Origin of the sequence: Vibrio sp. 1874 (assembly GCF_033344395.1) — a bacterium.
Classification (GTDB): domain Bacteria; phylum Pseudomonadota; class Gammaproteobacteria; order Enterobacterales; family Vibrionaceae; genus Vibrio; species Vibrio alginolyticus.
In genome coordinates, this window is the sequence record NZ_JAWPOR010000003.1 from 1 (window position 1) to 57,671 (window position 57,671).

Consider the following 57,671-nt stretch of genomic DNA (forward strand, 5'->3'; position numbering starts at 1 on the left):
GGACGGATTCGAACCATCGAAGGCAGTGCCGGCAGATTTACAGTCTGCTCCCTTTGGCCACTCGGGAACCCCTCCAGAGGATTTTTATACTTAGTAAGATGTTTTCCCAACTCATCTCCCAAGTGCGGAGCGAATCATAGCAAACTCGCTCAGGCTGTAAAGCGTTTTTCTTACGTTTTTACGTTGAATGCTGTCTTTTTGGGCAAAGATGGTAGAAAGTCAGCGTTTTGTTTGTCCTTTGAACAGAAGAGAAGCGCGCTTTTTACTTGAATTTACACTACTTGACGTTAAACACCGTATCTACTGATAAACTGTAAGCAGTTTAATGACATAAGTTTATTCGTTTAGAAGTCAATATCATGAGCATGAAAGCCACGTTATCGTTATCTGTTTTAACGCTTTCTATATTACTGAGTTCTCCATCGGTTTGCGCTGCGATGCGAGGAGGCTCAGCGGTTACCGTTGTGACTGAACAAGTAGAAACGCACGAGATCAATCAATCCTTAACTCTTATCGGCAAATTAAAGGCAGCGGAGTCTGTGGTTGTCGCATCGGAAGTCGCCGGCAAAGTGAATCAAATCGCTGTTAAAGCGAATCAAAATGTCCAGCAAGACCAGCTATTAATTAAGTTAGATGACGATAAGGCTCAAGCCGCTTTGATTGAGGCAAAGGCGTACCTTAAAGATGAACAGCGTAAGTTAAAAGAGTTCCAACGTTTGGTTAAGCGGAATGCGATTACTCAAACTGAAATCGATGCACAAAAAGCCAGTGTTGAAATAGCACAAGCGAGGCTTGATGCTGCTCAAGCCAATTTAGCTGACCTCCATATTACTGCCCCATTTTCTGGCACTGTTGGTTTTATCGATTTTAGCCGCGGCAAAATGGTCAGTGCGGGTACTGAACTTTTGACGTTGGATGATCTTTCCGTCATGGAACTGGATTTACAAGTACCGGAGCGCTATTTATCGATGCTTTCTATTGGTATGGAAGTCATCGCTAAAACCAGTGCATGGGGTAGCCAGACCTTTACTGGTCAAGTCACAGGTATTGATACGCGGATCAGCGCCGAAACACTGAATCTTCGCGTGCGTATTGAGTTTGATAACCCAGAAAATCAATTGAAGCCGGGCATGTTGATGAACGCTTCACTAGCATTTCCTGCTATTAAGGCGCCAATCATTCCTGTTCAAGCACTTGAATACTCCGGAACTAAACGTTTTGTATATGTAATTGATGAAAATAACAAAGCTACTCGTCAAGAAGTGTCGCTAGGTGCTCGTGTTGGTAACGAGGTGGTGATCGAATCTGGTGTTGAGATTGGTGACAAGATTGTGGTTCAAGGCATTGTTAACATGCGTGATGGTGTCGAAGTGAAAGAAATTGTCGCGCCACTAAAAGCGAACACCACGGATGTGACACGCAATGACAGTGAATCGGATGAGGAAGAAAACTAATGTTACTGTCCGACGTTTCAGTTAAACGCCCTGTCGCGGCGTTGGTTCTGAGCATGCTGTTGTGTGTGTTTGGCTTTGTGTCATTCACCAAATTAGCCGTTCGTGAAATGCCTGATATAGAAAGCCCAGTCGTTTCTATCAGTACGCGTTATGAGGGTGCATCGGCGACTATTATTGAAAGCCAAATTACCTCTGTTTTGGAAGACCAGCTTTCTGGGATCAGTGGAGTTGATGAAATTAGCTCCACTACTCGTAACAGCATGTCGCGTATCACGATCACGTTTGAGTTAGGTTACGATCTCAACACAGGTGTGAGCGACGTGCGTGATGCCGTAGCTCGTGCTCAGCGCTCGCTACCTGATGAAGCGGATGACCCTATTGTTTATAAGAACAATGGCTCGGGAGAGGCGTCGCTCTACATCAATCTCAGTTCTGCAGAGATGGACCGTACTCAATTAACCGATTATGCCGAACGTGTATTGATGGACCGCTTTAGCCTGATCTCTGGGGTTAGCTCCATTGATCTCTCCGGTGGTTTGTACAAGGTCATGTACGTGAAGCTTAAGCCAGAACTAATGGCTGGACGTTCAGTTACAGCTTCGGACATTACATCAGCTTTACGAAGTGAGAACCTAGAAAGCCCAGGTGGTGAAGTTCGCAACGACTCAACAGTAATGTCCGTGCGTACGGCTCGTACTTATAACACGCCTGAAGATTTTCAATATCTTGTCATTAAACGCGCAAGCGACAATACACCTATCTATTTAAAAGATGTAGCAGATGTCTTCATTGGTGCAGAAAACGAAAACTCAACCTTCAAAAGTGATGGTGTAGTAAACATCAGTCTTGGTGTGGTACCGCAGTCAGACGCAAACCCGTTAGAAGTAGCGAAGCTGGTTAGGTCTGAAGTCGATAACATCCAGAAGTTCTTACCAGAAGGTACACGTCTTGCGATAGATTACGACGCGACAGTGTTTATCGAGCGTTCAATCGAAGAGGTGTACAGCACGCTATTTATCACGGGCGGCTTGGTGATTTTGGTATTGTACATTTTTATCGGCCAAGCTCGTGCAACCTTAATTCCTGCGGTTACGGTACCTGTTTCTCTGATTTCTTCGTTCATTGCCGCGTACTACTTTGGGTTTTCTATCAACTTGATCACCTTGATGGCGTTGATATTATCGATTGGTTTGGTGGTGGATGACGCAATTGTGGTTGTAGAGAATATCTTCCACCATATTGAACGCGGTGAATCGCCATTACTCGCCGCATATAAAGGCACAAGAGAGGTTGGTTTTGCTGTTATAGCAACAACATTAGTGCTGGTGATGGTGTTCTTACCGATCTCTTTTATGGATGGCATGGTAGGTCTACTATTTACAGAGTTTTCTGTATTGCTGGCTATGTCGGTCATATTCTCCTCTTTGATTGCCCTGACGCTGACTCCTGTATTAGGTAGTCAGATTTTGAAAGCGAATGTAAAACCAAATCGATTCAATGAAGCGGTTGATCGCTTGTTTAGCAAGCTTGAGAGTGGCTATCGCGCATTATTGAAAGGTGCATTGAAAGTACGTTGGGCTGCTCCTCTGGTGATTCTAGCTTGTTTGGGCGGTAGCTATTTCTTGATGAATCAGGTACCGGCCCAGCTGACCCCACAAGAAGATCGCGGTGTGATATTCGCGTTTGTGCGCGGTGCAGACGCTACGTCATACAATCGTATGTCAGCCAATATGGATATTGTCGAAGACCGATTGATGCCATTACTAGGGCAAGGTTATCTGAAGTCATTCAGCATCCAAACGCCAGCGTTTGGTGGCCAGGCAGGAGACCAGACAGGCTTTGTGATCATGATTCTAGAAGATTGGAACGAACGTGATATCACGGCTCAGCAAGCCCTTAACAAAGTACGGAAAGAATTGGCAGGTATCCCAGATGTTCGAGTGTTCCCATTTATGCCAGGTTTCCAAGGTGGTTCGAGTGAGCCAGTTCAGTTCGTATTAGGCGGCTCTGATTACGATGAGCTCGTTGTTTGGGCTGAAATGCTAAAGAACAAAGCAGAAGAATCACCAATGATGGAAGGAGCAGAGATAGATTACTCGGAAAAAACGCCTGAGTTATTGGTTACAGTTGACCGACAGCGTGCCGCAGAGCTAGGAGTCAGTGTTAAAGACATTTCTGACACCCTAGAAATCATGCTCGGTGGTAAAAGCGAAACGACTTATGTTGAACGTGGCGAAGAGTACGATGTGTATCTTCGCGGTGATGAAAATAGCTTTAATAATGCTGCAGATTTAAGTCAGATTTATCTGCGCACGAATAGCGGTCAGCTAGTGACGTTAGATGCGGTCACAAAAATTGAAGAAGTGGCGGCCTCTATTCGTCTTTCTCACTACAACAAACAGAAGTCCATCACTATTACTGCCAACCTGTCGGAAGGTTATACATTAGGAGATGCGCTGAATTACCTAGACCAGGAAGCCATCGACAACTTACCGGGTGACATTTCGGTGAGTTATTCGGGGGAGTCGAAAGACTTTAAAGAGAACCAAGCGAGTGTTGCTGTTGTGTTTGCATTGGCACTACTAGTGGCGTATCTCGTGTTGGCGGCTCAGTTTGAAAGCTTCGTAAACCCGTTAGTGGTCATGTTTACGGTGCCGATGGGTGTATTTGGTGGCTTCCTTGGTTTGGTTATTATGGGCCAAGGTATGAATATTTATAGCCAGATCGGCATGATCATGTTGATTGGTATGGTGACGAAAAACGGTATTTTGATCGTAGAATTTGCCAATCAGCTACGTGATCGTGGCGTTGGGTTTGAAAAAGCGATCATTGATGCAGCTGCGCGACGTCTACGTCCAATCTTGATGACTGCGTTTACCACACTTGCTGGCGCAATTCCGTTGATAGTATCGACAGGGGCGGGTTATGAGAGCCGTATTGCCGTGGGTACGGTAATCTTTTTCGGGATGGGGTTTGCGACATTGGTGACCTTGTTTGTTATCCCGGCAATGTACCGATTGATTTCGGCGAAAACACAAGCACCAGGTCATGTAGAAGCAGAGTTAAAAAAAGCAATTAGCCATGATACGAAGGGCCGTATAGCGCACCCTTAAATCAAACGTTAAAACATAAAAGCCGAGGTAATAACCTCGGCTTCTCTTTATCGGTTTAAAGTTAGCTCGGAAGCGTTCGATTAGAAGCGTTTCCCTAGGCTGATTTGTACACCTTCGTAGCTGTCGTAAAAATCTTCAAAACCCATATCCGCGACATTATAAATGTACTCTGCGCGTAACCAGATATCTGTACTCATATCCCAATGGACACCAGCACCGATGTTGAATAGTGCGCCTGAATCATCTGTGACTTTTTGTTCGTTTGGTACGTACATTTCGGCTTGAGTGCCAAGCGCTGTTACGCGACCGAATAGTGATAGTGGCGTATCGCCTAAGTCATCACTCGTTACAACAGCAGACATACCTGCTTGGTAATAGTGAAGATCTAAGTCAGTTTTTAGAGCATCGTTCTTAAGTTCATTTTGTGAATAGCGCAGAACCCCTTCAAACGCGAGGTATTGGTTTACATGGTAACCCCAGCCAACTGTGATATGTGGTGTTGACCACTCATTGTCTCTATCCGAGCCGAAATACGGTGTATCAAAACCAACGTTACCAGTACCCAGATAAAAATAAGATTGATGAGCTTGTTCTTGAGCAGCTAAAGTTGGCACGCTAATGGTCAAGGCAGACAATAATAGAATGGCGTTTTTCATAACTAGACGATAACCTTGGTAAAAGACCGTTGTAATGATTTGTTTAAATGTTAATTTAATCAATAGGATGGATGGTAATTATCATATCAGCTTTTATCAAAGGTAGTGATTTTAGAATGGGAATTGTTGCGCTAAAGCATACTTATTACTCATGACTACCGACTAACTAGATATGGTGACGAAAGCTAGCTAAAGAAGAGAGAAGGAAAGGAAAGTGGCTGAATTCAAATACAAAAACTTGACTCAAGAAGAACAAGATAAGTTAGACGCGGCGACATTTCGCCGTTTATTGGCGCATTTAGATGCCAACAAAGACGTACAAAACATCGACCTGATGATCCTTGCGGGCTTCTGTCGCAACTGCTTTAGCAAATGGTATAAATCTGAGGCTGAAAATCTCGGTTTGGATTTAGATATTGATGACGCTCGCGAACGTGTTTACGGCATGACTTACGATGAATGGAAACAAAATCATCAACCAGCGGCAACGCCAGAACAATTGGCTGCGTTTGAAGCGCGCCAGAAAAAGTAAAACCCAACGATAAAAACAGCCCGCATGAAGTTGGGCTGTTTTTTAAAGTCCAGTTTGCACGTTAAGCGTTAGTTGAGCCGCAACAAGCTGGCTCAACGCAACCTTTTGCTTGAATGACTTCGAGTTGAGCTAAGTAAGGTTGAATATCGCCGATGTTCTCTTTTACCCATGTTAAGTCATAATACGTATCTAGGTAACGCTCTCCAGAATCACATAGAAGCGTCACGATAGAACCCTTCTCACCGCGTTGTTTCATCTCACAAGCCAATTGCAGCACACCGTAAAGATTGGTGCCTGTTGATGCGCCGACTTTACGCCCAATCAGCTGAGATACCCAATGGGCGGTTGCCACACTGGCTGCGTCTGGAATTTTGCGCATTTCATCAATGACACCAGCAATAAAACTTGGTTCGACACGTGGTCGCCCGATACCTTCAATTTTGCTGCCAGTATCGCCTTTCAATGAGTGATTTCCTGACTGGAAAGCATCGTAAAACACTGAGTTTTCAGGGTCTACCACGCAAAGCTTAGTGTCGTATTTTTGGTAACGAATAAAACGGCCAATGGTTGCTGATGTGCCGCCTGTTCCAGGACTCATCACTACCCAGCTAGGAATCGGGTGATCTTCTAACTCCATTTGGCTAAAGATAGAGTTCGCGATGTTGTTGTTACCGCGCCAGTCAGTAGCACGTTCAGCATAAGTAAACTGGTCCATGTAGTGACCATTTAGCTCTTGAGCCAAGCGTCGAGACTCGTCATAAATCTGATCTGATCGTTCAACAAGGTGCGCTTTACCACCGTAAAATTCAATTTGTTCGATCTTTTTACGTGCAGTGGTTTTCGGCATAACAGCAATGAACGGTAAGCCAAGTAAACGCGCAAAATACGCTTCCGAAACGGCAGTGCTGCCTGAGGACGCCTCGATTACAGTGGTTTCAGGACCAATCCATCCATTACAAATAGCATAAAGAAACAATGAGCGCGCCAATCGATGCTTAAGAGAGCCTGTAGGGTGCGTACTCTCATCTTTTAGATAGATATCGATACCATCAAGAGAAGGTAGTTCGAGTTTAAATAAGTGAGTATCAGCAGAACGTTGGAAGTCTGCTTCAATTTTACGCACTGCATTGTTGATCCAATTGTGGTCAGTACACATGGCGTCTCTCCTTGGGAAATCGATAGATAAGTATTAGATAGGGATAATTTATCTATAATTTCCGAGAAAAACTTTGCTATTGTTACTCTTAATAAAGATACCTGTAGAAAAATTTTCTACATTTTATGGGTTTTATAGAAATGAGCTTAGATCGAATAGATAAGCAGCTGCTTGCTTTACTACAAACCGACAGCACCTTGTCATTAAATGACGTGGCTGAGCGAGTCAATCTTACTACAACACCATGCTGGAAGCGCTTGAAAAGGTTGGAAGAAGAGGGCTACATCGAAAAACGCGTGGCGTTGTTAAGTGCAGAAAAGCTCGAGCTATCTTTCATTGCATTTGTTCAGTTAAAAACGATTGATCATTCCGAAGGTTGGTATCACCATTTTGTTACAACTGTGAGTGACTTTCCTGAGGTAATGGAGTTTTATCGTATGGCTGGCGAGTATGACTACATGATGAAAGTACTAGTCAAAGATATGAAGTGTTTTGACGAATTCTATAAGCGGTTAGTTAATAGTGTAAAAGGGCTATCTAATGTGACTTCAACATTTGCTATGGAGTCCATTAAATACACAACAGAGTTACCAATCCTAAAATAACTCGCCCTATAAGAATTCTATCTAATGTTAATTCTACCTTTTAGTATTTTAAATGTTAAAAGGTAGTTTGATTATGCTTTTAAAACTATTTCCTGCCAGATTTTTACAAATATAAACGATATTTATTCTCTCTTCTATTTTTCATTAACTATTTGTTTTTACAGTCCATTAATCCTATACATCATAATGAAAGAAAAAATAACGCAATTTTTTCTCTTTCTTTTTCATGTTTTATTTTATTGAATATTAATTTTTACTAAATTAATGGAAGAGTTTGATTTAAACGTTTGCTTTTTGTGTTTTCATGTAATTTGGTCGCTATTTTTGATTATTTGTTTTTAGGATTAATACAGTAGCAATTACTTAAGTAATAAAGTACTCAAAAATGGGGATAGTGATTAATAAAACATCGTATTATTATCGCCCCATCTTGTATGTAACAAAGTATTACTAAAAATGAACAGAAATTACTATTTGCTTTTTCTCGCAGCTTTACTCGCTGGCTGTGGCGGTGGGGGAGACTCTAAGCCGAACAATACGAAGACACCAACTACGATAACAAAGCAGAACCGTCCGCAATTAAAAGTGGAAGACACGGTGTTGAAGTTTGCAGGAGTGGGAACGGTTACTGAAGCAAAACTGAGCAATGTACATGGGTCGGTATCTTACCAAGTCATTGATTCTAATCCGCCAAATGTCGTGAAAATTAATGACTCAGGAATACTACAAATTCTGCGCCCAGGAACGGCGACTATTCTTGCTACAGATAGTAGCTCTGCTTATGAATCTTCTGAAGCAAGATTTTCTGTCACTGTAGAGCGAGGCATCAATACTGAACTTTCAGTGAGTGATCTGAATTTCAATGCGATTGAGTCAGAAGGAAAAGCGTTGATCGTCCGTGGCCAAAAAGGCGAACTGAGTTATGAGGTAGAAAGTGGTCATAACTTGATTCGTGTTGATGAGAACGGTTCGGTATATTCATTAGGTTCAGTTGGTCAGGCATCGGTGCTGATTACTGATTCAGGTAACGACTTTTACTTGCCGAAACAAGTTCGCGCTACGGTTAAGCTGCATGCAGTAGCTCCGGGGCAATTACAGTTCGCTTTGCTTGAAGACGAGTATCGAGAAGGGTTGACGTTAGAACCAGTGCGTCTAGATAAAGCTCAAACGCAACGTATTTCTTACAAAATTATAAATAGCGTACCAGACAGCAAGGTGGCCGAGTTGCTAGACCCTGAAACGGGTTTACTTCTTGTTCATAATGTTGGTCGATTAACGGTTGAAGCGACTGCAACTTACAGCGACGCGTTTCTGGATAAACAGCAAACAGCGCAATTTTTTGTGGATGTAAAACAAGGCAAGCGTCAAGAAATCAGGGCAGCGGATATCGTCACAACTTATGAGGAAGGTGGACGAATTTTCCCTAAGGTGACGAACGCCTACGGTGACTATGAGCTGAGAATCATTCGTGGTGAAGACGTTGTCGCTAAAACTGAAAATGGTGAAGCATTACTGATCAAAGGTGTTGGTGCTGCTGAAGTGGAAATTTACGAGCATGACATGCGTAATTATCCTGCAAGCAAAACTCGCTTTGATCTTGAAGTTAATCGCGCGCCTCATCCCGTTATAAAAGACATTGAAATGCCGCTTACCTATCAACCAAATCTTTCAATCCCTCTGGCGTTTAAAGGGCAAAAAGGTAACGTAAATCTAGTTAGCAGCTTACCTAATGGCTTACGAATGACTGACGGCAAGTTGGAGGTAGTGACTGCGGGTGAGTACGACCTTAAGTTTGAAGACGATGGTGGGGAGTTCTACCAACCTATTCAATTTAATGTCGTCATTAAAGTTGCAAAGGCTGAAGGCCAACCCATGGCAACGCACGATTATGACGTTGTATACAGCAACAAATACAGTTTTGATCTTCACCGTGATTTTGGTTTGAGTGCTGACGAGCAAATTGAGATTGTAGATAACTCCGCACCAGATGTTGTCGGTGGTTTTAGTGAAGGACGTCTCCATGTGTATAAAGCGGGTAAAGCGACGCTAACTGTGCGCAGAAAAGAGAGCGCGAATTATACTGTTGGTCCTGATCAAAAAGTCTACGTGACAATTTTGAGTGCGCCGAGCCGAATTGAAGTTCAATCCGATGTGGAAGAGATTTGGAAGGTTGGCCAAACATTTGTTGCGCCGAAAATCTCTGGTACGGTTGGGGAAGTTACGTACCGATTTGCAGACAACGCAGCAACAGATGTAGCTTCCTTAAACAGCCAAACGGGTGCCATGCAAATTCTTAACGCGGGTAGCACAAAAATTATTGTTTCGGATGCGGGGGACGACAAAGTGGATCCGGGTGAAAGTAGTTTCTCGGTCACTATTAAACAAGGCACAAACCCTGTATCGGTTACTTACCCAACGGTAGAATTCTCCGCTGGTAGTGTTATCTCACCAGTGATGAGTGGTGGGACTGCGAAGGCAAGTTACCGTCTTATTAACCAAAAAGATCCTGTGGTCGAGCTAGTTTCCCCTGATACGGGGCGTTTGAAGATTTTGCACGCAGGCGAGTACCAAGTAGAGGTTACTCTTACTGGACGCAACTACAAAGCTAAAACAATCGTCGTAAATGGCACTATTAACAAAGCGAATCACCCTGGTTTAAGTGCTTCTACAATGAAGGTGGAATTTGAACCATTTAAAAAGGTTAAGCTAGACTTTGGTACACCAATAGGAAACCGCAGCTATCAAATATCCAGCTCAACAATTAAAGGAGTCGCTTCATTAGATGTTGATAAGGAAGAGCTGACGTTACTTGACCTCCCACCAGTAAAAAGACGTTGGATTTCTCTCGACGTTTCGGAAGGAGAATCTCGAGATTACAAAGCGCTGGAAAGTAAGAAAGTCCAGCTGTATCTAAGCTTTGCAGATGAAGGTGTTGCGGATCAATATACATTGCTTGAAACTGAACAAACAGTATTGTTTAGCACGCTAAATGCACGTGAGTTTTCTAACTTAGAAGAAAGTGAGTTTGGTTTGATGAACGTTCGTTCAGTGCGTGAGCCAACGGACGAAGAATTGAAATTATACGGCAAAGGTAAGATTGCACTACTTGCATTCAAGCCGGTGGGTAACGATGACCAAACTCTAATAAAAGGAGCGTGGGTACACTTAGCTCGATTTGATGGATGTACATCAGAGCTGTTCGAAGATGATCTCAAGCCTTTTGAAGCAATTGACTATGATGACCCAGGGTACTGCACCAACGGCAGCACGATTCGTATGACTCGGTTCTTAATAATTGATGACTCGAAGATGGAAAAGGTAGAGTATGAGTTAGTAGCACCTGTGATTACTTACCGTCGTGGGGTTCGTGAATTTTTAGCAACGAATAAAGGTGGATTCTATGCCGACCCAAATGTCATTTACGGGAAAAGCGAATATGGTTACCCGAAATCACTTTACGAATGGTCGGTTATTAACATGAAGTATCAACCAAATTAATCATCGTTTGATACCCCTTAAAAAAGGAGTGCGGAACAGCACTCCTTTTTTCGTCTGGCGAACACGAGCTATTTCGTGTAGCGCATCACCCCTTCTTGCACGGCGGTCGCCACTAAGTGACCTTGCTGGTTGTATATTTCGCCACGGACCAACCCACGAGTATTGCTCGCCGTTGGGCTCTCTATCGCATATAGAAGCCATTCATCCATCTTAAACGGACGATGGAACCAGATAGAGTGGTCAATGGTGGCCACTTGAAAGTTAGGCGTCATTAATGAGACTTCATGTGGATGCATTGCTGTCACAAGGAATCCCCAATCGGATGCGTAGGCCAGAAGGTACTGGTGAATTAGCTGATTCTCTGGCATTTCACCATTAGCACGAATCCAAAGGTACTGTTTGGGTTCTGCTTTTTTGGGCTTCAAAGGGTTGATAACCGTAACGGGGCGAGTTTCGATTGGCTTTTCCCCGCAAAATGTTTTGCGTAAGCGTTTGGGTAGAAATTCTGCAATATGGCTTGCGAGCTCACTCTCTGAGGCAAAGTTTTCTGGACCAGGGATATCTGGCATTTCTTTTTGATGATCAAACCCAGGTTGATCGCCATGGTAGGATGCGGTTAGGTAAAAAATAGGGCGTCCATTTTGAATTGCCTTTACGCGTCTAGTGCTAAAGCTACGGCCATCTCTCAGATTTTCTACGTCATAAATAATAGGTTTTTCTGGATCGCCAGGGTACAAAAAATAGCTATGGAAGGAGTGTACCGTGCGTGTTTCTTCAACGGTGTAGCGCGCAGCAGAAAGTGCTTGCCCAATTACTTGACCGCCATAAACTTGAGGCAAACCTAGGTTTTCACTTTGGCCACGAAACAAGCCTTCTTCTAATTTTTCGAGTTGTAGTAGGCTGAGCAATTCTCGTAGTGGTTTACTCATTGTGTCTCCTCACCGTTGTCTTTCATTCCAAGTTACCTCAACAGCCTCACTCTTGTGAAGTGGCATAGTTAAGAACTATTGAGTAACTTAGAAATAGTATTGTTCCAATTATGAAACAAAATCAATTGTTTGATAAATTCTAACTCAGTCAAACTATTGTCAAATAAAGTGACAGGAAGCAGACAGTTTTATATTCCACACCTATAATTGCTTCGGTTTAATGCTCTTTTCGAGGAATATATGAAAAAAACACTACTACTTGTTACTTCTCTACTCTTTGGGGCTGCGTTAGTGGGTTGCCAAACTTCTCAAAATACAGAAATGGAATCTACAGAGGCGTCAATGAAGACGATTACAGGTACAGTGGCTTATCGCGAGCGGATTGCCTTGCCACCAAACGCAGTGGTTACTATTGCGTTAGAAGATGTGTCCTTGGCGGATGCGCCAGCAAAAGTGTTGGCGAAACAGACATTTGAAACGAAAGGTAAGCAAGTTCCTCTTTCTTTTGAGTTGAGTTACGACAGCAATGAAATCAAACCAAACCATCGTTACAGCGTTCGTGCTCGCATTGAGGTAGATGGAAAGCTGCGTTTTATCAGCGACACACATAACGGTGTTATTACTGATGAAGCACAAACTCACCAATTAGATATTCGTCTAGTTGGAACACGTTAATACGACGTACTAAGAACAAAAAATGGCAGCTTAAGGCTGCCATTTGTATTTTTTAAGTGAAGTTTTGCCAACTTCCGAGACTTCAATCCCTTCTGCTTCTAATTTCTTTTTTTGTCGCTCTAAGTCTCTGCCTTTTAAAGATATTTTTCCTTGGCTATTTACCACTCTAAACCAGGGGAGTTTACTGCCTTCTGGTAAGTTGCCCAGTGCTTTACCAACATGTCTCGCATAGCCCGGATAACCGGCCATTTTTGCAATTTCCCCATAGGTGGATACTTTTCCTTTTGGAATTTGGTGAATTACAGCAAAGATTTGCGCTAAAAATTGGTCCATACTCAAAAGTGTCTATTTTGGATTACTAAGGAATGGTAAACCATTGGACTTGTATATTGCTAACGGTTCTTAACCCTTGTGTTATCAGCGACTCACTTTGAAGAATTACATTTTCTGTTCTGTAGTGTCGTTGGTTGATGAACGTTAAACAGCATGAAGCAAACGCAAGCTAAGCTTGAATCTAGACCCTCTCAACGACTTTCAATCCCAGTTTTTGCCGTTGAGTTACCAAGTAGGTGGGGAAGCCAGGAGGCGCTATGATTTTATCGACACTTCAATTTTTCGTTACGACTTTACTCGCTGTTGTCTGCGTTCGGGCGATGAGTTTGAGCGAGGGTGACATTCCCGTTCTTGCACTTATGATCCCCGCGCTGTGGGTTCTGCCACAAGGTGGGTTCGCTGGCTTAGTATTACTGGGCGCGATGATGGCTTTTGGTGCGACACTCTCAATGCAGCCAATTGCTTTGTCGGTTGGTGTTTTGATCCTTTTCCCACTTTTAATGGTGGTATTTTCTCGTAGAAGCTCTTTAGGTGTGTTGCTCACCGCTGGTCTTATTGTACTTACACTGCAAGTTGGTCTTATGGTCACACAGCAAGGCGGTAAGCTGGATGGTTCTGCTTGGGTTACAGTGGTTCAAACCATTGCGGTTATGGCGATGTGGTGGTCGGCTGCGCATTGGACGCCATCCAATAAACACAGCTGGTGGCCGTTGTTTTTGTTGCTCCCATTGTGGATTGCAGGCCTACCGTACGCCGTTCTTATGGCGTTAAGTTTGACGGGAATGTTAGCGTCAATGGAAGCACTTGCGAAGCTTCAACATACCATTCGTTGGAGCAAATTATTATGTTGGACATTGCCGACTGTGGGTTTTGCCGCTTTAGTCGTCAGCCCGACCACGGATGTGCCAAACCCTGTTTTCGTGGTTTGGATCTGTTTGTTAGGGACGGCTTGGATGACTGACTATATTTTACGTAGTAGCGATGAACAGGCTGAATTATGAGTTTTTAGTCAGGTAAAAAGTGACATGTGCGGCAGAGTATCGAATTGGTTGTGGAACAAAATGGAGATTAGTATATGTTCTTCATTTCATATTTACTACACTTCCAATAATAATAACCACAATATAAGTGGTTGATTTAAGATAAGTTTGTCATGACAACTTTTGCTCGAACACTGTTGCTTTTTGCATGTTGCCTCTTGAGTTTGAATGTAAAAGCCGAAGCCCCTTTAATTGCTCATTATAAAGTCGCGACTGAAGCGGATGATGTCGTCACTCGTGTTCTTTTCAATGCTGCTTCAGAGGAGTTTGGCTTTACCGTTCAATACGTGAACTACTCCAGCTTTGATGCCATTCTAAATTCAGTAGCGAATGGGGAAGCGGACTTTGCTGCGAATATCACTTACACACAAGAACGTGCTCAACGTTTTAGTTATTCCCGCCCAACAAATATCGAATATACCTACCTCTTTGGCTTAAAAGATTCGACGTTGAGTGATATTTCGCGTGTTGGCGTCCCCAAAGATACAGTTTATGCCCAATTACTTAAACAACACTACCCTGAGCTAGAACAGATCTCTTATCAAGGTCACGAACAAGCAGTAACACTGCTACGTTCAGGTGCTGTGGACGGCGTTGTCGATGCCATTAACCAGCTCAAGCCGATGCTGATGGAGGGGTTTGACGCCAAGATGCTCAATGATCAGATTTCGATAAAGCCCGTATCCATCATCAGTAAAAAAGATCATCATCTTGAAGCGTTGGACACGTTCGCTACGTTTATTCACGGGGAAGCGGTGCAAAAGCAGCTTCGCGAAGAAATTTCCCAGTATCAATTTGAATTAAGGCGAGCAGCGTTGCGTGATTCTATTCGTTTATTGCCCCTTGATTTTAATGAACCAATACGGATTAAGCTCGAATCTATCTTTCCATATGTTGTATACAACGCAGATGGTAGTGTCGAAGGGATGACGGCTGATGTAGTCCTGAGAAGCTGTGAGATCTTGGCTTTAAACTGCTTGATCATTAGTGAGCCTGGTGAAAGCTGGGGTTCTATGTACCATGAGTTTATCCAAGGTAATTTCGAAATTTTGGCGCCGTTAACGGTCAGCCGTGAGCGGCGCGCATTTAGCTACTTTCCAAAGCCCCATTACGCGCCAGCATCGGTGATGGTCAAGCGTTTAGGTTACAAACCGAGCACATACTCTCATGTTTCACAGTTGATATCTGAGCGGATTGGCGTAGTTAAGGATGACTTTTTCGATCAAATGATGACGCAACTGTTACCGCTAAAAGAACTCAAACGTTATCGTACCCAACAAGAGCTCATTCAGGGGCTACTAAATGAAGAAGTCGATTACATTCCGATGGATACGGCGATGCTCAATCATTTTTTACGTCTCAGTGAATTGGTTCCGATAGAGCAGGATACCGCTATTGGAGAGTTTTATGAGTCACAACTCTCTGTTGGATTGGTCGCGAATGAAAAAGGAGCCATGCTTGCGCCTTTCTTCAGTCGAGCGATAGCGATGTTAGAAGTTGATAAGATCATTGCTCAGTACGATGTACGCCCAGATTGGCGTACCGCACTTGAATATGAGATTCGATTAGCGACGCAAACACAAGCTGTGTTTATCTTTGTATTATTGTTTGCTATTTGTGTTTCGCTTTATCTTTACCGTCAATCGAACACTGACAACTTAACAGGGTTAAGGAATCGTCGTGCGTTGCAAGTAAAGTATCGAAAAGGAGTAAACAAAGATCTATCCATACTTTACTTAGACATTAATCATTTCAAACGAATCAATGACACTTATGGTCATCGCGCTGGGGACGAAGTTTTACAACTACTGGCGCTAAAAATTCATTATGTCTGGTCGGGAAGATGTTATCGAATTGGAGGGGATGAGTTCATATTGCTGGGTTATCCAACGCAAGCCGAGTTAACTAGAGCAATGAGAGAGCTCAGTAGAATCGACGTGAAAGGCAAATTATGTAGTGATTTGGAGTCTATAAGTATCTCTATTGGTTTCTCTGCAAAAAGGGAACGGCACATGAGCTTAGAGCAAGCGATGCATTTGGCTGATGAAGACATGTACATGAGTAAGCAGTCCTCACGGCACGACTCCTCTTATCGTGACTGCACGGTTTCATCATAAAGGAATGAATTGATCGAGTTTTGTTCAAACGGTAATGAAATGATGAAATTCAAGGTTTTTGCTCTTGCATTATGAGAGCTGATACTGAATAATCGCCCCATCGATTGAGGCAAGACCTCTCGAAAAGAACTATGGGGCTCTGGTCCTCTCGCAACAATAGCTCGTGAACTCGGTCAGGTCCGGAAGGAAGCAGCCGCAGCGTGTGACTTGTGTGCCGGGATGTGGCTGGGGTCCCACCCTTTGAAAGCCCTGCGTTATCGCAGGGCTTTTTTCGTTTTTGAGCCTTCTTTTATTTTGGCTACGCTTGGTGTTCAACGTCTTCTGATGATCAAGCTTCTTGAGGTTATTTAGGTATAATTTATAATCTCATCCGCTCGATACCGAACTTTCGTGAAGATTGTTTAGGGTACACTCGCCGAATAACCATTTTCACCTGGGATACTTTAATGATTTCAAAAAACCAATTAAAACTGCTTCGTGCTTTAGGTCAAAAGAAACAGCGTAAAGCGCATGGCTTATTCCTAGTTCAGGGTGAAAAGAACGTACTAGAGCTAGCAAGTAGTTCATTGAAGGTGAAGCAGGTTTTTGCAACAGCGGCATTTCTCGAACAAAATGCTGGTACGCTAAATCGTTTTGATTGTGTTGAAGCATCGCTTGATGAATTGACCAAAGCGAGCACGCTTGTGAGCAATAATGCGGCCATTGCTGTGGTTGAAATTCCGAGTGTAAAAGAGCCTCAAGCGAAAGGCTTGATGATTGCGCTAGATGGTGTATCCGACCCTGGTAATCTAGGTACGATTATTCGTGTTGCAGACTGGTATGGCATCAAGCACATTATTGCGAGTACAGATTGTGCTGATCCTTATAATCCTAAAACGATCAGTGCGACCATGGGCAGCTTTGGCCGCGTACAAGTGAGTTTGGTGGATTTGCCAAGTTACTTGGAACACGCCAAATTGCCAGTATATGGCGCGTTTTTGGAAGGAGAGAGCGTTCATAAAACGGATTTCGCTGCTGAAGGTATTTTGTTGATGGGCAGCGAATCTCATGGTGTGCGCGAAGCCGCAGCAAAATTCGTGACAGATAAGATCACGATTCCGGCGTTTGGCGGTGCCGAATCACTGAATGTCGCGATGGCGACTGGCATTATTTTAGACAACATGCGCCGCCAACATAGCTAATGCAACAATTACTTAATAACAAAGCCAGTCTATTTGACTGGCTTTGTTGTATTTATTGCCTAGAAAAATCAGCCTGGCTGAATCTTGCGTCTAACGAAATACAGTGAATGTTGTTCGGTGAGTTAATTTTGTTTTAGTTCAATAGGCTGTGCCTATAAATAAAATTACTCCTTTCCATTTAGTAAAATCAGGAAATTAGGCGACACTTATCTAAAGGCCGCAATAAAATGCCCTTAAGGAGATAAGAATGCATTCATTAAAAGTAAAAGATTACATGACGTTGCAAGCGGTGACTTTCACGAAAGATATGTCACTTTCGGCAGCTTTAAACAAAGTAATGCAAAGTGTCACACTAGGTGGCCCTGTCATTGATGAAAATGAAAAAGTGGTTGGGTTTTTATCGGAGCAAGACTTATTAGATAAGTTGGTGAAAGCAAGTTATCACTGCCAAGATACACATACGGTACAAGAGTGTATGCATGATGATGTCTTATCTGTTTCTCCAGAAATGTCAGTAATTGAACTGGCTGACATGATGAAAGTTGGAAAGCCGAAAATGTATCCAGTGGTGGATGGCAAAGGTAAGTTGGTTGGTGTTATCACAAGAAGAGACGTGCTGCGTGCCATAGGAATGACATTAAATGAGTGTTTTAAGCATCCCGTTTAACCTCTCTGTTTAAACTTTACGGAATATTGCTTTTAAACTGGTTTGGAAAGACGCTTCGGCGTCTTTTTTATTTTCTATCGCCGAACTGTACAAATTTATCTTGACCTTGGAGCTTACTCTAAGGTTTATCCTTAGCAATAGGTAAACCACCGATACCAATAAGGAAAAAATTATGTGTACAAAACATCAAGGTTGCCAATCTAGCAAAATCAAAACTGCGGTGCCGCTTGGTGCAAGCGAGTCATGCTGTGCGCCAGTAAAATCTTCGCTCAATATCTCTCAGGCCAGTGTTGATGTTTCTGAAAGCTCTTGCTGTAGTGGAGGAGGCTGCAGCGTTGACACAGGCGAGGAAGACGATCCCACAAGGGAGAGTAATTCCTCCGTTCGGAACGCTTGGCTTGTGTCAGGTATGGATTGCCCATCTTGTGCGCAAAAGCTTGAGAAAGCCATTACGTCTTTACAAGGCGTCAGCCAAGCCAAGGTTTTGTTTGCAACAGAAAAACTGGTCGTCGATTTTGATGGTCTAGAGCTGATAGCTACGATAGAGCAGACAGCCCAAAAAACGGGTTTCCCGCTCTCTTCACTTGATGCTCCAAAACCAAGCACTACAAAGAAAGGCTGGCTTGGCGTCATAAGAGACAACATCCAAATTCTCTCGATTGCTGGTGCAATGGCTACTGCGGCAGTCATTTCTAAGATCGACCCTCAAATAAGCGCTTGGTTATTCACTTTGACGTGTTTACTTGGTTTATACCCAATCGCGCTCAAAGCATTTAAGTTGGCGCGTAGCGGTACGCCTTTTGCGATTGAAACGTTAATGAGTGTAGCGGCGCTCGGCGCTTTATATTTAGGTGAAACCGCCGAAGCCGCAATGGTGTTATTGCTTTTCCTTATTGGTGAAAAGTTAGAAGCATATGCATCATCTCGCGCGCGAAGCGGTGTCCAGGCGTTAATGGACTTAGTCCCAGAAAATTCAATTTTAATTATTGATGGAGAGCGTAAAGAAGTACCAGCTGCTCAGCTTAAACCAGGGGATATCATAGAAGTCGCCCCCGGAGGTCGTTTGCCTGCCGACGGTGTTTTGCAAGATGCGCTTGCGAGTTTTGACGAAAGTGCGTTAACGGGAGAATCTGTTCCCGTTGAACATCAAACCGGTGGCAAAGTGATGGCCGGGGCTGTGGTTGTCGATAAAGTGGTTCGTTTACAGGTGACTTCCCGTCAGGGCGAGAATGCGATAGATCGAATTCTTCATTTGATTGAAGAAGCAGAATCCCGTAAGGCACCATTAGAACGCTTTCTTGATAAATTTAGCCGTTGGTATACGCCACTAATGATGTTGGTGTCTCTGATGGTTATCGTTACGCCGCCATTACTATTTGCCCAACCGTGGGAAACGTGGATCTATCGAGGACTCGCCCTGCTGTTGATTGCTTGTCCATGTGCATTAGTCATTTCAACGCCTGCGGCGATCACTTCTGGCTTGGCGGCAGCGGCTAAGCGGGGCGCATTGATCAAAGGTGGAGCGGCGCTTGAGTTGCTTGGCAAGGTTGAGTCTGTCGCATTTGATAAAACTGGGACACTGACGCAAGGTAAACCAGAAGTGACCGACGTCTTTGCTTTTGATATGGATGAAGACAAGTTACTTAGCCTAACTGCGTCAATCGAGGTTGGTTCAAGTCATCCTCTAGCGGTTTCTTTAGTTACCAAAGTGCAAGAGCAGGGGCTTACTATTCCTGAAGCGTTGGATAAAACCGCGCAAGTAGGCTCTGGTGTCACTGGTTACGTCGATGGAAAAATGGTCCAAGTGGTCACGCCTTCAAAGGCAGACTTTCCACTTTCTCAAGAAGCCAAAGAGCAAGTGGTTACGTTGGAACAACAAGGTAAAACGGTTGTCATTGTTCGTTACGATGACGAGGTCATTGGCGTGATCGCATGGCAAGATACATTGCGCTCAGATGCCCAGCAAGCCATCGCAATGTTGAAGGAACTTGGGGTCACGTCGGTGATGCTAACGGGTGACAACCCGAGAAGTGCAGAAGCAATGGCAAATAGAATAGGCTTGGATTATAAAGCGAGTTTGTTACCTGCAGACAAGGTGCATTACGTCGAGAAACTATCACAACAACATACCGTTGCGATGGTGGGAGACGGTATCAATGATGCTCCAGCCATGAAAGCTTCGAGCATTGGTATTGCGATGGGAGGCGGTACGGATGTTGCGCTCGAGACTGCTGATGCGGCGTTAACACACAACCGGTTGATTGAGCTACCTGCCATGATAGAACTGTCTCGTGCGACGCTAAGTAACATTCGTCAGAATGTCGCGTTAGCGCTAGGTTTGAAAGGTGTATTCTTAATGACAAGTTTACTTGGGGTTACTGGGTTGTGGGTTGCAGTATTAGCTGACAGTGGTGCAACAGCACTGGTGACATTGAATGCGTTGAGATTACTTCGTTTTGAGTCCAAACAGATCAAATAACTGACCTAACCAATGATCCCACTCATTAATAGCCCGAGGCATTCGTGTATCGGGCTTTTTTTAACCGTATTCACCTGATGCGATCAGACGTTTTTCTCGTCCTTGAAATCACGCATTGCTATGCAACAAAATGATTTAACGCCCCTTAAAGTGTGATCAATACCAGTTTTGTTTGAAATTTCATTTTCATTACATTTTGTCATTGTGATTGTGATCACTCTATGTTGGTGAAAGGTTCGCTACAGTGCATCTGTACCCAATAACTGATTAATGAGCTTATTGTTCATAAAATAAGCCACAATAAGGAGCGACTTATGTCTCAAGCTGTATTCCATTTAGGTGTTACTGAAGCTGATCTTAATGGTGCGACTCTAGCGATCATTCCTGGTGACCCAGCGCGTGTTCAAAAAATCGCAGAACAAATGGAAAATCCAGTATTTCTAGCAAGCCATCGTGAATACACGCTATACCGTGCAGAGCTAGACGGTAAACCTGTTGTGGTTTGTTCTACAGGTATTGGTGGTCCTTCTACCTCTATCGCAGTTGAGGAATTGGCACAGCTTGGTGTTCGTACTTTCCTACGTGTTGGTACAACGGGTGCAATTCAACCGCATGTAAACGTGGGTGACATGATCGTAACGACGGGGTCAGTTCGTCTTGACGGTGCGAGCCTACACTTTGCTCCTATGGAATTCCCAGCAGTTGCTGACTTTGAAGTAGCAACCGCAATGAAAGCAGCGGTAGAAGAGTCTGGCGCTACAGTTCACATGGGTGTGACTGCATCAAGCGACACGTTCTACCCTGGTCAAGAACGTTACGATACGTTCTCTGGTCGTGTTGTTAAGCGTTTCCAAGGCTCTATGCAAGAATGGCAAGACATGGGCGTACTTAACTTCGAGATGGAGTCTGCAACACTGCTAACAATGTGTGCGAGCTCTGGTTTAAAAGCGGGTTGTGTGGCAGGTGTTATCATCAACCGTACACAAAAAGAGATTCCAGATCATTCAACTCTGAAAGAAACGGAAGCGCGTTCAATTAAAGTGGTTGTAGAAGCAGCGCGTAAAATGCTTTAAGCCCCTATAGTTGGCATTTAAACAAACAGAAAAAACCAGAGGCTAACCTCTGGTTTTTTTCTAGTTATAGAAATGCGTACAGCTAAAATTTAGGTATAAAAAAAGCAGCATTAATGCTGCTTTTTATCGTTGTGAATTTTAGCTTTTCTTAATGGCACTATATCTCGTCTGAACCGCCCGCGTCTTTAAACCAAGCAGTTAAGTGCGTTCTTAAATCTTTAAGCTCATCAGGGCCAATCAGGGCTAGCCCTAAGTCTTCAGCACGAGTAATGTCATTGTGACGAAGAGGACGGAAGCTCACCAACATTGCGCGCGCTTGTAAGCCACCTAATAGATCGCGAAGCGATTCTAACTTATATAAAGTATCGTCGCCGTCATCTCTCATGCCTTTGGTTTTGCACTCGATGATGTGCAGCTTGTTGTTTACAACTGTTGCGACATCTAACTCATTGCGTACTTCACTTTCACCAAGTTTACGATAAACCTGAACATTTAACGATCGATCTTGGATCGTCGGCATGGTGTCTTGGATTTGCTTCACGGTGCTGTGAACCAAAGTTTCTAACCACTCACCGTTTGAAAAGCGTCGAGCATCTTCATCTGCAAACGTTAAAACGCCATTCTCATAGGTGGCGATTTCTGCTTCTACTAAATCTGAAAGCAACATGTTGAGCTCACGGTAGCCCTGCTGTTTTTCGGAGAGCTCGACATCAAGCTTTTGTTCTTTGCGGCATGTGGTTGCAAGGTAGTTAAGTGTTGCTAGACCTGGCCCAAGCTCAAGCGCATTTGAGGCCCATCGTTCACCAAGTTCATACAATTTTTTATCAAGAAGAGGTGGTAAATCAACGTGGTGAAACTCGCCGCGTGCACCAAAGATAGTGAGGTAATCTGCAATCGTAATGTGATCTTCGACTTGGGTATCTTCTTTGCCATCAGGGTATAACCAACAAAGCTTATCGCTACTAGGCTCAACCACAAAAATTGGCCAGCGATAGGTACGGAAAACTTCGTACACCGACAACAAGCGATGACGAAGACCACAGCTCGCGTTCAATTTTACATCTTCGCCGCGTTCATGAAGGTCTTTTGCCAGTTTTTGAATTGCTTGTTTGATCAGAGATGTATTAACAGCGGATGGAATTTCAAAAAATTCAGAAGTAATTTCTCGTTGAGCTAAAACGGCACTCAGTCGGTCAAATATATCTAACTGGCTCTTGTCTCCGATGAAGACGATATGTGTGCTTAGCGTACGATTATCTAATAGAGGAGTGACCAATCTCACTGGGTCTTGGTCGATAATACCAACATGAACAGCCATAGATTTTCCTTTTTATGAGGCCGCTCGAAAAGAGTTGTGCAAGGGGATGAGCTGGCCTTATTAATCATATGTAGACATGGCCGACAAAAAACAAGGGCGACTTAACAAAAAGTCGCCCTTATACAGTTGATTGCACTAATTAATGCTCTTAATTATAAAGTATTTATAACTTAAAGCGGTGGACCAATTCATTTTGCTGATGAGCCAAGTGGGTCAGTGATTCACTGGTTTGTGCGATACTCGACATGGCTTGGAAACTTTCATCGGCGATGCTGTTGATATCTTCGATGCTGCGAGCAATGTCTGTTGATGTTTCACTTTGCTCTGCTGCTGCTTGTGAAATGTGCGTACTCATTTGGCTGATCTCAATGATTAGCGCCTGGATCTCTTCCATTGAGCTGTTCGCTTTTGACGCTTGCTCAACCGACATCTCCATATCGCTCATACAGCTTTGTATGACTTGGTTTGCCGATTGTGAGCTAGATTGCAGATTACTGATCATGGATTCAATTTCAGTGGTTGATTGAGTCGTTCTTGATGCGAGTACTCGTACTTCATCTGCCACTACCGCGAAGCCGCGACCTTGTTCACCAGCGCGAGCCGCTTCAATTGCCGCGTTCAATGCCAGTAGGTTGGTTTGCTCCGCAATGTTGCGGATCACATCAAGGATAGACCCAATTTGACCACTCATCTTTTGTAGCTCAGAAACTGCGGAGACCGATTCGTTCAAACGTGTTTCTAGTTGATTAATGGTTGAGATGTTACTGCTCATAACATTTCTGCCTTCTTCAGAGGCAGATTCGACGCGTTGCACCATTTCTAGCGAGCCTTGCGCACTTTGCGCGACTTCCTGCACTGAATGAGACATTTCTGTCATCGCGGTAGCGACGTTTGCCGTTTGTTCGCGTTGAGAGCTCAATTTAATTTGTGCTTGCGAAGAGGTGCGTTCGTTGGTTGTCGCGGTTGACGATAGGTTTTCTGACGCTTCGTTGAGTTTCACCAAGATCTCGTGAAGGTTGTCGGCGAGTGAGTTAATGTGTCCACTCACACGGCTGAATTCGTTGTTATAGCGAATATCGATACGCTGTGTCATATCACCTTCAGTCAGGCCTTCTAACACTTTTAGAATACGAGTCAACGGCTCGCGAACGCTTTGTGCGATGTGGTAGCCAATCGCTGTCGCGAGTAAAACGACAATAACGCCAATGATGATGGCTTTCGTTACACCGGCCGAATATATGTCACCTGCATCTGCCAATGATTCATTGAGCTTATCTGTTGCGGTTGTCGTAAATTGCTCAAGAATCGCCATGGTTGAATCCACTTTATTTGCTAGGTTGGCGATATTGTTATACAAAGCGGCGCGAGCATTGAGGTAATTATTATGTTGGTCTAGCACACCGCCACGCATACCGACGTCACGAGTAAATTGCTCTACAGATTCGCCAAATGCTTTTTCTAGCTCAGGAAGCTGAGTCACCAACCCGCGGAATGCGTAATTCAAGTGCGTTACTGCTTTGCGGTTTTTAGCTACGGCTTGCGTAACAAACTCAGGGTTGGAACTGGCGAGGGCATCAGAGGTAATTACTTCGGCATCTTTTAACTTGATAAAGTAGCTCTTTGCCATGACTTTGACAGAAATGCTGGTTTGATCTGCCACATATTCTTTAAGACCAACCGAAAGTTCGGTATTCAGTTTTTGGAAGCGGCGTGAGGATTTTTGCACTTCTTCTTGAGCCGCGAACATTGCTTCGTAGTTGTCCATGGCCTCTAGAGCTTCTGTAAAATAGCTCTGCTCTAACGTTTTTAACTCTGAAAACGGTTCGGCAAGAGAAGGGTAGATTTGGCTTGCGGTTTTCAGTTGAGCCAATGTGGATTCGAAGCGCTGTTGAGATCTAGCAAATTCCTGACGCATTTCATCCATGCGTTGTTTATTCTCTGTTGTCAGGAAGTCTTTAAATGATTTGTCGGCAGAAAGCAGCTCAACACTGGTTTGATTAGATAACGATACCAACGGTAGGGATGATTTAGAAACCGTGCCAAATTTTCCGTGAATAGCACTCATTCCTCCCATCATAATGGCAATTGTGACGGCAAATAGGATGATGATCAGTGCAAAGCCGGCATACATCCTTTTAATAACTGAACCTCGCATAAGTGAGCTTCCTCTCCCAAAAATAGACAAGCTACCCAAGCATTTTTGAGTTTACTTGGGTATAAAAATAATAATTGTCTTAAAAAAGTAACAAAATTCATTGGATTGTATTCAGTTTGTGACGCGCATTTTATGACGCACACGACAAAAAAAGCTTCGTTAATTAGCATTTGATTAATAATGTTAAGTGAACACTGTTTTTATTGAGCTCCGCTTTTGGTTGGCGCATACTAATTGGGGTCTAATTACGTTTATAAAATGGAGTCCTCATGGCGGAAGAAACGATCTTTAGTAAAATTATTCGCAAGGAAATCCCTGCCGATATCCTTTATCAAGATGATTTGGTGACTGCGTTTCGCGACATTAACCCTCGCACACCAAGCCATATTCTCATTATTCCGAATAAACTGATCCCAACAACGAATGATGTAGAAGCTGAAGATGAAGCAATGATGGGGCGTTTGTTCACTGTTGCTAGAAAGTTAGCGAAAGAAGAAGGTATTGCTGAAGACGGCTATCGCCTGATCGTTAATTGTAATCCACATGGTGGCCAAGAGGTTTACCATATTCACATGCACCTACTAGGCGGCCGCCCTCTAGGTCCAATGGTATTGAGCTAAGCTTTTAAAAGTGGGTGGTGATTCACCCACTTCTTTTTCCTGTCGAATGACACATTTGTGGAGATAAATGTGAAACTAGGTGTAAAGCTGTTAGGGCTGATGAGCTGGGCTTTAATGGCCTCTGGCTGCGCGAATTTATCTGCGGGCAATCTGTTTAGCCATTACAGCAACCAGAATCAAGAAGTTTATCAAGCCGTTGTTGCAGGGGAATATGCCAAAGCAAAACAACTTCAATCAAGTGAAGTGGGTGGCGAGATACTTGGCAATTTTGAAAAAGGTCGTATCTCTTTTCTTGCTGAAGATTACCTAACAAGTTTAAATGCGCTAGAAAGCAGCGATCGTGCTGTACGTGTTCAACAAGATCGTGCGACGATATCTGTGTCAGACACGGCAACGAGCGTCGGCTCTCTCGCAGTGAACGACAATCTCCAAGACTATCATCCCGCCGATTACGAACTTGGCTTTTTGCACCTGTATCTAGGACTAAATTACTTACAGAAAAACGATTTAGAAGGGGCACTAGTTGAAGTGCGTCGAGCTAATCAAGTTCAGGAAGCAGCAAGAAAGGCGCGTGAAAAAGAGCTAAAAGCAGCAGAGAAAGACCTTAACAAGCAAGGCATGTCTGCCAATTTAGGCAGTGTGTTAGCGAACTACCCTGATGCTGGTAAAAAACTAAGCGCGGTACAAAATGGTTATCTGTTCTATCTTTCTGGCTTGTTATATGAAGCGTCGCGAGACTTAAACAGTGCTTATGTTGATTACCGACGAGCACTCGCTGTAATGCCAGACAACAAGCAAGTTGTGGAAAGCACCTTATACGCTGCTAAGAAGCTGGGCATGCGTGAAGACTTGCGCATGCTAGAGAAGCGGTATGGTAAAGCACCTTCTGGATTAACTCAGTCACAAGGGCGAGTCATCGTTATTGATGAGCAGGGTGTTGTTGAGGCGATGAAAGGGTGGCGTATTGATTTACCAATTTACGACAGTCGCGATAATGGCGCGATTTATTCGTTGGCGCTTCCTTATTATCAGAACCGAGGTGCTCAACGTTTTAGCGATGTTGTTTTAAATGGTCAGATATTGCCTTCCAGTACGCTGACTGATGTTAATGCGATGGCGCAAAACGATCTTAATGAACGTCTTACTACAATAGTGATCCGTCAAGCTCTTCGTGTTTGGGCAAAAGATCGAATCCGAAAAGAGGCGGCGAAAAAAGGCGATGATGTAGGCAACATACTTTTCAATGTATGGAACACATTGACCGAACAGCCAGATACAAGAAGTTGGCAAACATTGCCAGCGCAAGTGAAAACGGCTTCAAAAATCGTGAAACCGGGAACACAAAGTTTAAACTTGGGTGATCAAACCTATCAGTTTGAAGTGCCTGCACAGCAGACTACATTGGTATGGGTATCTCGTCAGGGAGCACACTCAACCGTGTGGCATAAACAGCTAGGGAGACTGTAATGAAAGCATGGCTTGTTTGTTTAGCAATGGCTATTGGTTTAGTTGGATGCGCCGAAAACACGGCTGGTATTCGAATTGATGGCCAAACGCAAAAAGTATTTTTTAATGATAACGTTTTAGGTAGTCGCTTATTAGTTGACAACATCACCACCACTTACGTTGATGATCGCCCACGAGGAGTCGTGCAGCTGAGTAGCAATTACAAAGGTGATCAGCACATTCTTTACCGATTTTATTGGTATGACAACAATGGTTTAGAAGTGAATACCAAACCTGGTCCGTGGCGAAAAATGATTGTGCGAGGATTTGAGCAAGTCACGTTATCTGAAGTTACTGTGAATCCAAATGGCACAAAATTCCGTGTGCAAATTAGAGAAGCACAAGACGATTAATCTTAACGGCTCTGCCGAAGCTGCGGCGCTAACGATGCGCTGGTATTGAAAAACTAAGGAACTCTCATGAAAAAAAGTATTATTGCTCTTTTAGGTCTTGCCGTCATTTTAGGTGGCTGTTCTAACAAAGTCTCTTACGGCGATGCGCAAGCAACAGAAACCACGACTATCGATTTTGGCTCAACAGATTTACAAAAAATCGCGGCTGAAATGGTGGATAGCATGATGATGTCGGGCTCTGTAGCAGCAATTACTCGTGACCAACGTCCTATCGTTTTTGTTGAGCGAATTAAGAACAAAACCAGTGAACATATTGACACTGAATCCATTACTGACACGATCTCTACTAAGATGTTGAACTCAGGTAAGTTCCGTTTTGTTGATATGGATCGTGTTGAGTCTGTGCGTGAACAACTTAACTTCCAAAACACGGATGAGCTTGTTAACCAAAGCACAGCTATCCAATTTGGTAAAATGGTTGGTGCTCAATACATGCTTTACGGCAACCTATCTAGCATTGTGAAAAATGCAGGTAGCGATAAAGATGTATACTACAAGATGACCATGCGCCTAATGGACCTAGAAACAGGTTTGATTGAGTGGGCGGATGAAACTGAAATTCGTAAAGCGCAATCTAAGAGCCTATTCGGTCTTTAATCGAACAGGGTGGAGAAGTCATCAATGGCATGGTTTTCTTGGCAACAAGCAAAACAGTTAGATCCGAGTCTTAATGCTCTCGATGGCTTCTTTACGGAGCCTCCGGTAAAAGTACAAACTGTTACCGGGGGGCTAACCAACCGCTGTTGGCGGTTGGAATCTTCTCAAGGCCTTGCATACATCTGGCGACCGACCAGTCATGTCTGCAAGGCTTTTTCAATTTCTCGTCACAGTGAATATCAAGTGCTGAATGCAGTCTCTTCATTGGAAATTGGCCCCAAGCCAGTTTTTATTCATGAGCAAGGGTTGCTGGTGGAATGGATAGAAGGAGAGGCACTGACGGAGTCAGGCTTAGCACTAAGCGATTTATTATCCATTGCGGCGAAGATTCATCAATATCCGATAAGCGCAATTCCTTTGGTTCCATTTTCATATATTTCTCGCATCGATCATTATTGGCTTGAGCTTGATGGTCAGTATGTGGGTACGGAGTTTGAGGCTTTGTACATGAAGTGGCGCACGGAACCGAACGTTGCACCTGTTCCGCTTGCCCTATGTCACTTCGATTTGGGGTGTTACAACCTAGTGCGAGGGGAGAGTGGGGTGAAAGTCATTGATTGGGAGTATGCCGGGATTGCTGACCCTAGGCTTGATTTGACCTTAACTATTCAGGTCGCGAATGCGCCTGTGGAAGAAGCGGTAAAGCAGTATTGCCAACTTCGAGGTATCGAAGATGTGTCTCTTTGGCTGAGAGGTGTACACGCTTGGCAACCAAGAACCTTGGTGATGGCGATGCTCTGGTATCTACTTGCCTATAAATTGTGGGGAGATGAACAATACTTAAACAGTGCGTATGAGTTGAAAGGCTCATTGTGTATGGAAGATCACTGTTTTGAGAACTCGTGATATTTTCCCCTTTAACAGTAAGGAAATAGTGGTAGTTTTAATAAAAGTACCAGATACACACAGGGAGAGGTACAGATGATTATTTACTTACACGGCTTTGACAGCACAAGCCCGGGTAACCACGAAAAAGTTCTTCAACTGCAATTTATCGACGACGACGTTCGTTTTATCAATTACAGCACCCTTCACCCAAAGCACGACATGCAACACTTGTTAAAAGAAGTGTCTAAAGTTATCGATCAATCTGATGACCCAAACCCGTTAATCTGTGGGGTTGGTTTAGGTGGTTACTGGTCTGAGCGAATTGGTTTTCTATGCGGTATCAAGCAAGTGATGTTCAACCCGAACTTGCACCCAGAAAAAACGATGGCTGGTCGAATCGATCGCCCAGAAGAGTACGAAGATATCGCAACAAAATGTGTTGATCAGTTCCGAGCGAAAAATCAAGCTCACTGCTTAGTGATTCTCTCTAAAGATGATGAAGTGCATGACAACTCGAAAACGGCAGCTGAGCTAGAAAAACACTATCAAATCATTTGGGATGAAACTCAGTCTCATAAGTTCAAAAAAATCTCTCATCATTTACAAGCGATAAAGGCATTTAAAAATACTTATTAATGTTGAGTGTAGACAGTAAAGCGGCGTTTTTATCGGCTGCTTTGCTGCGATTCCTTCTCTTGAGTATGCCGAGCCACTGTCTCTTTGAAAGGCACATTTTCTTGGTTTAACGCTTTGAATATTGTGTTCTCCTTACCGTTTTCTTACTTCCCTCCTATGTAGCACGAACACCTTGTTGTAGAGTAGTCGAAAAGTAGTCAATCCGTACTCGTTACACGGATTTTGGTTGCCTTCAAAGTTGGTCTCTATATAATGAACCGGACTAAAATAATTTGATAAATATCAAAAAAAATTGAGAGCGAGTAATAAACTTGCCCAAAAATTCTGGCGTCGTATGCGTACCAGATAAACGTGCCAAACCCTGACAAGTCATTGATAGATAAAGAATCAAGGTGAGTGGCAGTTTTTTAATCCAAGTAATTGAGACACCTCTAAGAACCAAGAATTCATCGGTTGGATGGATGCCACAAATGTTTGTGAGTCATGCATCGAGCTGAACCCCATATATTCATTTTTGTAGAGGAAAATCATTGTGACACGCATTATCGTTGTAGGCGGCGGTGCAGGTGGTCTTGAGTTGGCAACTAAGCTTGGTCGAACTCTAGGTCGCAAAAACCGTGCGCAAATTACGCTAGTCGATCGAAAAGCGAGCCACTTGTGGAAGCCATTATTGCATGAGGTTGCTACAGGTTCTTTGGACGAAGGAGTAGATGCACTGAGCTATCGAGCTCATGCAAAAAACCACAGCTTCGACTTCCAAATGGGTAGTCTTCAAGACATCGACCGTGAACGTAAAGTGATCATCTTAAGTGAGCTTAAAGACGAACACGGTGAACTTCTTATGCCAAGCCGTGAGCTAGAATACGACATTCTAGTGATGGCAATTGGCTCGACATCAAACGACTTCAACACGCCTGGCGTTCGTGAAAACTGTATTTTCCTAGACAGCCCTGAGCAAGCACACCGTTTCCGTACAGAAATGAACAACGAGTTCCTAAAGCTGCACGCCAAAAACGGTAACGGTACGGTCGATATTGCGATTGTTGGTGCTGGTGCAACTGGCGTTGAACTATCAGCTGAGTTACATAATGCTGTTAAAGAGCTGCGCACTTATGGCTTCGGTGATCTTGACTCTAGCAAGTTGAACGTCAATCTGATTGAAGCAGGTGAGCGTATTTTACCAGCGTTACCTCCACGAATCTCTTCTGCTGCTCATCAAGAGTTGGTGAAGTTGGGCGTAAACGTGCGCACCGCCACTATGGTGACTAAAGCTGAAAAAGATGGCCTTACTACAAAAGATGGTGAGAAGATCCCAGCTCAAATCATGGTTTGGGCTGCAGGTATCAAAGCTCCAGACTTTATTAAAGATATCGCTGGCTTAGAAACGAACCGTATCAATCAGCTTGTAGTGAAAAACACACTACAGACAACACGAGATGATGACATCTTTGTTATTGGTGACTTAGCACAATGCACCCAGTCTGACGGTTCGTTCGTGCCGCCACGCGCTCAAGCTGCACACCAAATGGCAAGCCAGGCATTTAGTAACATCGTCGCGAAGATCAACGGGCGCGAGTTGAAAGACTATGTATATAAAGATCACGGTTCATTAGTGTCTCTAAGTCGCTTCTCAACCGTTGGTAGTCTGATGGGGAACCTAACTAAAGGGTCGATGATGGTAGAAGGCCGTATTGCTCGTGTCGTTTACATCTCATTGTATCGCATGCACCTAATGGCGTTGCATGGTGTATTCAAAACCGGTCTGATGATGCTCGTCGGCCGCATTAATCGCGTGCTGCGTCCAAACCTTAAGCTGCACTAAGGTTTTAAATCCACTCTGTGTGGATGTGTTGTATCTTAAAAAATGCAGAAGCCACCGCAAGTCGGTGGCTTTTTGTTTATGTTAGATCTGTCGGTAAAAGTGAGAACACAACGCCATCTTTAGGCTTACCCTGAAAAATAAACCGGTTTCTGGCGATGGCTTCTTTTTGTGCACCGACGGACTCAATTAAGGCTTGGCTAGCTTCGTTGTCGGGGTCACAAACAATCTCTAGTCGAGTTAAACTTAGCTTTGCGAAGCAGAATTCTGCTAAGGCTTTAACGGCTTCTTGGGCATAGCCTTGCCGTTGATAGCGGTCGGCAACCCAGTAACCAATACTCGCCATATTAAACGTATGATATAACTCATTAACCGCTGCCATTCCAACCAAAGTGTTACTTTGCCGCTCATAGATACCGAAACCAAAAGCCTCAGTTTTGACCCAGTTAAGACGGGTTGCCAACAGAAAGTCCTGCGCGGTTTTCAATGTGACGTTTTTATCACACCAGTCAAGCCATTGGTGCAGCGAAGGGGATTCTGCAAGTAATCGTTGTAGTGAATGTGCTTCTTCAGCAGGGATGAGCTTGAGCGCTAAGCGGGGCGCAATGATTTCAAAGTCTGGACTCATGAACTAATACGACTTCCATGTTGAGTGTAAGTAAATTGAAAGCTGTCTATTTATACTTGAACGCAGCTATTTTCCTTGCTCTGCGTTGGTTAGGAATAACTGAGGTATAGCAGATAAAAACAAAGCGCAGCTTTGCTGCGCTTTGTCGAACTGCTCGTGCTTATCGAACCCGACGAACTTGAATGATCATACCCATCAACGGGTTATCTAGGTAATGAGTCTCGCTGCTACGCATACGACGTTTTTGATCCATTCGATAACTCTTCAGGAATTTCTCTTCGGTTACTGTCGGCGATATTTCTGCCAAGTTACCGACTTGGACGTTACCATCTACTTCACCTAAGTCATCCGCCAATTGCTCTGTTGAGGTTGGTTCAAAACGCACCTCTCTAACACTTGGTTCGCGCAGATCTAGTGTTGTTTCGGCGAAGAGGTAATGCTGTACGTATATTTGGAATCGACCATCTAGTTCATATAAAGGGCCATTGACCGTCTCTTCACTGTAACCGTCGCTGGAAAATGTTTGATTGCCATTGATTGGGCGGCCATCTGCTTGATAAGAATCAGAGAAATCTCGCCCGCCAACGATGCGGAAAATTGGGGCGCTAGATTTACCTCGGTCACCTTGACGCCAGGCTACGTGTTTAAGCACTTTAAAGCCGGCATGATTATTTAGTGCCGCTTCTTGCGCGTTGAGACGGAAAGAAGAACTTGGCAAAAGTGTCACGCCTTTAGAGCGGCGGTAGGATTCACTCTCTAGGCTACCGACATTTTCCATATCGATTTTTGGCAGTTGATTCGGCCAAGATTCTGTTGTGCTTTCAGCGTCGACTGCTCGCTTGAAAATGATCACTTCAATATCAAATTGGCGCTGTGCCCAAGAGGGCATTGAGACACATAGAAGCAATAACGGGATCAGTATTCTCATTCGACTATTAGCTCGTTGGTAATAAATTCTGTTTAAAATCATTCAGTAAGTCTTGAACAAACTGAATGCGTTTACGTCGGTCCACCAATGGTACGCTAAACTTGAACTTAGTTGGACCTTCCATTGCAAATTTTTGCGGCTGTGATTGCAGCAGTTTAACTAAATACGCTGGATTTATGTCAGCATCAGGGTAAAACTCGATAAATCCACCTTTATCATGGGCTTCTATCTTTTTCGCTTTTAAACTACCAGCCGAAATTTTCAATTCTGAGACGGCAAGTAAGTTCTTTGTTGCGTCTGGAAGCAAACCAAAGCGATCAATCAGTTCCACTTTTAGCTCTGATAGTTCATCACTGCTTGTGACACTCGCAATGCGTTTGTACATCGACAGTCGTGTGTTTACATCCGGAATGTAATCATCTGGTAAGAGCGCTGGGATTCGCATTTCCACTTCAGTTTGCTCACGAAGCAGCTCATCCAAAGATGGCTCCTTGCCTTCTTTTAATGCTTGCACTGCTTGTTCCAGCATTTCCATATAAAGTGTAAAACCAACGGATTGAATCTGCCCACTTTGCTCATCACCAAGCAGCTCACCAGCACCACGGATTTCTAAATCGTGGGTTGCTAATGTAAAGCCAGCACCTAAGTCTTCCAGTGAAGCAATCGCATCAAGACGCTTGATGGCATCTTTGGTCATGGCTTTTGGATGTGGCGTTAATAAGTAAGCATAGGCTTGATGGTGCGAACGTCCAACACGGCCACGCAATTGATGCAACTGCGCCAAGCCAAGATTGTCCGCACGATCCATGATTATGGTATTCGCCGTTGGTACGTCGATACCGGTTTCGATGATGGTTGTACACACCAACACATTAAAGCGCTGATGGTAGAAGTCATTCATGATTCGCTCAAGTTCGCGCTCGCGCATTTGACCATGAGCCACGGTAATGCGTGCCTCTGGGATGAGTTTCTGTAAGTCTTCTGCCGTTTTTTCAATGGTTTCAACCTGATTGTGCAGGAAGTAAACCTGACCACCACGCATAATTTCACGCAGTACCGCTTCACGGACCACTGGCTCTTCTTTTTGTCGAACAAAGGTTTTAATGGCTAAACGGCGTGCAGGAGGTGTCGCGATGATCGACAGGTCTCGCATGCCACTCATTGCCATATTCAGTGTGCGTGGAATTGGTGTTGCGGTGAGGGTAAGAATGTCCACATCCGCACGCATTGCTTTGACTTTTTCTTTTTGACGAACCCCGAAGCGGTGTTCCTCATCAACGATCAACAAACCTAAATCTTTGAATTTAATGTCGCTCGAAAGCAGCTTATGCGTACCAACGACAATGTCTACTTTACCATCGGCAACGTCTTGCAGAATGACTTTTTGTTCTTTGGCAGATTTAAAACGAGACAGTACTTCAACTCGGATTGGTAAGTTGGCAAAACGGTCACGGAAGTTTTCGAAATGCTGCTGAGCAAGCAAGGTTGTTGGTACGAGTACGGCGACCTGTTTACTGTTATCCGTTGCGACAAATGCTGCGCGCATAGCGACTTCCGTTTTACCAAAGCCCACGTCACCACACACTAAGCGATCCATCGCTTTTGCCTGGCACATGTCTGACAAGACGGCATTGATGGCCATCGCTTGGTCATCTGTTTCTTCAAACGGGAATGTTGCTTTAAATGTTGCGTATTGCCCACGATCTAGCTCAAATTTGAAGCCAGGTTTTAATTCTCGTTTAGCATATACATCCAGCAATTCTGCCGCGACATCACGCACTTTTTCTGCCGCTTTACGACGTGCTTTTGCCCACGCTTCACCACCTAATTTATGCAGTGGCGCACTATCTTCAGCGCCGCCAGAATAACGGCTGATAAGATTCAGTGATGAAACTGGCACGTAGAGCTTGGCATCGTTTTGATACTCAAGGGTGACGTATTCCGTTTTCATACCACCGGCTTCAAGTGTTTGTAAACCGATGTAGCGGCCAATACCGTGATCAATATGAACCACAGGTTGACCGGGTTTTAGTTCCGCAAGATGGCGAATAACGGTGTCACTGTTGACGGCTTTTTTATCTTTGCGGCGTCGCTGGATAACACGGTCACCGAGTAGATCACTTTCACAGATCAGAGCGAAGTTCAGCTCTTCGTGAATGAAACCATGCTCTGCTGCGCCTAAGATCAAGCTGAATCGATCTCCCGAGTCTAGAGCTTGGTAAAGTGAGCCATGTACGACTGGCCGAACTTTGATGCCTTGCAACAGCTCCGTTAGTGCTTCACGACGACCTTCTGACTCTACCGAGAAAACGATTTTTCCGCTGAATTGCTCACTAAACTGACGAAGGCGCGAGAGCGGCTCTTTATTTTGTTGCTGAACGCCAAGCTCGGCTAACGATTGTACGGGTAGGTTTTGACGACCGGCACGCTTAACCACTTTATCTAGGCTCAATTGAGCGATAGGGAGCTGTTTTAGTTGACTGAAAAGTTCGTCTTTTTTCAACCAAAGCTGTTCAGGAGTCAAAAGAGGACGCAGCGGATCAACTTTTTTCTGGTCGTATCGATATTCGACATCGGTTAAGAAAGTATCGACCGCAGATTCGATATCACCATATGTGATGACTTGAGAGTCTTCTGGCAAATATTCAAATAAAGTGTCGGTATGGTCAAAAAACAGCGGCTGCCAATACTCAATACCAGCGGGCCACGTGCCTTTGGTCACTTGCATGTAGATTGATTCAGGCTCGCGGCGCGCGTCGAACTGGGTGCGCCAACGTGTACGGAAATCTTCAATCGCTTCTTTAGTGGTTGGGAACTCATGTGCTGGCAGCAATTGGATTTGCTGAATATCGTCGATAGAGCGTTGGTTCTCTGGATCAAACGTGCGAATGGTATCTATTTCATCATCAAAGAAGTCGATGCGGTACGGGTCATTGCTGCCCATAGGAAAGAGATCCAGAATAGACCCACGACTTGCATATTCACCTGGCCCAAATACTTGATCTACATGGCGGTAGCCTGAATTTTCAAGTTGTACACGTAACTTCTCTAGCGAGAGCCGATCACCAGTTTTCACCATTAAAGTGTGTTGCAACAGAAAATCACGTGGCGATTGGCGTTGCAATACTGTACTGACCGGGACGATGGTTATGCCATCACGTTGACTTGGCAGTTGGTATAGGCGTGCGATACGTTCAGAGATGATTTCTTGATGCGGAGAAAAGTTATCGTAAGGCAGCGTTTCCCAGTCGGGGAACAGGCTTACCGTTTGGTCGGTGAATTGCTCAATCTCTGCCTGAAGCTTTAAAGCGATTTGCGGGTCAGGCACAACGAGTAGCGAGTGACTCGAATGCTGTTTGGCTAGCTCTGCAATGGCTAGAGGTAGAGCTGCGCCCGGCAAATTACCTAGCTGTTTTTTGTCGCCACGCTCTGAAGGGTTGGTGACGGAAAGAATCGTTGCTTTTGTCATAGGAATTATTTTTTATCTCGCTCCATCGAGCGCTGACGTAAAAGTTTTTGTTGTTGATACAGTGCCGCCTTTATCAGTAAATCTTGATCAGATTCTCGGAGCATCTTGTATCTAAGCGTGATAATGAAATCTTGCTCTGAAGCATCACATTCTTCTACTTGAGCGTAACAGTAAATCGCCGCAGCAGGGTGATCGAGGAACAGTTTAACACGAACGAGTTGTTGAGTAGTTAACGCTGTATCTGAGCGGAAACTGAGTTGACTAGCACCAAACTGCGTCGTTTGATAGCGAATGGAGGCGTCATCTTGTTGTGAAAGCATAAAGCTCAACAAGAGGTTAAGTTTCGCGTTTTGCGTATCAAGCAAGTTGATCACATGCTTTAACTCTTTGTTTTTCAGCTCTAGACGCGCGTTGTCTGCCAACATATCTAAGTGACTAAATTCACTGGCGACAATAAATGGTGCTGGAATTTCGGAGGCAAATGTTTCTTCATCTGGCAAAGCAAAGTCCGCACTCAACGTTTCGACGTTGATGGTGAGGTTATGATGGACGGTAAAGTATTCTTGCTCTGTCATATAGTCGATCCTTTTGCCAGTGAGCGCTCCCTGTTCACTCAACAAACAAAGAGAAATAGGGCACTGATTATCGCTAACTGAATGAAGTTATCAAGTTTAGCCGATTTGTCCTTGAACTTTTTGCCCTAAATACAGACTTATTGCATGTCGTTGACAAATTTAGCGATTCTCTTGTCTTCTTAATGAGAAGAGTAAGGTAAGATAATCCGCTAAAGCTTTATATCAAAACAACCAGTTGGTTTGTCTTATATGTATCATCCTATCTCATTGTTTATTGGCTTAAGGTATCTTCGGGGACGCTCTGGAGATAGGTTCAGCCGATTTGTTTCTTATATGTCGACGGCGGGTATTACGATCGGTGTAATGGCGTTGGTGACGGTTCTTTCTGTGATGAACGGGTTTGAATCGCAGTTAAAAGAACGCATTTTAGGTGTGCTACCTCATGCCGTGGTTTCGCAACACGATGGAAAAACGCCTATGACCGAGTCTGCCCCTCCATTTGTTCAAGCGATGTCGAGTGAATCTCAGCCGGAGCCTATCGTTAGAGGAGAGGCTGTTATTCAGAGTTCTGCACAGCTGACGGCTGGTTACCTCATCGGTATTGAACCTAAGAAAGGCGATCCGATTAGCAACCATTTGATTGCCGGACGATTATCGTCACTTCATGCAGGTGACTACAATGTATTTTTGGGTCACAGTTTGGCGCGTTCACTAAAGGTCTCAATCGGGGATAAAGTACGCTTGATGGTGACCAACGCGACGCAGTTTACCCCACTTGGTCGTATTCCTAGCCAGCGAAACTTTACTGTCTCAGGCATTTTCAATACGGGATCGGACGTTGATGGTCAATTAATGATTGTGAACATGACGGATGCATCTAAGCTGATGCGTTTCCCTAAAGACACGGTTTCTGGTTGGCGTGTCTTTTTCTCTGACCCATTTATGGTGACGGATTTTGCTGACCAACCCATGCCTGATGGATGGGAATGGAGTGATTGGCGCGAACAGCGTGGTGAGCTTTTCCAAGCGGTGAAAATGGAAAAGAACATGATGGGACTTATGCTAGGTCTAATTGTGGGTGTCGCTGCATTCAATATTATCTCCGCTTTAATCATGGTGGTAATGGAGAAGCAATCAGAAGTCGCAATATTGAAAACTCAAGGCATGACTCAATCTCAAGTGATGACCATTTTCATGGTGCAAGGTGCAAGCAGTGGTGTAATTGGCGCGATTGTTGGTGGCGCTGCGGGCGTGATCTTGTCACTTAATCTAAATGCGATTCTTGAATCTGCTGGTGTGGCGCTATTCAGCTTTGGTGGTCATCTACCCATCTTGATTGATTCACTCCAAATTCTTTTAGTGGTGGTGTTGGCGATTGCTCTTAGCCTTGCTGCTACGCTTTATCCTTCTTATCGAGCATCTTCTGTTAAACCTGCTGAGGCACTTCGCTATGAATAAGCTATTAGAATGTCGTGATATTCGTAAAGTCTACCGAGAGGGTTCGTTAGATACGGAAGTGTTGAAAGGCGTAAGTTTCGATATCGACAAAGGGGAGTTGGTTTCTATTGTTGGCTCTTCTGGTTCGGGAAAAAGTACCTTATTGCATATTTTAGGTGCGTTAGATGACGCAACTCATGGTGAAGTTGATTTTCTAGGGCAAAACCTATCAGCTTTGAGCTCGAACAAACAGGCGGCATTACGCAACAAGCACCTTGGTTTTGTATACCAGTTTCATCACTTGTTGGCTGACTTTACTGCGCTTGAAAATGTGGCGATGCCACTGATGATTGGCGGTGCTAAAGTAGCGGATGCAAAACAGGCGGCTAAAGCGCTGTTAGATAAAGTTGGTTTGAGTCATCGGATGCAACATAGACCCTCCGAGTTATCGGGCGGTGAGCGTCAGCGTGTTGCGATTGCGCGTGCATTGGTGAATAAACCTGATCTGGTCTTGGCTGATGAACCTACGGGGAACTTAGATCACAATACGGCACTGTCTATCTATGATTTGATGCGCGAGCTCAATAAAGAGTCAAACATTGCATTTTTGGTTGTCACGCATGACAAAGAGCTGGCAGCAAAAATGGATCGTCAAATGCACATGCAAGATGGTTTGCTCGTAGATCGTTTTGTGACTGATACAGCATCTGCGGAGGGCTAGTTTTGTTTACCTCTTTAGCTTTGATGATTGGTGGTCGCTTCAGTCGAGCGAAAAAGCGCAACAAGATGGTGTCTTTCATATCGCTTTCTTCGACCATTGGTATTGCGGTTGGCGTTGCTGTGATCATTATCGGTTTGTCTGCAATGAATGGCTTTGAGCGCGAGCTGCAATCGCGTGTGTTGTCTGTGATTCCACACGGCGAGTTAGAAGGTGTTAATGGACCACTTCAGGACTACACCAAAACGATGAATCAAGCTCTAAAACATGAACATGTTGTTGCGGCAGCACCGTACGTTCGTTTTACGGGCTTGGCAGAAAAAGGCAGTAAGCTAAAAGCGATAGAAGTTCGTGGTGTAGAGCCTACTTTCGAGCAAGCGGTGTCGAGCTTATCGAATTTTATTGACCAAGCAGCTTGGCAAAACTTTTATGCCGGTCAGCAGCAAGTGATCTTAGGCCGAGGTGTAGCAAACGAGCTAAATGTCGCCGTGGGGGATTATGTTACGTTAATGATTCCGCAAACAGGCGGCGCAAATAAAGTGCAGGCTCCTAAGCGTGTGCGCGTGAAGGTGTCAGGGTTCTTAACGTTGAATGGCCAAATCGACCACTCTCTAGCGTTAGTACCATTAGCTGATGCGCAGCAATACGCGAGGTTAGGGGAAGGGGTCACAGGCATTTCACTAAAAACTGACGATGTTCTCAATGCGCCTTCTATTGTTCGCGAGGTTGGTAGCATGGTTGATGTTTACGTGTATTTGAAAAGCTGGCAGCAAAAGTTTGGTTTTTTGTATCGCGATATTCAGCTCGTGCGCACCATTATGTACTTGGTGATGGTACTGGTGATTGGCGTGGCATGTTTTAATATTGTGTCTACGTTGATGATGGCAGTGAAAGACCGAGCGGCGGAAATTGCAATTTTGCGAACAATGGGAGCAAAAGATAGCCTAATCAAACGGATCTTTGTTTGGCAAGGTGTATTCTCTGGTGTATTTGGCAGTCTCGTCGGCAGTGTTATCGGTGTCTTAGTGGCGTTAAACCTGACTCCGTTAATTAAAGGGGTAGAGAGCTTAATTGGTCATCAGTTTTTATCGGGTGATATTTACTTCGTCGACTTCTTACCATCACAACTACACTGGCCAGATGTGGCATTGGTGTCAGTGACGGCTATAGTGCTTAGTTTACTTGCGACGTGGTATCCTGCTTCGCGTGCCGCAAGGTTGAATCCGGCGGCTGTACTGAGTTCTAAATAGCTGATTGTTTTACAGTATGCGAAAAACAAAAAGGACCGAATTCGGTCCTTTTTTGTATTTATCCGACTTGAGTAACATCGCGTTTCATTCTAACTGTTAGATGTCCCTCAACTGATAGCTCAAATGCTGATTTTTACGCAGTAAGGTCTTATCTTATTTTGCGTTTTTGCCAGCTCCGTACCACTGAGTAGCGCCAAAGCCCTCGAATTCCGAAGTAGCCAATAATCGCGGATACAACCCCACAAATTGCGCAGCCCAATAGAAATGGAGGTCCAATGGTGCTCATTTGCTGCATGATGAATTCCCACGATAGTTCAAAGTGAAAAGGTTGCGGGGGAAGACGCATCACTAGAGCACCTAGCTTGTACGCAAAGTAAAATAGCACAGGCATAGTGATAGGATTGCTGATCCATACCAAAGCGACGGAGAGGGGCAGATTGACACCCAACATAATGGCCAAACCAGCGGCCATGATCATTTGGCTCGGCAGCGGAACAAAAGCCATAAATAACCCGACAGCAAAAGCCCCTGATGCCGAGCGGCGGTTTAAGCACCACAAGTTTGGGTTGTACAACACATTGCCGAAGACCTTCAATGCTTTTTGGCGTTTGATCAATTCATGATCTGGCATGAAGCGTTTTATCAGCTTTCTAGGCATAGGACAGCATGACTCTCTCAGAAAAAAGTTGGACCTTGGCGTTATTTGTAGCGAGCGTAATCTCGTCAGCTTGGTGGCCGACAATACCAGATTGGCGTTGGTTGCTGCTGGGAATAATAACCACTGGCTCAATAATCAAATTACGTCGTGGCTTAATTAGCATAGGCGCAATTGCGGGCTTTATGGTTGTCATCGTCCACGGCAATGTATTGGAGTCTCAGAGACAAGCCCTTTTTCAAGCAGGGGAGAATATTACCATAATTGGTAAAGTTGACAGCCCTTTTACGCAAATAAGTCACGGTTATGAAGGTATTGTCGCTATAGAAGCGGTAAATTCTCAAACTTTGTTACCTTTTCTTAAACCTAAAATCCGTCTTATTACGCCTTTTCCACTCGATGTTAACAGTGAGTTTACGACATCCATCTCGTTAAAGCCGATTACAGGTCTACGCAACGAAGCTGGCTTTGATGCTGAAAAGCACGCGATGGGTAAAAATATTATCGCCCGAGCGGTTGTTAACAAAGATGCTAAGTGGATTGTTCGTTCTAATGTATCTCTGCGTCAATCCATTATTGCCGATGTCGCTGATGATGTGTCTTCCCTTCATCATTTCTCGTTAATAAGTGCGTTAGTTTTTGCTGACCGTTCTTGGTTGTCTAAGGAAGATTGGCAAGCGCTCAGGGACAGTGGTTTACTGCATTTGGTCTCCATTTCTGGTTTACATATTGGTATGGCGTTTACTTTTGGGCTAGTCGTGGGCGGTACCGTTCGTTATCTATTACCCCAATACCAGTTGTTACCTAGCTTATATGGGCTGATCTTCGCTGTTGCCTACGCTTGGTTAGCGGATTTCTCTCTGCCTACTACGCGAGCAGTGTCGGTATGCGTTGTTTACGTTCTCCTGAAGTATACTCTGGTGCACTGGACTTCTTGGCGAGTTCTTTTGCTTGCAGTATCTCTACAACTGCTTGTCCAACCTTTTGCATCCTACAGTATGAGCTTTTGGTTATCGTACCTCTCCGTTTGTGCGGTATTGTTCGCAATTAATTTGATTCGACATCAAAGGGGAGGTTGGAAAGCGCGATTAAAAGCGTTATTGCTTACTCAATTGATGTTGAGCGCTTTAATCGTACCTGTTAGTGGCCATTTCTTCTCCGGTTTTAGTTTGTCCTCAATAGCCTACAACTTGGTATTTATTCCTTGGTTCGGATTTATCGTTGTACCTTTGATGTTTCTAGCCCTGTTCTCATCTTTGTTTCTTGAAATGATAGCGAAGCCTCTGTGGCATTTGGTGGACTGGTCATTACAGCCATTGAGCACGTCAATACAGTACGCAGTAGGTTCTTGGCAACCCATTAGCATGGAAATGACAATGCTGGTTATGGTGATAGTGGTTTGCTTAATATTTCAACGGTTCATGTCTCATTACGCGTGGTATTTGTTACTCGGCATCGTTATTAGTATCAAGTTTGCAGCGGAGTATGAACCGCATTGGCGTATCGATGTATTAGATGTAGGTCATGGCCTTGCAGTGGTTGTAGAAAAAGACGACAAGGTGTTGCTGTATGACACTGGTAAAGCATGGCAAAGCGGCAGTATCGCAGAGCAGGTCGTCACTCCGGTTTTGCATCAACGAGGTTATGAAAGCATAGATACACTGATTCTAAGCCATTCCGATAATGATCACGCAGGCGGCCGCTTTTTCATTGAAGATGCCTTTTCTCCACAGCGTAAACTTAGTAGTCAATTCTTTATCGAATATGAGCCTTGCACTAGAGGCGACCAATGGAAATGGCAAGGATTAAACATGGAAGTGCTCTGGCCTCCTGCACTTGTTCAACGTGCGTATAATCCGCACTCCTGTGTATTACGACTTACTGACCCTATTTCTAACTTTAGTATGCTTTTTACTGGTGATATTGAGGCCATTAGCGAGTGGATTTTGCTTAGAGAACCCGGAAAGTTACAAAGCGATGTGATGCTAGTCCCTCACCACGGGAGTAAAAGTTCATCGAATCCTCGATTTATTGAGGCGGTGAGCCCGAGTGTGGCAGTTGCTTCTTTAGCAAAAAACAATCGATGGGGAATGCCAGCGGAAAATGTCGTTGCTTCATACCGAAAGCTTGGCGTTACTTGGCTTGATACTGGTGAGGGTGGTCAGGTAAGCTTCTTTATTCACCGTGATAATTGGCGCTCAGAAACCAAACGTAGCGATACATTTGAGCCTTGGTATAGGCAGATGCTGCGTAGCGGAACTAATATAAAAAGACCTAATGTCGAATTAGGTCTGTAAGTTTTAGCTTTTTATTTTTAATATATCCAACCTGAATTTTTTATTCTTTTTTAATGGTAGTGTAAAACTAAATAGTTTCTTTTCACCATTTGGTCTGGCTAGTTGCTCTAAGCTAGAAAAGTAGTCTTCGAAAAACTCGGTCTTAAGTATACATTCTAACCACAAGTTAGCTTTTATAGAATCTAATTTGTTCCATGGTTTTACTCTTGATGCGTAATGGAGTTGAATCGGATTATCATATGCATCCAATAATTCTTCTTTAGTATAGTTAACCTCATCCACAAACTCTTTTCTGTCATACATACTATACACATAGTTACAAACCATGTTTCTTAAGGGTAATTTTCCAACTCTAGGGTGACAACAGAAGTTTAGAACGTCTTGTTCTGGCTGTATTAATCTGTGAGAGTTTTTTTCGAGGTAGTCTTTAAACCTTTTCTCTAAATTATCTTTTCTAATGAGATCGGCATTCATAAAAAAGTATCCAGCACCTATTTTCAGTTGGCTAATCTCTTCATTAGAAAAACTCTTTTTATAAACATCATTATAGCTTAGGATCTTATCTACGGAGAATACCCCTGATATATAATTATTATCATCGTTGTTATTATATTCTATAAAATCTTTTGAAATGTCATTTAAGTAAATAACATCGACATCAGATACGATCATTTTTTTATGTTCTTTAATTAAACTTGAAATACTAAGTTTGTAAAACATAGCTTTAGAGTAATGACCTTTTGTCTTTATGTTTTTCCAATCATTTTCAAAGTCGACATTTTCATTGAAATTAATGAAAATAAGTTCTGAGTTTTTGAATTTTTGTATGGTTTTTTTTAATTTTTCTTGATTTAGCAGCGTAATATCTTCATGTAAGACATATATCTGGTATTTGTAGTTTTTATCTGATTTCTCAAGCAAAGAATAGAATGCTACTGCAGCTGGAATAACATAGTTGTTATCAAAGCAATGAACAATGGGAATGACTTGCATATTTTTTATTGTAAATAAGAATGAACATATCAAGAGTATAGAGCGAAATATAAAAGACTAAAAGACTTTCTCTAAGTGGACATAACACATTTATTAATGTTTATCAGTAGATGAACAGGTACGATGGTCAAGTTTGCTTCACGATGAGGCTTGATCCCCCAATTTTCATATTTAAGATTGAATATCAGTTGAGTCAGAGTAGGTTAGCCAGTGACACATTGGAGATCTACTGGGTAAAAGTGGCAGTCTTATACGTTAGCAAACTTAGTGTACGTTCTAGGGATAGGCATATGAGCGCTAACAGAGTAGAATGAATGCCTTAATGTAAGAAAACAAAGCACTTCTATGTCAACAAATACTGATGAAACGACTTGGCAGACGTTTAAGCGTCTCTGGCAATTTATACGCCTTTATAAATCTGGCCTAATCGTTGCTGTTTTAGCATTAGTTATTAATGCAATATCAGATACTTATATGATTTCCTTGCTAAAACCGCTACTCGATGAAGGTTTTGGGAACGCTGAGTCTGATTTTTTACGCACGCTTCCATTGATTATTTTTGCTATGATGTTCATTCGTGGCATAAGTGGATTTGTCTCCACCTACTGTTTGAGTTGGGTATCTGGCAACGTAGTTATGCAAGTCCGTCGCATGGTGTTCAATCACTTTATGCATATGCCGGTGTCTTACTTTGATAAGGAAAAGACGGGCAATTTATTGTCGCGTATAACCTACGACTCAGAGCAAGTGTCAGCGGCAACTAGCCAAGCGTTGGTGAGCATTGTCCGTGAAGGCGCAAGTATCATTGGTCTGTTAGTCTTGATGTTTTACAACAGCTGGCAATTGTCGCTAGTGCTGTTTGCTGTTGCTCCCGTTGTGGCATGGGGTATTGGTGTTGTTTCTAAACGTTTTAGAAAAATATCCAAAAATATGCAGACCATGATGGGTAACGTAACTGCATCAGCAGAGCAGATGCTGAAAGGCCATAAAGTTGTGTTGAGCTATGGCGGCCAAGACATCGAACGTCAACGATTTGAAAAAGTCAGCAACCAAATGCGTCAACAAAGCATGAAGTTGGTGACGGCTCAAGCGGCGGCTAACCCTATCATCCAAATGATTGCATCACTTGCAATTGTTGCCGTTCTTTATTTAGCAAGTATTGATTCGATTAAAGAGCAACTGACTCCAGGTACATTTACTGTTGTGTTCTCTGCAATGTTTGGTCTGATGCGCCCACTTAAAGCGCTGACTAACGTTACTTCTCAGTTCCAACGTGGTATGGCCGCGAGCCAAACGCTCTTCGCGTTAATTGACCTCGAGCCTGAGAAAAACGAAGGTAAGTTGACAGTTGAACGCGCAAATGGCGATGTTTCGGTTAAAAACGTAAGCTTTACTTACACTGGCGCAGAAAAACCAGCATTGGAAAATGTCAGCTTCGATATTCCAAGAGGAAAAACGGTGGCGCTAGTTGGCCGTTCTGGCTCAGGTAAAAGTACCATCGCGAACTTGTTCAACCGCTTCTATGATGTTGGCAGTGGATCTATCACATTAGATGGGCATGATATTCGTGATTACGAGCTAAAGAATTTACGTCAGCAATTTGCACTAGTATCGCAAAATGTTCATTTGTTTAATGACACGATAGCAAACAATATTGCGTACGCAACGGATGGCCAATACGAGCGCAGTGATATCGAGAAAGCGGCAACACTCGCGCATGCGATGGAGTTCATCAGTAAGATGGATGGCGGACTAGATGCGATGATTGGTGAAAATGGTGCTAGCTTGTCTGGTGGTCAACGCCAACGTGTTGCGATTGCGCGAGCTCTATTGCGTGATGCTCCAGTGCTAATTCTTGATGAGGCAACTTCAGCTTTGGATACTGAATCCGAGCGAGCTATTCAAGCTGCACTTGATGAGCTGCAAAAAGACAAAACGGTACTTGTAATAGCGCACCGCTTATCCACAATCGAGAAAGCCGATGAAATTCTTGTGGTTGATGATGGTGCCATCATTGAACGTGGCAACCACGCTGAGCTTATTGAGAAAAATGGTGCGTATGCACAATTGCACCGTATTCAGTTTGGTGAATAAGCGCGGTGATTGAAAAAATCTGGTTTGAAAGCCATCCAATAAAATATCTCTTGTGGCCGCTTTTGTGGCCACTGAGTTTATTATTTGGAGCGATAAGCAAGTCAAAGCGAAAGCAATACCAAACTGGCCGCAAGCAAGCTTATAATGCGCCTATACCTGTTGTTGTGGTTGGCAATATCACTGCTGGTGGCAATGGTAAAACACCAGTTGTTGTGTGGCTTGTTGAGCAACTACAGCAAATGGGCTTTAAGCCGGGGGTTGTTTCTCGTGGTTATGGGGCAAAGGCTCCTGCCTATCCGTTAGTGCTAAAAGAAGATACGCCAGCGAAGCATTGTGGCGATGAACCTAAGTTGATTCATCGCCGTACAGGAGCACCTGTTGCGGTAGATCCTGTGCGTTCAAATGCAGTGAAAGCACTGCTAGATTTGGATGTGGATATCATAATTACGGATGATGGATTACAACATTATGCGTTAGGCCGTGATATTGAGTTAGTTATTGTGGATGGGAATCGCCGGTTTGGGAATGAAAGCCTGATTCCATTAGGTCCTTTACGTGAAGGTATTGAGCGACTTAAAGAAGTCGACTTTATCATCACCAATGGCGGTCAAGCGCATACGGGCGAAATCGCAATGGCTTTAGCACCCTCTAAAGCTATTAATCTTAAGACTAAGCAACATGTGGATGTCTCGGAGTTGAAAGATCTCGTCGCATTTGCGGGCATTGGGCATCCTCCGCGTTTTTTTCATACACTAAACTCGATGAACGCAAATGTTAAAGTCACAAAAGGTTTTGCTGACCATCAAGACTTTGATCAACAAGAATTAGAAGCATTGGCTCAACAAGGGACCAATGTGATTATGACCGAGAAAGATGCCGTCAAGTGCAGCCATTATGCGCAAGATAATTGGTGGTATCTGCCTGTATCTGCCCAGTTTGAGTCAAACGATGCAGAGCAAATTTTAAATAGAATAAAAGAGGTTAAAGCGGCTTATGGATCACCGTCTACTTGAGATTGTAGCTTGCCCTGTTTGCAAAGGTAAGCTGACGTACGATAAAGATAATCAAGAGTTGATCTGCAAATTGGATCGCCTTGCTTACCCGATCAAAGAGGGTATTCCAGTTCTGCTAGAGCCTGAAGCTCGCGCTATGAGCATGGATGAGGGACGCTAATGTCTTTTACGGTTGTCATCCCTTCGCGCTACGCATCGAGCCGTTTGCCTGGTAAACCGCTAGCGGATATTGGTGGTAAGCCTATGGTTCAGTGGGTTTATGAACAAGCGCTACAAGCGGGTGCGGAAGATGTCATCGTTGCAACTGATGACGAGCGTGTTGCGAAAGCGGTTTCGTCATTTGGTGGTAAAGTTTGTATGACCTCTCCCCAGCACGAATCAGGTACGGAGCGTCTTGCAGAAGTTGTTGAAAAGATGGCTATTCCGTCAGACCACATTATTGTTAATGTGCAAGGGGATGAGCCTTTGATTCCGCCGTCCATCATTCGTCAGGTTGCTGATAACTTATCAGGGTGTGAAGCCCCGATGGCGACGTTAGCTGTAGAAATAGACTCGGAAGAGGAAGTGTTCAACCCGAACGCTGTTAAAGTTGTCGCAGATGAGCAAGGCTATGCGTTGTACTTTAGTCGAGCAACCATCCCTTGGGATCGCGATAACTTTGCTAAACAAGACAAAACCATTGCCAACCCATTAATGCGTCATATTGGTATTTATGCTTATCGAGCTGGTTTCATTAATACGTATGTCAACTGGGCACCAAGTGCATTAGAGCAGATTGAGTGTCTTGAGCAACTGCGAGTGCTTTGGTACGGTGAAAAAATTCATGTGGCGGTAGCGAAAGAAGCACCAGCGGCAGGGGTTGATACGCCCGAAGACCTAGAAGCCGTGCGCGCGATTGTTGCAAAGCAAGCGTAACAAATGCTCATATAGATTTAAGAATAAACAAGGCTCCTGAATTAGGAGCCTTTTTTGTTTTACTCGTATCGCGGTATTAGTTAAATGTTAGTGTCGTATTGGTTCCGTTTAGGGCAGGTCGCTAACACCTCTCGGTGACCGGTGTCTTTCACTTCTTGGAGAATGACATCAAAGCCCCATAATCGGTACACGTGCTTTAGAACTTCTTCGTAACTATCATCAAGTGGGATGCGGTTGTGAGGAACGTACTGCAACGTAAGCGATCGATCACCACGGACATCGACATTAAACACCTGAATGTTTGGCTCAAGATTAGATAAGTTATACTGAGCGGCTAAGGTTTCTCTAATGCGTTTATAACCCATCTCATCGTGTATAGCAGCGACTTCAATAAAGTTCTTATGGTCATCATCGTTGATCGCAAACAGCTTGAAATCACGCATTAATTTCGGAGAAAGGTATTGGCTAATAAAGCTTTCATCTTTGAAATTATGCATCGCGAAATGCACTGCATCTAACCAGTCGGTTCCTGCTAAATCTGGAAACCACTCCTTGTCCTCATCAGTTGGTTCTTCGCAGATACGCTTAATATCTCGGAACATGGCAAAGCCTAACGCGTAGGGGTTAATGCCATTAAAGTAAGGACTGTTATAAGGCGGCTGAGCCACGACACTGGTGTGGCTATGTAAGAACTCTAGAATGAACTTTTCAGACACCAAGCCCTCATCATAAAGATGGTTGAGTATGGTGTAGTGCCAGAACGTTGCCCAGCCTTCATTCATGACTTGCGTTTGTTTTTGCGGATAAAAATACTGACTGATCTTACGGACGATCCGAACAACTTCACGTTGCCATGGCTCTAGCAACGGCGCATGTTTTTCGAAGAAGTAGAGCAAGTTTTCCTGAGGCTCGCTTGGGAATCGCTCTTTAATGTCTTCCTCTTTCGTCTTGGCTGTTGGTACCGTGCGCCAAAGCTCATTAACTTGAGATTGTAGGTATGCTTCGCGTTCTTCTTGTCTTGCTTTTTCCTCTGTAATTGAGATTTTCTCTGGACGCTTGTAGCGGTCTACACCAAAGTTCATTAACGCGTGACAAGAGTCGAGCAGCTTTTCCACTTCTTTTACGCCATATCGTTCTTCACATTCGGCTAAGTACTTTTTGGCGAACAGCAGATAGTCGATAATAGAACTGGCGTCAGTCCACGTTTGGAATAGGTAATTACCTTTGAAAAAAGAGTTATGGCCGTAACACGCGTGTGCTATCACGAGTGCTTGCATTGTTACCGTATTTTCTTCCATCAAATAAGCAATACAAGGGTCGGAGTTAATCACAATCTCGTAGGCTAGCCCCATTTGACCATGTTTATAGTTCTGCTCTGTTTGAATGAATTTTTTACCAAATGACCAGTGGTTGTAATTGATTGGCATGCCGATGCTTGAATAGGCATCCATCATCTGTTCTGAAGTAATCACTTCTATTTGGTTAGGGTAAGTGTCTAGGCGATAATGCTCCGCGACACGCTTAATTTCTTTGTGGTATCGCTCTAACAGCTCAAATGTCCAATCTGGTCCATCTGGCAACACTTTACTGTTACGCTTCTTAGGCGCCTCTCCTGAGAGGTTTCTCGTTGCGGTATTCATCGCTAGCCTCCTTACGCCGTTTCTTTTTGGAATAGTTCACGAAAGACTGGGAAAATATCCTCCACAGAGCGAATGTTTTTCATTGCGAAATTAGGAAACTCTTCAGTGAGTTTTTCGTACTCATGCCATAGAGTTTGGTGCGATCGCCGCGTGATCTCTATGTAAGAGTAATACTGACAGTTTGGAAGTAATTTGTTCACTAACAGATCCCGGCATCTTGGCGAATCATCTGCCCAGTTGTCACCGTCGGATGCTTGAGCTGCATATATGTTCCACTGACCAATCGGGTATCGCTCTTTTACTATTTCATCCATTAACTTGAGCGCGCTAGATACAATGGTACCCCCGGTTTCTTGTGAGTAGAAAAATTCGTGCTCGTCCACTTCCTTCGCTTGGGTATGGTGGCGGATAAAGACGACTTCGACATTCTCGTAGGTACGAGTTAAGAACAAGTACAAAAGAACATAGAAGCGTTTTGCGATGTCTTTCGTTGCCTGGTCCATCGAACCGGATACGTCCATTAGACAGAACATTACCGCTTGGCTCGATGGTACCGGGCGTTTCTCATAGTTCTTGAAGCGTAAGTCGAAGGTATCGATGAACGGCACGCTTTCGATTTTCTTGCGCAGTTCTTCAATTTCAGCCTTCAAGCGGTTCTCTTCAAACTGCTGAGCAGGTTCAATATTTTTGATGCGAGCAAGTTCGTCTTCTAACTCTTTAAGAAGTCGTTTCTTACCAGCAGTCATTGCAGTACGGCGCGCAAGAGATTGTTGCAGAGAACGAACTACGGCGATATTGGAAGGGATACCGGCAGTTTGAAAGCCTGCACGGTGTGTTTTCCATTCAGTGATTTTGGCAATTTGGTTTTTTTCTAGATTAGGCAGCTCGAGATCTTCAAACAAAATATCGAGGTACTCATCTTTTGATATTTGGAATACAAATTCGTCTTGGCCTTCTCCATCTGGACTGGCGTTCCCTTCTCCTGAGCCGCTACCTTGACCGCCACCTTTGGGACGCTCAATTTTATCACCAGTAATGAATTGATCGTTACCGGGATGAACTCGTTCGCGAACACCACCTTTGCCTTGATGAAATATAGGCTCGTTGATGTCTTTGTGAGGGATAGAGACGTCTTCGCCCGTTTCCGTATTCGTAATCGAGCGTCGATTCACTGCGTCTGCTACCGACTCTTTTATTTGCTCTTTGTGGCGCTTCAAGAAGCGCTGTCGATTAACAGCGCTCTTGTTCTTGCCATTGAGCCTTCGGTCTATAAATTGCGCCATGAAATAGCCCTCTTCATGTTTCACAAGCGACCTAACTCAATACTGGGTTAGGATGACTTACGTACTCGTAGGTACCACTCAGAAAGTAGGCGAACCTGTTTCTCGGTATAGCCTTTTTCCATCATGCGAGCGACAAAGTCGTCGTGCTTCTTCTGATCTTCAGAAGAGGTTTTCGCATTAAATGAGATAACCGGAAGTAGCTCTTCGGTATTGGAGAACATTTTCTTCTCGATTACTGTGCGCAGTTTTTCGTAGCTGGTCCAAACCGGGTTTTGACCATTGTTATTCGCTTTCGCACGAAGCACAAAGTTAACGATTTCGTTTCGGAAATCTTTCGGGTTAGAAATACCAGCTGTTTTTTCGATCTTCTCTAGCTCAGCATTCAGTGAAGAGCGATCAAATAGCTGACCAGTTTCTGGATCTCGGTACTCTTGGTCTTGAATCCAGAAGTCTGCATAGGTGACATATCGGTCGAAGATGTTTTGGCCGTATTCAGAGTAAGACTCAAGATAAGCGGTCTGAATCTCTTTACCGATAAATTCAACGTATCGAGGTACTAGGTAGCCTTTCAAGAACTCGAGATATTTCTCTGCTGTTTCAGCAGGGAACTGTTCGCGCTCAACCTGTTGTTCAATCACATAGAATAGATGTACAGGGTTGGCTGCCACTTCGGTTTGGTCGAAGTTAAATACGCGTGACAAAATCTTAAAGGCAAAACGTGTTGAGAGACCGTTCATGCCTTCATCGACACCAGCATAATCACGATACTCTTGATAGCTTTTTGCCTTTGGATCCGTATCTTTCAGCGTTTCACCGTCGTATACGCGCATCTTAGAGAAGATGGACGAGTTTTCAGGCTCTTTAAGTCGAGAAAGAATACTGAATTGTGCCAGAGTCTCGAGCGTGCTTGGTGAACAAGGGGCTTGAGACAACTCACTGTTTTCAAGAAGTTTTTGGTAGATTTTGACTTCTTCTGAAACACGTAGACAGTAAGGTACTTTCACAATATAAACACGGTCCAAGAACGCTTCATTGTTCTTGTTGTTACGGAAGGTCTGCCACTCAGATTCGTTTGAGTGAGCCAGAATCATACCGTCGAATGGAATCGCAGAAAGGCCTTCTGTACCGTTGAAGTTGCCTTCTTGCGTTGCTGTTAACAGCGGGTGAAGCACTTTGATTGGTGCTTTGAACATCTCAACGAATTCCATTAAACCTTGGTTTGCTTTACACAGCGCACCGGAGTAGCTGTAAGCGTCTGGATCGTCTTGCGAATAGTGTTCAAGCTTACGAATATCGACTTTACCAACCAATGATGAGATATCTTGGTTGTTTTCATCGCCTGGTTCAGTTTTGGCAATACCGATTTGGTCAAGGATAGAAGGGCGTACTTTCACTACTTTAAATTTGGTGATATCACCACCAAACTCGTGAAGACGTTTAGCGGCCCAAGGAGACATGATCGAGCGAAGATAACGGTGCTCGATGCCATATTCTTTTTTCAAAATATCGCCATCTTCTGTGGCTTTGAATAGGCAGAACGGATGGTCATTCACTGGGCTGCGTTCGCCGTTAGCAGTAAGAACATAAATAGGCATCTGTTCCATCAGAGCCTTAAGCTTTTCTGCAAGCGAAGACTTACCGCCACCTACAGGGCCGAGTAAGTAAAGAATCTGCTTACGCTCTTCTAGGCCTTGCGCCGCATGTTTTAGGTAAGACACAATTTGTTCTATGGCATCTTCCATGCCATAAAAGTCTTTAAAGGTTTCATAACGAGAGATAACACGATTCGAGAAGATTCGGCTTAGTCTCGGATCCTTTGCCGTATCGATTATCTCTGGTTCACCAATCGCCATCAGTAGGCGTTCTGCTGCATTAGCATAAGCGCTTTTGTCATCTTTACACAGGGCTAAAAACTCCTGTAACGACATCTCTTCATCTTTTGCAGCTTCATATCTTGATTGATAGTGGTCGAAAATACTCATGTCGCTTTCCCCTTTAATAGTCAGTCTACCGACGAACGTTGATTCAGGCTTTCCACCAACAGTTATGCTCGTTGTTGTTTGAATATACGTCCTGTTATCACATTTGGTTCGTACAGAATGTAAGATTGGCGACACCAAAGACTTTGCTTTATGGACGGTTTTTTCGTTACAACGGTGAGCGGTGGATATGAATTTTTCAATCACAGCCTTTCTCTACTTAAGCCTAGTCGGGGATTTGCAATTTTGCTTAACAATTATGAATTTATTGTAAAAGTGACATTTGAATCACTCTTTTATTAAGGACGAATTTATGTCGTGAATAGGTGCAATAGAAATCAAATATTTGGCAAAGACGGAAGAGTCTCAGTGATTCGTTGTTCTACATTGAGCAAGGTAAGTGAAAGAGGTAGGAAGAGAGCAAAGTCTTAGATAAGTTTGTGACAGGGTAAATAACAAGGAGAGCGGGCGCTCTCCTCATTCTTAGACGACCATTTTATGCGCTGAAGATTTGCGCTAGTTCGTTTTCACATAAATGATACTGACGAGGGCAGTTACGCCAAGTTTGCAGCATACGGCGGTATTTATCTAGCATCGGCATTTGGCTGTTAAAGTGATGATCTGCCTTGTCAAACTGAGGGTACAAACCTTCAGAATCGATGAGAAAACGTACGTAATGTACTTGTTGCGCTTCTGAAGCGATATCAAATCCCAAGAACTTCAAGCGACGTTGATCCACGTTGCTGCGATCTTCATCTTCTAGCATGTTGTAAGATTCTTGCATCGCATGATACATCTCCATAACGTCGATGATCTCACGACACTCTGCTTCTGAGAGGCAGCCGAAATCTTTGTTCAACTCTCGCATTTGTAGTTCATAACCACGTTCAACGATCGTTTGTAAGCGTTTGTATTTGGCCGCATTACTTGGATCAAGTTGAGACATAAGGTTGTATTGGTTTGATAGAATCAAACGTTGAGCGTTTGACATTTCCATGGTGACCTCACTAGATATCTAATACATTTTTAATGTGCTTAGGTTAACGCTTAAGACATGAGTGAAACATGATCTCAACACATATTTAATACTAAAAAATGGCAAGAACTGTCACTTTTGACCAGTTTGAAAACACTTATTTATGGTAATGATTGTATATGTAGTCTCGGTCTGAAAATACTCTCAGCCACTCTGGCTTGAATACGGTTAAAACCGCCAGTGCCATACCATTTAATAGACCTTCTGGAAAGGCGAGCAACGGCACAAAAACAAAGTAGTTATGTTGAATGGTTTCCCAATCGTAGTGACCAACTGATAGGTGATAAAAAGAGTTAATGATGAGGTGCAGACTTCCTGTTATCGCGCCATTGAAAAATCCAGCAACGAAGATGAAAACAAAAATGTTTCGTGGCAAGTAGTGGTAACTCAGAAGAAACACTAAGTAACTAATGAAAATCGGAATTAGGGCAGATAGAACTAACGACGTGGGTAAGAGTAGCAAGGACACATCATGTAGTAGGTGGTTGACCAACATAGCGGGAATGCTGAGTAGAAATGCCATGCGCCAACCATACATCATCGTCAGCGTTGTTAGTGCAAGAAAATGAATCTGTAATCCTTCTTTTACACCTGCTTGAGCGGCCCATAAAATACTGAAAAAGAAGAGCGTTGCAAAAACGAGGTGCTGAAATCCTTTCTCTTTTTCCAGTTTTGGCCAAACGACTTTTTTCCAATCTGGTAGGCAGTAGACTACTACTATCCAAATTGAGACAACAAGAGAGCCTAAGTTAAACAAATCCATGTTACTTCCTTCCTATGCGAACATGACGCAATCATTTCTATCGTTCTTTTTATACCTAAATGACCGCAGAGAAACTCACTGATAAGGCTTAGATATAATCAAAAAAATACCAGCAATAAGCTGGTATTTTAAAGAGGTTAGTCTTGCGGTTCACTTAGTATTTTACGTTATCGTTGTATTGAGCAAGAATGGATTGAATTTCATCCATGGTTTCTTTCGGTGGCGGGTTTACGCCTTCGAGTGGGTATTCTAAGCCTAACGCTTCCCACTTATGAGCCCCTAATTTGTGGTAAGGAAGTAACTCGACCTTTTCGATGTTATCCATGTCTTTAATAAATTCACCAAGCATGTGTGCTGCTTCTGGGTCATCTGTGTAACCAGGCACGACGACATAGCGAATCCATGTTTTCTTTCCGATTTTTTGTAAGTAACGAGCAAAGTCCAATGTGCGTCGGTTGGATACACCGATGAGATCTTGGTGCACTTCGTCTTTCATGTGTTTGATGTCAAGCATGACTAAGTCTGTTGCATCCAGTACTTCATCGATAACATCAGTGTGCTTACGAACATAACCGTTAGTATCTAGACATGTATGAATGCCCTCGGCTTTAGCTGCGCGGAAAAAATCACGTACGAATTCCGGTTGAAGCATCGCTTCGCCGCCAGAACAAGTAACGCCACCACCTGATGCATTCATGAAGTGGCGGTAACTTTTCGCTTCGGAAATGATTTCTTCAACCGTGACTTCTTTGCCATCATGCGTGTCCCAAGTATCGCGGTTATGGCAATACTTACAGCGCATTAAACAACCTTGCAAGAAGACGATAAATCGAATACCAGGTCCGTCTACGGTACCACATGACTCAAATGAGTGAATACGACCAGCTGTTGACATCTTTTGCTCTCATTACTAGTAAATTCTAGCTGTTATTTTATTACAAAAAGCAGGGTTAAAACAGCTTTGTCGGTACTAAAGGCAAGGTTATTTGAAGAAAGAAAATAGATGGAGCCAATCTACATAAACGCTTGAACACGAGGTGGTTAATACCTACCCCGAGAACTTGCCGTGTATCTAGATTGACTTCGGTGCTGGGATAATCCAGTTTTTAGAAAAAGGCGAACACGGAGAACGAGCCTGTCCCATAAACATCGGTTTGGGCTTCTTCATAATCCGGTGTTTTAATTGTAAAGGTGATGCTTGCACCGTAATTTTGGTTGTACCAAGATACTCCCGCGACGGCACTTGCTTGCCAATTTTGCAGTGTGACGTCGTATGGCGCTGACGGTTCAGGAATGCCAGGACGATCTCCTTCGATAGTCATGTCATTAAAGCGGTAACGACCTTCAAACCCGGTGAACAAGAACCAACTCGACGTGTTCTGAGCGATCATACTTGCTGAGAAAGGGCTTTCGACACTGATATTGGCGGCTCCGATGCTATTCGCTAGGTTTGTACCCCAACGAAACATGACGCCTTGAGAGACATCACTACGGAAGTTACCCGCATTGATGTCGTTAATGTTGGTGATCTCCCATTGTGTTTTTTGTTCTTCGCTGCGCATCAATTTGTTAAATACGCGGTAACCAAGGCTGAACGCCACTTTATCTTCAATCTGGTAATCCCAACCTTGAGGGTCCGTCGATCCTGTTATGCCGTGAACGATTTCTTGCGCCTTTTCTGATAGCGAACTTTCACCCGTAGTTCCTATGGTGAAATTGTACCGTACAGCTTTGTCACTCGTTAGGGAAAGGTAGTTGATTTCGGTGTGTAGGTAACCGGCATATGGGCGATCATTGATTAGTGGATAATCGGCTTCAATGTCGCTTGGAGTCCACATCTTGTGGCCAAGAACCAACTCTATTTTATCGATATTGGCGTGCTCTGAGTTAGCTAGACTCAGCCATTTCCATTGGCTTTCTTGTGTCAGTTGGTCTGTCGCGTAAGAAAGGAAAACACCATTCGTATAGTCTTGATCGACGCCAAAAATACCATCGTTGTCGATGGTAAAAGAAACCGTAGACTTAGTGGATGCTATTGCAACTGGAGAAAGAAGGGTAAGAATAATTAATTTACTAAATCTCATAGACTTTATTTGCTAACTTTTTTCGCATCATACGTAAGAATGCGGGCAAAAGTCTTTCGCGGTATCACAACTTTCATTCAAGAAATAAAAAAAGGCTGATGCTACTTAGCATCAGCCTTTGTTGTATTACTAGAACGTTATTTCGCTATAGTCTTATAGAGACTCAGTGAATGTACGCGCGATTACGTCAGCTTGTTGCTCTGCAGTTAGAGAGTTGAAGCGAACAGCGTAACCAGATACACGGATTGTTAGCTGAGGGTATTTCTCTGGGTGCTTAACTGCGTCTTCTAGAGTTTCACGGTTAAGAACGTTCACGTTTAGGTGTTGACCACCTTCGATACCCGCTTCGTGGTGGAAGTAACCATCCATAAGACCAGCAAGGTTAGCGCGTTGTGAACCCTCATCTTTACCTAGTGCGTTAGGTACGATAGAGAATGTGTAAGAGATACCATCT

At 43.8% G+C, this 57,671-nt stretch carries 47 protein-coding genes, 1 tRNA gene and 1 other RNA gene (1 of these 49 running past the window's edge); 28 read left to right on the forward strand and 21 right to left on the reverse strand.

Annotated features, from left to right (window positions below; genetic code table 11):
• Positions 1-67 (reverse strand) — tRNA-Tyr (locus R8N46_RS07450).
• A 292-nt stretch (positions 68-359) separates the two neighbouring features.
• Between R8N46_RS07450 and R8N46_RS07455 the strand changes: the two genes are divergently transcribed.
• Entirely contained in the window at positions 360-1,454 is a 1,095-nt protein-coding gene (locus R8N46_RS07455; protein ID WP_005378593.1) for an efflux RND transporter periplasmic adaptor subunit, read from the forward strand.
• Complete coding sequence (gene vmeF, locus R8N46_RS07460) at positions 1,454-4,567, forward strand: multidrug efflux RND transporter permease subunit VmeF (RefSeq protein WP_064353731.1); 3,114 nt, start codon at positions 1,454-1,456, stop codon at positions 4,565-4,567. Before R8N46_RS07455 ends, vmeF begins: the two co-directional genes overlap by 1 nt.
• Before the next feature lie 80 nt (positions 4,568-4,647).
• On the opposite strand, the gene R8N46_RS07465 is transcribed toward vmeF, so the two are convergent.
• Positions 4,648-5,223, reverse strand: coding sequence for a porin family protein (locus R8N46_RS07465; protein WP_033905033.1), 576 nt, complete (start codon positions 5,221-5,223; stop codon positions 4,648-4,650).
• Between the two features lie 214 nt (positions 5,224-5,437).
• Between R8N46_RS07465 and R8N46_RS07470 the strand changes: the two genes are divergently transcribed.
• Positions 5,438-5,755, forward strand: coding sequence for a DUF1244 domain-containing protein (locus R8N46_RS07470; RefSeq protein ID WP_005378586.1), 318 nt, complete (start codon positions 5,438-5,440; stop codon positions 5,753-5,755).
• A gap of 61 nt (positions 5,756-5,816) precedes the next feature.
• On the opposite strand, the gene R8N46_RS07475 is transcribed toward R8N46_RS07470, so the two are convergent.
• Positions 5,817-6,911, reverse strand: a complete 1,095-nt coding sequence (locus tag R8N46_RS07475) for a PLP-dependent cysteine synthase family protein (RefSeq protein ID WP_005389952.1) — start codon at positions 6,909-6,911, stop codon at positions 5,817-5,819.
• A gap of 140 nt (positions 6,912-7,051) precedes the next feature.
• Here R8N46_RS07475 and R8N46_RS07480 point away from each other — a divergent pair, with 140 nt between their 5' ends.
• On the forward strand, positions 7,052-7,516 hold the full coding sequence (locus R8N46_RS07480; protein ID WP_025998626.1) for an Lrp/AsnC family transcriptional regulator: 465 nt from the start codon (positions 7,052-7,054) through the stop codon (positions 7,514-7,516).
• 456 nt (positions 7,517-7,972) lie between these two features.
• Entirely contained in the window at positions 7,973-11,014 is a 3,042-nt protein-coding gene (locus R8N46_RS07485) for a cadherin repeat domain-containing protein (protein WP_213972287.1), read from the forward strand.
• 68 nt (positions 11,015-11,082) lie between these two features.
• On the opposite strand, the gene tesB is transcribed toward R8N46_RS07485, so the two are convergent.
• Positions 11,083-11,943: an acyl-CoA thioesterase II gene (gene tesB, locus R8N46_RS07490; protein ID WP_005378575.1), complete on the reverse strand. Its 861-nt coding sequence runs from the start codon at positions 11,941-11,943 to the stop codon at positions 11,083-11,085.
• 240 nt (positions 11,944-12,183) lie between these two features.
• On the opposite strand from tesB, the gene R8N46_RS07495 reads away from it, so the two are divergent.
• Positions 12,184-12,618, forward strand: a complete 435-nt coding sequence (locus tag R8N46_RS07495) for a YbaY family lipoprotein (RefSeq protein ID WP_054577989.1) — start codon at positions 12,184-12,186, stop codon at positions 12,616-12,618.
• 30 nt (positions 12,619-12,648) lie between these two features.
• On the opposite strand, the gene R8N46_RS07500 is transcribed toward R8N46_RS07495, so the two are convergent.
• Complete coding sequence (locus tag R8N46_RS07500) at positions 12,649-12,951, reverse strand: DNA base-flipping protein (protein ID WP_005378570.1); 303 nt, start codon at positions 12,949-12,951, stop codon at positions 12,649-12,651.
• 257 nt (positions 12,952-13,208) lie between these two features.
• On the opposite strand from R8N46_RS07500, the gene R8N46_RS07505 reads away from it, so the two are divergent.
• From R8N46_RS07505 to udp, 7 genes are all read left to right on the forward strand, one after another.
• The gene (locus R8N46_RS07505; protein WP_005389942.1) at positions 13,209-13,952 is read left to right on the forward strand and encodes a hypothetical protein; all 744 of its coding nucleotides are present in this window, start codon (positions 13,209-13,211) and stop codon (positions 13,950-13,952) included.
• Positions 13,953-14,104: 152 nt separating this feature from the next.
• Positions 14,105-16,108 (forward strand): GGDEF domain-containing protein, encoded by a 2,004-nt coding sequence (locus R8N46_RS07510; protein WP_115385837.1) that lies wholly within the window; start codon positions 14,105-14,107, stop codon positions 16,106-16,108.
• Positions 16,109-16,245: 137 nt separating this feature from the next.
• Positions 16,246-16,342: signal recognition particle sRNA small type (gene ffs, locus R8N46_RS07515), an RNA gene on the forward strand.
• A 212-nt stretch (positions 16,343-16,554) separates the two neighbouring features.
• Positions 16,555-17,289 carry an RNA methyltransferase gene (locus R8N46_RS07520; RefSeq protein WP_005378485.1) on the forward strand — a complete coding sequence of 245 codons (735 nt, stop codon included), beginning with the start codon at positions 16,555-16,557 and terminating at the stop codon, positions 17,287-17,289.
• A 247-nt stretch (positions 17,290-17,536) separates the two neighbouring features.
• Complete coding sequence (locus tag R8N46_RS07525; RefSeq protein ID WP_005378483.1) at positions 17,537-17,956, forward strand: CBS domain-containing protein; 420 nt, start codon at positions 17,537-17,539, stop codon at positions 17,954-17,956.
• A 172-nt stretch (positions 17,957-18,128) separates the two neighbouring features.
• Positions 18,129-20,435, forward strand: coding sequence for a zinc/cadmium/mercury/lead-transporting ATPase (locus R8N46_RS07530; protein WP_115385838.1), 2,307 nt, complete (start codon positions 18,129-18,131; stop codon positions 20,433-20,435).
• 314 nt (positions 20,436-20,749) lie between these two features.
• Positions 20,750-21,508, forward strand: a complete 759-nt coding sequence (udp, locus tag R8N46_RS07535) for a uridine phosphorylase (protein WP_005378479.1) — start codon at positions 20,750-20,752, stop codon at positions 21,506-21,508.
• A 157-nt stretch (positions 21,509-21,665) separates the two neighbouring features.
• Here the strand turns inward: udp and R8N46_RS07540 are convergent, their stop codons facing one another.
• Entirely contained in the window at positions 21,666-22,826 is a 1,161-nt protein-coding gene (locus tag R8N46_RS07540) for a DUF1887 family protein (RefSeq protein ID WP_064353735.1), read from the reverse strand.
• A 163-nt stretch (positions 22,827-22,989) separates the two neighbouring features.
• Entirely contained in the window at positions 22,990-24,981 is a 1,992-nt protein-coding gene (locus R8N46_RS07545; RefSeq protein WP_115385839.1) for a methyl-accepting chemotaxis protein, read from the reverse strand.
• 269 nt (positions 24,982-25,250) lie between these two features.
• Here R8N46_RS07545 and hinT point away from each other — a divergent pair, with 269 nt between their 5' ends.
• From hinT to R8N46_RS07580, 7 genes are all read left to right on the forward strand, one after another.
• The gene (gene hinT, locus R8N46_RS07550; RefSeq protein WP_005378473.1) at positions 25,251-25,601 is read left to right on the forward strand and encodes a purine nucleoside phosphoramidase; all 351 of its coding nucleotides are present in this window, start codon (positions 25,251-25,253) and stop codon (positions 25,599-25,601) included.
• Positions 25,602-25,670: 69 nt separating this feature from the next.
• The gene (locus R8N46_RS07555; RefSeq protein WP_065274288.1) at positions 25,671-27,068 is read left to right on the forward strand and encodes a COG3014 family protein; all 1,398 of its coding nucleotides are present in this window, start codon (positions 25,671-25,673) and stop codon (positions 27,066-27,068) included.
• Positions 27,068-27,460 (forward strand): YcfL family protein, encoded by a 393-nt coding sequence (locus R8N46_RS07560; protein WP_005378469.1) that lies wholly within the window; start codon positions 27,068-27,070, stop codon positions 27,458-27,460. The genes R8N46_RS07555 and R8N46_RS07560 overlap by 1 nt, the downstream gene beginning before the upstream one ends.
• A gap of 66 nt (positions 27,461-27,526) precedes the next feature.
• Positions 27,527-28,117, forward strand: coding sequence for a penicillin-binding protein activator LpoB (gene lpoB, locus R8N46_RS07565; RefSeq protein WP_005378467.1), 591 nt, complete (start codon positions 27,527-27,529; stop codon positions 28,115-28,117).
• Positions 28,118-28,141: 24 nt separating this feature from the next.
• Positions 28,142-29,023: a thiamine kinase gene (gene thiK / locus R8N46_RS07570; protein WP_115385840.1), complete on the forward strand. Its 882-nt coding sequence runs from the start codon at positions 28,142-28,144 to the stop codon at positions 29,021-29,023.
• Positions 29,024-29,098: 75 nt separating this feature from the next.
• Positions 29,099-29,641, forward strand: coding sequence for an alpha/beta hydrolase YcfP (gene ycfP / locus R8N46_RS07575; protein WP_005378464.1), 543 nt, complete (start codon positions 29,099-29,101; stop codon positions 29,639-29,641).
• A gap of 532 nt (positions 29,642-30,173) precedes the next feature.
• Entirely contained in the window at positions 30,174-31,463 is a 1,290-nt protein-coding gene (locus tag R8N46_RS07580) for an NAD(P)/FAD-dependent oxidoreductase (protein WP_005378463.1), read from the forward strand.
• 76 nt (positions 31,464-31,539) lie between these two features.
• Here R8N46_RS07580 and R8N46_RS07585 read toward each other — a convergent pair whose 3' ends face one another.
• The 4 genes from R8N46_RS07585 to R8N46_RS07600 all read right to left on the reverse strand — a co-directional run bounded on the left by R8N46_RS07585 (position 31,540) and on the right by R8N46_RS07600 (position 37,060).
• Entirely contained in the window at positions 31,540-32,088 is a 549-nt protein-coding gene (locus R8N46_RS07585) for a GNAT family N-acetyltransferase (protein WP_005387823.1), read from the reverse strand.
• A gap of 160 nt (positions 32,089-32,248) precedes the next feature.
• A complete protein-coding gene (locus R8N46_RS07590) occupies positions 32,249-33,016 on the reverse strand; it encodes a peptidoglycan binding protein CsiV (RefSeq protein ID WP_021707672.1) in 768 nt (255 codons plus the stop codon).
• Between the two features lie 7 nt (positions 33,017-33,023).
• Positions 33,024-36,485: a transcription-repair coupling factor gene (gene mfd, locus R8N46_RS07595; RefSeq protein WP_115385841.1), complete on the reverse strand. Its 3,462-nt coding sequence runs from the start codon at positions 36,483-36,485 to the stop codon at positions 33,024-33,026.
• 5 nt (positions 36,486-36,490) lie between these two features.
• Positions 36,491-37,060, reverse strand: a complete 570-nt coding sequence (locus R8N46_RS07600) for a hypothetical protein (RefSeq protein WP_017634743.1) — start codon at positions 37,058-37,060, stop codon at positions 36,491-36,493.
• Between the two features lie 249 nt (positions 37,061-37,309).
• Between R8N46_RS07600 and lolC the strand changes: the two genes are divergently transcribed.
• Genes lolC through lolE form a run of 3 tightly spaced genes read left to right on the forward strand, consistent with a single transcriptional unit; the run spans position 37,310 to position 40,465 of the window.
• Entirely contained in the window at positions 37,310-38,518 is a 1,209-nt protein-coding gene (lolC, locus tag R8N46_RS07605; RefSeq protein ID WP_017820015.1) for a lipoprotein-releasing ABC transporter permease subunit LolC, read from the forward strand.
• Complete coding sequence (lolD, locus tag R8N46_RS07610) at positions 38,511-39,218, forward strand: lipoprotein-releasing ABC transporter ATP-binding protein LolD (RefSeq protein WP_005378457.1); 708 nt, start codon at positions 38,511-38,513, stop codon at positions 39,216-39,218. The genes lolC and lolD overlap by 8 nt, the downstream gene beginning before the upstream one ends.
• Positions 39,219-39,220: 2 nt before the next feature.
• The gene (gene lolE / locus R8N46_RS07615) at positions 39,221-40,465 is read left to right on the forward strand and encodes a lipoprotein-releasing ABC transporter permease subunit LolE (protein ID WP_318098382.1); all 1,245 of its coding nucleotides are present in this window, start codon (positions 39,221-39,223) and stop codon (positions 40,463-40,465) included.
• 148 nt (positions 40,466-40,613) lie between these two features.
• Here lolE and R8N46_RS07620 read toward each other — a convergent pair whose 3' ends face one another.
• Positions 40,614-41,123, reverse strand: coding sequence for a DUF2062 domain-containing protein (locus tag R8N46_RS07620; protein ID WP_005387834.1), 510 nt, complete (start codon positions 41,121-41,123; stop codon positions 40,614-40,616).
• An 8-nt stretch (positions 41,124-41,131) separates the two neighbouring features.
• On the opposite strand from R8N46_RS07620, the gene R8N46_RS07625 reads away from it, so the two are divergent.
• Positions 41,132-43,417 carry a DNA internalization-related competence protein ComEC/Rec2 gene (locus tag R8N46_RS07625; RefSeq protein WP_171345293.1) on the forward strand — a complete coding sequence of 762 codons (2,286 nt, stop codon included), beginning with the start codon at positions 41,132-41,134 and terminating at the stop codon, positions 43,415-43,417.
• Between the two features lie 3 nt (positions 43,418-43,420).
• Here R8N46_RS07625 and R8N46_RS07630 read toward each other — a convergent pair whose 3' ends face one another.
• Complete coding sequence (locus tag R8N46_RS07630; protein WP_033905043.1) at positions 43,421-44,410, reverse strand: glycosyltransferase family 8 protein; 990 nt, start codon at positions 44,408-44,410, stop codon at positions 43,421-43,423.
• Positions 44,411-44,755: 345 nt separating this feature from the next.
• Between R8N46_RS07630 and msbA the strand changes: the two genes are divergently transcribed.
• From msbA to kdsB, 4 genes are read left to right on the forward strand one after another with little or no spacing between them, the layout of a single operon-like run.
• Positions 44,756-46,504: a lipid A ABC transporter ATP-binding protein/permease MsbA gene (gene msbA / locus R8N46_RS07635; RefSeq protein WP_033905044.1), complete on the forward strand. Its 1,749-nt coding sequence runs from the start codon at positions 44,756-44,758 to the stop codon at positions 46,502-46,504.
• Positions 46,505-46,509: 5 nt separating this feature from the next.
• Positions 46,510-47,517 carry a tetraacyldisaccharide 4'-kinase gene (gene lpxK / locus R8N46_RS07640; RefSeq protein WP_017634739.1) on the forward strand — a complete coding sequence of 336 codons (1,008 nt, stop codon included), beginning with the start codon at positions 46,510-46,512 and terminating at the stop codon, positions 47,515-47,517.
• Positions 47,498-47,677 (forward strand): Trm112 family protein, encoded by a 180-nt coding sequence (locus tag R8N46_RS07645; RefSeq protein ID WP_009707122.1) that lies wholly within the window; start codon positions 47,498-47,500, stop codon positions 47,675-47,677. Before lpxK ends, R8N46_RS07645 begins: the two co-directional genes overlap by 20 nt.
• Positions 47,677-48,432, forward strand: a complete 756-nt coding sequence (gene kdsB, locus R8N46_RS07650) for a 3-deoxy-manno-octulosonate cytidylyltransferase (protein ID WP_017634738.1) — start codon at positions 47,677-47,679, stop codon at positions 48,430-48,432. Before R8N46_RS07645 ends, kdsB begins: the two co-directional genes overlap by 1 nt.
• Before the next feature lie 80 nt (positions 48,433-48,512).
• On the opposite strand, the gene R8N46_RS07655 is transcribed toward kdsB, so the two are convergent.
• From R8N46_RS07655 to pflB, 8 genes are all read right to left on the reverse strand, one after another.
• Positions 48,513-50,072, reverse strand: coding sequence for a SpoVR family protein (locus tag R8N46_RS07655; protein ID WP_005378449.1), 1,560 nt, complete (start codon positions 50,070-50,072; stop codon positions 48,513-48,515).
• Positions 50,073-50,083: 11 nt separating this feature from the next.
• Positions 50,084-51,355 carry a YeaH/YhbH family protein gene (locus tag R8N46_RS07660; protein ID WP_005378448.1) on the reverse strand — a complete coding sequence of 424 codons (1,272 nt, stop codon included), beginning with the start codon at positions 51,353-51,355 and terminating at the stop codon, positions 50,084-50,086.
• A gap of 47 nt (positions 51,356-51,402) precedes the next feature.
• A complete protein-coding gene (locus R8N46_RS07665; RefSeq protein ID WP_005378447.1) occupies positions 51,403-53,337 on the reverse strand; it encodes a PrkA family serine protein kinase in 1,935 nt (644 codons plus the stop codon).
• 493 nt (positions 53,338-53,830) lie between these two features.
• On the reverse strand, positions 53,831-54,331 hold the full coding sequence (locus R8N46_RS07670) for a YfbU family protein (protein ID WP_017820021.1): 501 nt from the start codon (positions 54,329-54,331) through the stop codon (positions 53,831-53,833).
• 136 nt (positions 54,332-54,467) lie between these two features.
• Positions 54,468-55,133: an energy-coupling factor ABC transporter permease gene (locus R8N46_RS07675; RefSeq protein ID WP_053303246.1), complete on the reverse strand. Its 666-nt coding sequence runs from the start codon at positions 55,131-55,133 to the stop codon at positions 54,468-54,470.
• Between the two features lie 154 nt (positions 55,134-55,287).
• Entirely contained in the window at positions 55,288-56,028 is a 741-nt protein-coding gene (gene pflA / locus R8N46_RS07680; RefSeq protein WP_005378444.1) for a pyruvate formate lyase 1-activating protein, read from the reverse strand.
• A gap of 211 nt (positions 56,029-56,239) precedes the next feature.
• Entirely contained in the window at positions 56,240-57,217 is a 978-nt protein-coding gene (locus R8N46_RS07685; RefSeq protein WP_005378443.1) for a lipid A deacylase LpxR family protein, read from the reverse strand.
• Between the two features lie 153 nt (positions 57,218-57,370).
• Positions 57,371-57,671, reverse strand: the end of a protein-coding gene (pflB, locus tag R8N46_RS07690) for a formate C-acetyltransferase (RefSeq protein ID WP_005378442.1). The gene runs 1,976 nt beyond the window's last position; the window shows 301 of its 2,277 coding nt (coding positions 1,977-2,277); the start codon falls outside the window, past its right edge — the gene reads right to left on this strand; the stop codon is at positions 57,371-57,373.

Bases quoted from the DNA above. Each gene is read 5' to 3' on its own strand.
- R8N46_RS07455 (WP_005378593.1), top strand. From the start codon at position 360: ATGAGCATGAAAGCCACGTTATCGTTATCTGTTTTAACGCTTTCTATA.
- vmeF (WP_064353731.1), top strand. From the start codon at position 1,454: ATGTTACTGTCCGACGTTTCAGTTAAACGCCCTGTCGCGGCGTTGGTT.
- R8N46_RS07465 (WP_033905033.1), bottom strand. From the start codon at position 5,223: ATGAAAAACGCCATTCTATTATTGTCTGCCTTGACCATTAGCGTGCCA.
- R8N46_RS07475 (WP_005389952.1), bottom strand. From the start codon at position 6,911: ATGTGTACTGACCACAATTGGATCAACAATGCAGTGCGTAAAATTGAA.
- R8N46_RS07480 (WP_025998626.1), top strand. From the start codon at position 7,052: ATGAGCTTAGATCGAATAGATAAGCAGCTGCTTGCTTTACTACAAACC.
- R8N46_RS07485 (WP_213972287.1), top strand. From the start codon at position 7,973: ATGAACAGAAATTACTATTTGCTTTTTCTCGCAGCTTTACTCGCTGGC.
- tesB (WP_005378575.1), bottom strand. From the start codon at position 11,943: ATGAGTAAACCACTACGAGAATTGCTCAGCCTACTACAACTCGAAAAA.
- R8N46_RS07495 (WP_054577989.1), top strand. From the start codon at position 12,184: ATGAAAAAAACACTACTACTTGTTACTTCTCTACTCTTTGGGGCTGCG.
- R8N46_RS07500 (WP_005378570.1), bottom strand. From the start codon at position 12,951: ATGGACCAATTTTTAGCGCAAATCTTTGCTGTAATTCACCAAATTCCA.
- R8N46_RS07505 (WP_005389942.1), top strand. From the start codon at position 13,209: ATGATTTTATCGACACTTCAATTTTTCGTTACGACTTTACTCGCTGTT.
- R8N46_RS07510 (WP_115385837.1), top strand. From the start codon at position 14,105: ATGACAACTTTTGCTCGAACACTGTTGCTTTTTGCATGTTGCCTCTTG.
- R8N46_RS07520 (WP_005378485.1), top strand. From the start codon at position 16,555: ATGATTTCAAAAAACCAATTAAAACTGCTTCGTGCTTTAGGTCAAAAG.
- R8N46_RS07525 (WP_005378483.1), top strand. From the start codon at position 17,537: ATGCATTCATTAAAAGTAAAAGATTACATGACGTTGCAAGCGGTGACT.
- R8N46_RS07530 (WP_115385838.1), top strand. From the start codon at position 18,129: ATGTGTACAAAACATCAAGGTTGCCAATCTAGCAAAATCAAAACTGCG.
- udp (WP_005378479.1), top strand. From the start codon at position 20,750: ATGTCTCAAGCTGTATTCCATTTAGGTGTTACTGAAGCTGATCTTAAT.
- R8N46_RS07540 (WP_064353735.1), bottom strand. From the start codon at position 22,826: ATGGCTGTTCATGTTGGTATTATCGACCAAGACCCAGTGAGATTGGTC.
- R8N46_RS07545 (WP_115385839.1), bottom strand. From the start codon at position 24,981: ATGCGAGGTTCAGTTATTAAAAGGATGTATGCCGGCTTTGCACTGATC.
- hinT (WP_005378473.1), top strand. From the start codon at position 25,251: ATGGCGGAAGAAACGATCTTTAGTAAAATTATTCGCAAGGAAATCCCT.
- R8N46_RS07560 (WP_005378469.1), top strand. From the start codon at position 27,068: ATGAAAGCATGGCTTGTTTGTTTAGCAATGGCTATTGGTTTAGTTGGA.
- lpoB (WP_005378467.1), top strand. From the start codon at position 27,527: ATGAAAAAAAGTATTATTGCTCTTTTAGGTCTTGCCGTCATTTTAGGT.
- thiK (WP_115385840.1), top strand. From the start codon at position 28,142: ATGGCATGGTTTTCTTGGCAACAAGCAAAACAGTTAGATCCGAGTCTT.
- ycfP (WP_005378464.1), top strand. From the start codon at position 29,099: ATGATTATTTACTTACACGGCTTTGACAGCACAAGCCCGGGTAACCAC.
- R8N46_RS07585 (WP_005387823.1), bottom strand. From the start codon at position 32,088: ATGAGTCCAGACTTTGAAATCATTGCGCCCCGCTTAGCGCTCAAGCTC.
- R8N46_RS07590 (WP_021707672.1), bottom strand. From the start codon at position 33,016: ATGAGAATACTGATCCCGTTATTGCTTCTATGTGTCTCAATGCCCTCT.
- mfd (WP_115385841.1), bottom strand. From the start codon at position 36,485: ATGACAAAAGCAACGATTCTTTCCGTCACCAACCCTTCAGAGCGTGGC.
- R8N46_RS07600 (WP_017634743.1), bottom strand. From the start codon at position 37,060: ATGACAGAGCAAGAATACTTTACCGTCCATCATAACCTCACCATCAAC.
- lolC (WP_017820015.1), top strand. From the start codon at position 37,310: ATGTATCATCCTATCTCATTGTTTATTGGCTTAAGGTATCTTCGGGGA.
- lolD (WP_005378457.1), top strand. From the start codon at position 38,511: ATGAATAAGCTATTAGAATGTCGTGATATTCGTAAAGTCTACCGAGAG.
- R8N46_RS07620 (WP_005387834.1), bottom strand. From the start codon at position 41,123: ATGCCTAGAAAGCTGATAAAACGCTTCATGCCAGATCATGAATTGATC.
- R8N46_RS07625 (WP_171345293.1), top strand. From the start codon at position 41,132: ATGACTCTCTCAGAAAAAAGTTGGACCTTGGCGTTATTTGTAGCGAGC.
- R8N46_RS07630 (WP_033905043.1), bottom strand. From the start codon at position 44,410: ATGCAAGTCATTCCCATTGTTCATTGCTTTGATAACAACTATGTTATT.
- msbA (WP_033905044.1), top strand. From the start codon at position 44,756: ATGTCAACAAATACTGATGAAACGACTTGGCAGACGTTTAAGCGTCTC.
- R8N46_RS07645 (WP_009707122.1), top strand. From the start codon at position 47,498: ATGGATCACCGTCTACTTGAGATTGTAGCTTGCCCTGTTTGCAAAGGT.
- kdsB (WP_017634738.1), top strand. From the start codon at position 47,677: ATGTCTTTTACGGTTGTCATCCCTTCGCGCTACGCATCGAGCCGTTTG.
- R8N46_RS07655 (WP_005378449.1), bottom strand. From the start codon at position 50,072: ATGAATACCGCAACGAGAAACCTCTCAGGAGAGGCGCCTAAGAAGCGT.
- R8N46_RS07660 (WP_005378448.1), bottom strand. From the start codon at position 51,355: ATGGCGCAATTTATAGACCGAAGGCTCAATGGCAAGAACAAGAGCGCT.
- R8N46_RS07665 (WP_005378447.1), bottom strand. From the start codon at position 53,337: ATGAGTATTTTCGACCACTATCAATCAAGATATGAAGCTGCAAAAGAT.
- R8N46_RS07670 (WP_017820021.1), bottom strand. From the start codon at position 54,331: ATGGAAATGTCAAACGCTCAACGTTTGATTCTATCAAACCAATACAAC.
- R8N46_RS07675 (WP_053303246.1), bottom strand. From the start codon at position 55,133: ATGGATTTGTTTAACTTAGGCTCTCTTGTTGTCTCAATTTGGATAGTA.
- pflA (WP_005378444.1), bottom strand. From the start codon at position 56,028: ATGTCAACAGCTGGTCGTATTCACTCATTTGAGTCATGTGGTACCGTA.
- R8N46_RS07685 (WP_005378443.1), bottom strand. From the start codon at position 57,217: ATGAGATTTAGTAAATTAATTATTCTTACCCTTCTTTCTCCAGTTGCA.